This is a genomic window from Bacteroides faecis (assembly GCF_020091505.1).
In the GTDB taxonomy this organism is placed as follows: Bacteria; Bacteroidota; Bacteroidia; order Bacteroidales; family Bacteroidaceae; genus Bacteroides; species Bacteroides faecis.
The window spans coordinates 634388-692058 of record NZ_CP081916.1 but is presented as its reverse complement, the minus strand read 5'-3'; the positions used below and the strand labels follow the sequence as shown (position 1 = coordinate 692058).

The window sequence follows — 57671 nt, the reverse complement described above, 5'->3', positions numbered from 1 at the left end:
GCGAGAGGCAAATCATAAGCCGAACCTTCCTTGCGGATATCGGCAGGAGCCATATTTACGACCAGATTGCTGGTCGGCATCTTATAGCCATTGACTTGCAGTGCGGAGATAATACGTTGGTGACTTTCCTTAACCGCAGAATCCGGAAGACCGACGAGATAGAACATACAGCCACGTGAGCTGTTGACTTCGATTGTGATGAGTGTTGCATCAATCCCTTGAACAGCCGCTCCGAAAACTTTAATTAGCACGTTTGATGATCGTTTATTTTTTCTGTTTGTTTTTCTTTTCTTTTTCTGCCGATTCTTCGACAATCTTTTCTATTTTCTTTTTCAGTTCTTCCCCCTGAAGATTCTTGGCTACAATCTTTCCATCTGACGAGAGAAGTATGTTGGCAGGTATTTTCCAGACGGAATATTGCTTGGCAACTTCAGAATTGAGTCCGCCGAAATCACATACTTGTTCCCATTCCAGCGTATCACGCTTGATGGCGTCTTTCCATTGCTGTTTGTCTACATCCAGTGAAATACCGAGCATGCCTATATATTTGTTCTTCTTATACTTCTTGTAGATTTCTCTTAGTTCGCTATTGTTCTGTTTCCGGGAGATGCTATCGTTCCAGGAAGCCCAGAAGTTAATTAACAGGCTTTTTTGCTTGAATGCATCCGATGAACGGGTGATCTTTTCTCCTTTGGCATTGGGCAGGCTGAAGAAAGGCGCATATTTGCCAACCTCTGCTTTCTCCGCTTGAGTGATCGTTTCAGTCAACCGTTCGACATATGGTTTATCCTGTAATACACCTGTCATTACATTAACCAGCTTTTTGATTTTAGTGAAATCCGGTGATTCTTTCTGAACGAAGTATTTATCTAATAAGTAAAGGCTGACATAAGAGGAGTGGTGTTGCAGGATGAATTCTTCCGCTTTCTCTTCAGCAGTTTTTGTTTCCTCTACATTTTTTGTCTTATCAGTTGCTTCTTCACCAATCTTTTCCGAAGGATTGACCGGCCCTTTCAGTTCTTGCTGAAAGTCTGTAAACTCTTCGTTGTATATATTTCCAGTGACAGTCAAGAGATTAAGGTTGATTGTATCTCCTTTTATCTTGATCTTGTTTCCTTTGTCCAGAAAAATAGGATATTCTATTTGGTTCTTGAGCAATAGATAGGCAGAAGTGATCGTATCTACATTGGTGGTGTAAGAGAACTTGTCATTCTCTGCATAAATGGTGTCTATCCGGTCGTAGAGTTCGTCCATGCCGTACAGATAAAGTGTATCAGTGCCGAGTCCTTTGATCTCTCCTGTGATGGTTGTCTCGTTGGAGCTCTTTTTGCATCCGGCCAGACAGATAAGTATGAGGATTAAAATGCTGCTCTTTTTCATTGCTTTGATTTCTTTTCTGCGAAAGTACGGTTTTTTACAGATAAAAAAAAGAATTGCCCGTCATTTGTAATGACGAGCAATTCTCAATATTTAAAATAGAGTGGTAATTCTCTTATTTAATGATGCTCATGAAATCTGCATTTGTGAAGAACTTAGAGAATTCCAAGTCTGTTGCAGCCTTCTTAGCCAACGCAGGTTCTTTAGCAATAGCGCTCTTCAAGCTGCTAGTTACCATAGAAGAATTGTTAGTTCTAGCACCCAGAACCGCCATCAGGTAGTCTGTGTAAGCATCAGGTTTTTCTACGCCTGCCAATGTGTTTTTAGCTTTGTTGTAGTCCTTAGCAAGGATCTGAGCCAAAGCAGCACTGTTAGTTTTAGCGTCACCGAATGAGTTAACTGCTCTTTCATACTGACCTTGAGCGATGTACAGGTTACCCATAGATTCGCCAAGTTCTTTTGTACCTGCAGCTTTACCGAAGTAAGCTTCAGCAGCAGTTTTGTCACCCTTGATCAAAGAGATCAAACCTAAGTTCATGTTAACTTCAGGAGTAGCGTTTACGCTGGCAGCTTTCTTCAAGTAAGATTCAGCTTTGTCAACGTTACCAGCCTGATAAGCCAGTTTACCAAGGTTGTTGTATCCACGGTAATCGTTAGGGAACTGTTTGGTAGCCTGAGTATAGATAGCTTCCTGTTTAGCAGGATCGTTAGTCAGTGTAGCAGCATACAGCAATTCTTCCACATTCAGTTCAGAAGGATTAGAAGAAGCAAGCTTAGCAATTTCTTCGTCAGACTTACCGATGATTTCGTAGTTCAAAGTCAAACGAGAACGACGCAGTTGAGGAAGGATATCGTCAGCCAGGTTCTTGTATACAGAAGAGATGTTCTTGATTTCCTGTTCTCTCTGTGCAGGGTCCTGATACATAGACAGTACGCGAAGGATCAGTTCTTTGTCCTGGATGTTAGATTTAGAAACCAGTTCCTGGAAGCCTTCCCAGTCCTGTGCAGTATATTTAGCGTCAACCGGAGCGTCGATCTTAGCTTTCTTCAAGTCTTTGTTCAGCATCTTGGTAGTGTTACTTTCACGGTTTTCTGCCAGAGTTGTATTCAGGCTTACACCACCATCAGGAGAAGCATAAGCAGAAACTTCGATGTTGCTGATCTTCTTGTTTTCAGCGCTGTTTACGTTAGCAACTTTCTGGTTGAATTCTTTTGCAGTCTTCAACTCGCTTGAACGGATGTTAGCTTGTTGGATCAAGAACATGATGTTGGCATCGTGCTTTTCCTTGATGATACGTTGGAAAGCATCTTCGCCCAATGCCGGGTTAGCGCTGCCCAATGTGTTGTTTACCAACTCAGAAGTAGAGATTACACCGTCAGCGACTTTTACTGCAGGAATAACAACTTCTTTGTTACCAACTTTAGCTTTAAATTCAAGCCACAGTTCAGATTTAGCCATTTCAGGAACATAGTCGAAAGACGTTTTCATCGTATAGCTACCACCTACTTTGTAAGAGATAGTCTGATCGTTTCCTTCTACTTTTTCTCCTTGGAATACAGCACTTTGCCCTTTAGCTTCACCGCCATTCCATTTCAAAACCGGAGTAACTTCTACTACAGCTTTTTTCTTGAAATACTTTTCAGGGAATTTACCGTTAATGGTAGCAGGAACTTTACCACCTACTGCTTCCAACACTTGTGGAGTAACAGTGAAGTAGTCCGCTGACAGGGGACCCATTTTCTTGCACGAAGAGAAAAGTGCAACAACAATTGCCATGAGTAAAGGCAAGTACAACTTCTTTGTCATTTTAGGTATAAATTAAATGTTTGTAATTGAAATATCGTCATATTTATAACCCCTTTTCAATCCTAATAAAGTAAAAACATCGCAAAGATATTAATTCTTAATATAATTATGTAGTTAGCAGGAGGTTTTTATCATAATTTAATGAAAACTTGACTCTTTTTCTTTCCGATACTTAATATTTCGGGGGTGATGCTCGATAATCTCGCTACGAAGCATGTTGCGGTCGATATGGGTATAAATTTCGGTCGTTGCGATGGACTCATGTCCGAGCATGCACTGGATGGCCCGTAGATTGGCGCCACCTTCCAGTAAATGAGTGGCAAAAGAGTGTCGGAAAGTGTGCGGACTGATGTTCTTGGTGATACCTGCATTTTGCGCTAATTCTTTTATCATGTGAAAGATCATGATTCGGGAAAGTGATTTGCCCCTTCGCTGGCTGACAAATACAAAATCCTCATAGTCTTTTTTAACTTCTATTTGGTTGCGGTCTGCGAAATAAAGTTTGATCTCGTTAATGGCACGGGGAGAGATAGGAACAAGGCGTTGCTTGCTTCCTTTGCCTTCTACTTTTATGAAACCCTCATCGAAGTAGAGGTCAGATAGCTTGAGATTGACAAGTTCGGATACGCGTAGTCCGCAGCTGTATAATGTTTCCAGGATAGCTCTGTTGCGTTGTCCTTCGGCCTTGCTGCGGTCTACGGCGGAGATGATGGTATCTATTTCCTCTACTGTCAGTACTTCGGGAAGTTTAAGTCCTATCTTAGGACCTTCCAGTAATTCGCTGGGGTCGGCTTCCAGATAATCCGCCATAATCAAAAAACGGAAGAAAGACTTGATGCCGGATAAAATGCGTGCCTGCGAGCGGGGATGGATGCCAATGTCATGTAAACCCGCAGCAAAGCGCTGGAGGTCCGACTGGCATACTTCGAGGACGTCTATCCCTTCCAGCGTCAGAAAACTCATCAGTTTATCCAGATCGGTCAGATAAGCGTCCAATGTATTGGGAGATAAAGACTTTTCCAGTTTGAGATACTGCCGATACTTTCTGATTATCAGTGCTTGTTGCTCCTTCTTCTTGTTTTTTTCGTTGATTTCCATTTCTTTTTTCTACCTTTGTAGCCTGAAATATTGTTCTTTGGATACAAAGGTATTAAAAAAGCAGGACTACGGCGATGAGAATACAAATTATTAATGGCCCGAACATCAATCTGTTGGGCAAGCGTGAACCTTCCATATACGGAAGTGTTACATTTGAAGACTATCTGGCTGAGCTTCGTAAAAGGTATGCTGATTTGGAGATCGACTATTTTCAATCGAACATTGAGGGAGAAATGATTGACTGCATTCAGCAGGTAGGTTTTGAGGCAGACGGCATCATTCTGAATGCCGGTGCTTATACGCATACATCCATCGCTTTGCAGGATGCCATTCGTTCTGTGACTTCTCCGGTGATCGAGGTTCATATCTCTAATATACATAGCCGCGAGTCTTTTCGGCATGTATCTATGATTGCCTGTGCGTGCAAAGGAGTCATCTGTGGTTTCGGGCTGAATTCGTATCGTTTGGCTCTGGAGGCTTTGTTAGATAATAAATAAGGTATTAATATATTAAATAGGTAAAAAGGCTATGTTACTGAAACAGACAAAAATCGTTGCATCCATTTCGGATAGACGTTGCGATGTGGACTTTATAAAACAGCTGTTTGAAGCTGGGATGAATGTAGTGCGTATGAATACGGCTCACGCTAGCCGTGAAGGTTTTGAAGCGTTGATTGCCAATGTTCGTTCCGTATCCAACCGGATTGCGATTCTGATGGATACCAAAGGACCGGAAGTACGTACGACTGCCAATGCGGAACCGATCCCCTATCAGATAGGTGATAAAGTGAAGATTGTCGGTAATCCTGATCAGGAGACGACTCGTGAATGCATTGCTGTTTCGTATCCGGATTTTGTGAACGATTTGAATATCGGAGGACTGGTGTTGATTGATGATGGTGATCTGGAACTGGAAGTGATCGACAAGACCGCCGATTATCTGCTTTGCGAAGTGAAAAACGATGCAACGCTGGGAAGCCGCAAGAGCGTGAACGTACCGGGTGTTCGTATCAATCTTCCTTCATTGACAGAAAAAGACCGCAATAATATACTTTATGCCATCGAAAAAGATATCGATTTCATCGCTCACTCTTTCGTGCGCAACCGTCAGGATGTGCTCGATATCCGTGAGATTCTGGATGCACACAACAGTGATATCCGCATTATTGCCAAGATTGAGAATCAGGAGGGCGTAGACAACATTGACGAGATCCTTGAAGTGGCGGATGGTGTGATGGTAGCCCGTGGCGACTTGGGTATCGAAGTTCCGCAGGAACGTATTCCGGGTATCCAGCGTGTGCTGATCCGCAAATGTATTCTGGCAAAGAAGCCGGTGATTGTTGCAACTCAGATGCTTCATACGATGATCAACAATCCCCGTCCGACTCGTGCGGAGGTGACTGATATTGCAAATGCAATCTATTATCGTACAGATGCTTTGATGCTGAGCGGTGAAACTGCTTATGGCAAATATCCGGTGGATGCAGTGAAGACAATGACTAAGATCGCAGCTCAGGCTGAAAAGGATAAGCTGGAAGAAAACGATATCCGTATTCCGTTGAACGAAAACAGCAACGACGTGACGGCATTCCTCGCTAAACAAGCGGTGAAAGCTACATCGAAACTGAAGATACGCGCTATCATTACAGATAGCTACAGTGGACGGACAGCCCGTAATCTGGCTGCTTTCCGTGGTAAATTCCCGGTGTTGGCTATCTGCTATAAGGAAAAAACGATGCGTCATCTGGCTCTTTCTTACGGTGTGGAAGCTATCTATATGCCGGAATTGGCCAACGGACAGGAATACTACTTTGCCGCTCTGCGCCGTCTTTTGAAAGAGGGACGCTTGCAGCCATCTGATATGGTGGGTTATTTAAGTAGCGGTAAGGCAGGTACGCAAACTTCCTTCCTTGAAATCAACGTTGTGGAAGATGCATTGAAGCATGCGGGAGAAACTGTATTGCCTAACAACAATCGTTATCTCTAACTGTTATTTATAAGACCGGGTTTTATGCAGGAGACTGAATCTATTGATGAATATATTTTGCAGCATATCGATGCTGAAAGTGACTATCTGAAGGCGCTCTATCGGGATACGCATGTGAAATTGCTTCGTCCCCGTATGGCTTCCGGGCACTTACAGGGGCGGATGCTGAAAATGTTCGTGGAAATGATTCGTCCCTGGCAAATACTGGAAATCGGAACGTATAGCGGTTATTCTGCCCTTTGTCTGGCGGAAGGACTCCGGGAGGGCGGAATGTTGCATACGTTTGAGATAAATGATGAACAAGAGGATTTCACCCGTCCCTGGCTGGAGAATTCTCCCTTTGCGGACAAGATCCGATTTTATATCGGAGATGCTCTGGAGCTTGTTCCTCAGTTAGGTATTACGTTCGATCTGGCTTTTGTTGACGGTGATAAACGGATGTACATCGATTATTATGAGATGGTTTTAAAACATCTTTCCGCAGGTGGGTATATTATTGCCGACAATACTTTGTGGGATGGGCATGTGCTGGAGCAACCTCGCAGCTCAGATACGCAGACTATCGGTATCAAGGCTTTTAATGATTTCATCGCTACGGATAGCCGGGTGGAAAAAGTAATTCTTCCTTTGCGTGACGGATTGACGATCATAAGGAAGAAAATTTGAATTATAAATCGTAAAATTGTAAATAAGTTTATGGAAACAACCAGACAGAATAAAATATCTCGCCTGTTACAGAAGGAGTTGAGCGAGATATTCCTGCTTCAAACAAAGGCAATGCCGGGTACATTGGTATCGGTCAGCGCTGTTCGTATCAGTCCCGATATGAGTATCGCCCGTGTTTACCTGAGCGTTTTCCCATCCGAGAAAGCTGAAGAAATAGTGAAGAATATCAATGAGAACATGAAAACCATTCGCTATGAGCTTGGTACTCGTGTACGTCATCAATTACGGATTATCCCCGAATTAAAGTTTTTCGTGGACGATTCGCTGGATTATATTGAGAAGATTGACTCTTTGCTGAAGTGAATTTCCCCTTCTACATAGCCCGGCGTTATCTTTTCTCGAAGAAGAAGCATAATGCTATCAACATTATATCCGGCGTGTCGGTATGCGGGGTAGCGCTTGCTACGCTTGCACTGGTCTGTACGCTTTCCGTCTTTAACGGATTTCAGGATATGGTAGCCAGCTTTTTCACGGCTTTTGATCCTCAACTGAAGATTACGGTCCGTGAAGGAAAAGTATTCGATGGGCAGAATGAAAAAATTCGTGCGGTCTGTGCGCTTCCCGAAGTATCGGTATCTACAGAGACTCTGGAAGAGAATGCGATGGTACAATATAAAGACCGTCAGGCCATGGTAGTGCTGAAAGGGGTAGAAGATAATTTTGAAGATTTAACTGAAATAGACAGCATTCTTTACGGAGCCGGTGAATTTATTCTTCATGATTCGATTGTGAATTATGGAGTGATGGGTGTGGAACTGGTTTCGACTTTGGGCACAGGACTGGCGTTTGTAGATCCTTTGCAGGTGTACCTTCCCAAGCGGAATGCCAAAGTGAATATGGCGAACCCCGGGGCTTCTTTCAATCGCGACTATCTTTATTCACCGGGTGTTGTGTTTGTGGTCAACCAACAGAAGTATGATGAAAGTTATATTCTCACTTCCCTTGATTTTCTTCGTAACTTATTGGACTATACGACAGAGGTTTCCGGCATTGAGCTGAAGCTGAAGCCAAACGCTAATGTGTCATCTGTACAATCTAAAATAGAGAAAATGCTGGGTGATGACTTTGTGGTACAGAACCGTTATCAGCAGCAAGCCGATGTCTTCCGTATCATGGAAATAGAGAAACTGATTTCTTATCTGTTTCTTACTTTTATTCTGATGATCGCCTGTTTCAATGTGATTGGTTCTCTTTCTATGTTGATTTTGGACAAGAAAGACGATGTCATTACATTGCGCAGCCTTGGTGCCAGTGACAAACTTATATCTCGTATCTTTTTATTTGAAGGCCGTCTGATTTCTTTGTTTGGAGCCATTTCCGGTATTATTCTGGGTTTGATATTATGTTTCATCCAGCAGAAGTATGGTCTGATTACCCTTGGCGGAGGGGGTGGTACTTTTGTGGTAGATGCTTATCCGGTGAGTGTCCATCTGTGGGATGTGGTACTTATTTTCATTACAGTGTTGGCAGTAGGATTCTTGTCTGTATGGTATCCGGTTCGCTATTTAAGCAAGCGTTGTATTTAAAAAAGACCGCCATACCGTGGGAAAGAAGGTAATGGCGGCTTCGCAATTAACTGGTTAGGTTAATGACATCTTCACAGATGCCTGGGGTAATTATTAAAATGAAAAGGGGAAATTTCATAGGGATCACAGCTCTGGTAATGATTCACGAATCGGTTCATCGTGCACTTATGCTTTAATCGTTTGTATTTGCAGGGATAAAAGCATTCAGCCCTTCAGTCGCTCTCGCAAACGCCCTGATGGAAGGAGATAGCGGCTGAAGGCTGTTTTTTATATCCCACCTCTGGCACGCTCTGAGAGGGGGGAGTGCTTTCAGCCCCTTCAGCCGGAAAAAATTGGTTCGAGCGCTAGCAAGTTCTGTTTCAATAGAGCCTGTATTTATCTTAAACAGAACCTCTATTGGAGACAAACAGAGCTTCTGTTTGAGGTAAACCGAACCTCTGTTTTTATGAATTATGAACAGTTTATTCATTTCAAATAAGCTGGTATACCATCCACTTTCACTTCGGGAGCGAGTAACCATTACCTCGGTGGTGAGTGGAGTTCAACTCGGTGGTGAGTGAAGTTCATCTCCGGGCTTACAGGATTCAGCCCATATGTCGAGTAACGATCAATTGTATGCAGAGTAGGCATAGCCAATAAACGATGGATTTATGTATGCCCAAGGCTGAAAGGGCTGAAAGCACTCCCTCTTCTCAGAAGGCGCCAGAGGCAGGGTATAAAAAAACAGCCTTCAGTCGCTATCTCCTTCTATCAGGACGTTTGCGAGAGAAACTGAAAAGGCTGAATGCGGTGAACGCTTGATAATATACAATAGAGTAAAGGTAGTACATCTTTCATTCCAATGTTGTACATCTTCGACCCGAACGTAGTACTAGAATCAGACAACTTAAGTACTTGTCCGGAGCAAGTCTTGTACTTATTGGGAAATACTTTAGTGCAAGTTTGCTTCATTCTTACATGGAGACTCGTTCATAAGTAATGAGTCGGGTGAGAATTAGTGAAAAAATGTGTGGTAAATGTATCTGTCCATTCAATTGCAAATGTATCCCTGCCATTCAGATGACTATCATTTCTCTTCATTATCGCTTATGTGGGAAAAGAAATGAAACGGAACAATAGTATATAAACAATCACATCATTTACAACTTCTGAATTTCTTCAGGTAGCAATCCCGTAGCTTTTTGGATTGCCGCTATGTCCAGTCCCATTGATTTCAGATTCCGAGCTATATCCATTCGTCCTTTTTCTATCCCTTTTTCCATTCCTTCCATGCGACCTTCCAATTTAGCCCCATCCAATACGTCATTTTGTATCATTATGGCGCTTAAGTGTTCATCATAAGCATGTCGTTCTTCCGGAGACATATTATAGTAAATCAGCTTTTTGCGGGCTTCTCCCAAGCCGGGAGCTGTAGTATCGTGACGAATACAACCGGTTTTCAGGTACTCAATCCATTCTTCCAGTGGAGTAACGGCTACTTTATTGAATTCATTCACACGAATCAGGAAATACTCCGGAAAAACTTCTGCGGGAAGTTTACGGACGAGGGCATCCTTTTCTTTAGTGGTTATTTCGAGCCGATCTCCGGTGTGTACTCCCGTAAAGTTATTCTGACCATGATACAAATAATCGTCCCCTTTGCCGATATCGAAGTAGAGGATACTTATAGAATAAATCTTTTTCACCTCGTAGTAGCATTCACTCAAAGAAATATGTTCCGTAATCGCTTTCGCCACTCCGTAAAGGATGCGTTCCAGATAATATAATTCACGGGTATTCTGAATCTCTACAATGATTATTTCATCTTTACTATTTCTGGCTTTGATGTTCACACGGTTGAACTTATCATCAATGGTCTGCTGATTACTTTCACTTTCCAACAGTTCGATGATTTTCACGTCTTCGCCCAAAAGCACAGTCAAGAAGCCCTCCAACACACCAAAATTTGCTTTTTGGCGGAGAAGGTACTTTCACTGCCCAATCAAAACGTATATATCTGTCCTGTTGTTCCATATCAGTCTCTTTTTTAAGTTATTGCAAAGCTACGATTTTTTTTTTGATACCGCACGGAAAAGCATTAAATGCTTCTAACTTTTTAGGCATGGATGACATTAAAACATGTTTTTTATTTTGCAGGATCGGAAAGTATTATATATCTTTGCGGCATGACAAAGACATTTAAATCGGATTTGGTTTTATAAACAATCTGTGCTTTTGATACAGATTGTCTCTTCGTTTACTCTCGGATAACTCCTTTCGAGAGTGATTCTTTATTTATTTAATTCAAGTTTAATCTGCGTGCAATGATGAAAGCGTTGTGATGCTTTCTGTGTATGCAAAATACATTACGATAATGAGTAACGAAAATAAAACTATTCATGAATTCGAACTTAATTTAATCTGTGACTTCTTTTCCAATATGGAGCGACAAGGGCCCGGAAGCCCTGAAGTGACACTGAAAGCATTGAGCTTCATAGATAATCTTACCGATAAATCCCTTATCGCCGACATCGGTTGCGGGACGGGCGGTCAGACAATGGTATTGGCGGAACATACGCCGGGACAGATTACCGGGCTGGACTTTCTTTCCGACTTTATTCATATTTTCAACCGTAACGTCCTGCAATCAGGTTTGCAGGACCGGGTAAAAGGTATTGTCGGCTCAATGGATGATCTTCCTTTTCAGAAGGAGGAACTGGATCTGATCTGGTCGGAAGGTGCCATTTATAATATCGGTTTTGAACGGGGACTGAATGAGTGGCGTCAGTATTTGAAACCGGGAGGGTATATTGCTGTTTCCGAAAGTTCGTGGTTTACAGACGAACGCCCCGCGGAAATCAATGACTTCTGGGTAGATGCGTATCCGGAAATAGATACGATTCCTAATCAGGTGGCCAAGATACACAAAGCCGGCTATCTTCCCGTCGCAACATTTATTCTGCCGGAAAACTGTTGGACAGAGCATTATTTTGCTCTGAAGGTTCCGGCGCAGGAGATTTTTCTTCGTAAGTATGCAGGAAATAAAATAGCCGAAGAATTCAGTGCGCTTCAATCGATGGAAGTAGAATTATACCGCAAGTATAAAGAGTTTTACGGTTATGTGTTCTTCATCGCAAAAAAGGTAGGACAATGAACCAGTTAGCTATTTATGGTTGGAATGATAAATTGGACCAGCTGAAACAGGAATCAACCTATAATGCGTTGCCTCATGGCAGGGTATCCGTCGTACATCGTACCTGCTACGAAGTAATTTCTGAAAACGGACAGTTTCAGTGTGAGCTGACAGGAAGTATGATGTATGGAAGATCGGACTTCGAACTGCCTTGTACGGGTGATTGGGTCATCTTTCAGCCGTTTGATGAAAATAAAGGAATCATCGTTGATATGCTTCCCCGTGAGCGGACATTGTATCGTAAGAAAAACGGTACAGTTGCTGATAAACAGGTGATTGCATCTTATGTCGATCAGGCGTTTATTGTACAAAGCCTTGATGATAACTTTAATGTCCGCAGGGCGGAGCGCTTTATGGTTCAGATGCAGGAGGAGAATATCAATGCCGCATGGGTGCTCAACAAAGCCGATTTAGACTTTGACAGACAGGAGATTGAAGAACAAATAAAGCATATATTCCGCCGGATACCGGTGTTTTTTACAAGTATTCGTCAGCCCGAAACGATTCTTCGGTTGCGGGAATCTATCCCGGAAGGCGAAACGGTGGTGTTTGTCGGTTCTTCGGGGGTCGGTAAAAGTTCTCTGGTGAATGCACTTTGTGGGAAATCGTTATTGCTTGCGTCTGATATAAGCCTGTCTACAGGGAAAGGACGGCACACTTCGACTCGACGGGAAATGGTGTTGATGGATGGATCGGGTGTGCTGATCGATACTCCGGGCGTCCGGGAGTTTGGGCTGGCTATGGACGGTGTTGATTCATTGGAAGAAGTGCTGGATATTTCCGATTATGCGAAGGCATGCCGCTTCAAGGACTGCAAGCATATCAATGAACCCGGCTGTGCCGTTTTGGAAGCGGTAAACAGTGGGCTATTGGATGCTAAAGTCTATGAGAGCTACCTGAAACTCCGGCGCGAAGCTTGGCATTTCTCCGCTTCCGAACATGAAAAGCGTAAAAAGGAGAAATCCTTTACGAAACTCGTGGAGGAAGTAAAGAAGCGTAAGGCGAACCGATGATTTGAAAATGAAAAAAGGCGTAGATAAGAGAATGATATCTCTTGTCTGCGCCTTCTCGTTTGCGGATGAAAAGCGAATTATTTCACTTCCCAAGTATCATTAGTCATCAACAGTTCCTGGAAGTTATGATATTTCTTCTTGCCTTTGATGTCTTCGATCTGCTCTGTTACGGCATCATTGTATGTAGGAGCTTCTACTTCGCGGATTACACCGAGTGCAATCGGGAAATCGGGACCCTCCATCAATGCCAGTTTTAACTGAAGCGTATTGTCTTGGCAGTGAGCATCATGAACGAGAATGTCTTTTTCTGTGATTCCATTTTCGCCAAGTTTCACTACTTTCAGTCCGAAACCTTCCTGCATCAAACCAAACTCTTTGTTTTCACCAAACAACATCGGTTTGCCGTGTTCCAGATAGATTGCGTTCTTCGCACGTCCTTCTTTCGTTGCAACGGAAGCATGAGTTCCGTCGTTAAAGATGACGCAGTTTTGCAGAACTTCTACTACAGATGCGCCTTTGTGATTGGCGGCTGCTTTCAATACTTCTACAGAAGCGGCGCCGTCTACTGCTATACAGCGGGCAAAGAAACGTCCGCGGGCACCGAAGGCAAGTTCTGCCGGGTGGAACGGATCTTCTACTGTTCCGTAAGGGGATGATTTGCTGACGAATCCGCGTTCCGAAGTCGGTGAGTATTGTCCTTTTGTCAATCCGTAGATGCGGTTGTTCAGTAGGATCATGTTCAGGTCGATGTTACGGCGAACAGCGTGGATGAAGTGGTTACCACCAATAGCCAGACCGTCACCGTCACCGGAGATCTGCCAGATCGTCAAATCCGGATTAGCTACCTTTGCACCTGTTGCAACAGCAGCAGCACGTCCGTGAATGGTGTGGAAGCCATATGTGTTCACATAATAAGGCAGACGGGAAGAACAACCGATACCCGAAATTACGGCGATGTTATGCGGAGCTACTCCCAGTTCAGCCATTGCCTTGTGCAGTGAGTTCAGGAAAGCGTGGTCACCGCATCCCGGACACCAGCGAGGTTGGCCTGATTTATAATCTTGTACGGTATATACTTTATCGCTCATCTCTTATTCCTCCAATAATTTAGTAAATGCATCTATCAATTCTCTCGTAACGAAAGGCTGGCCTTTCACTTGGTTGAACTGGCTGATGTTCAGTCCAGGTATTTTCATGCGCAGATATCCGGCAAATTGTCCCAGATTCTGTTCAGCTACTACAATCTTCTTGTATTTACGTAATACGTCTGCTGTGTTCTTAGGCAGCGGATTGATGTATTGGAAGTGTGCAAAGGCTACCTTCTTTCCATGATCGCGCATAAAGTCCATAGCCAGACGAAGATGTCCGTAGGTGCCACCCCAGCCAACAATCAGTAGGTCTGCGTCTTTATCGCCCAGCACTTCAAGTTCGGGAATATAGTCTGCAATCTTGTCTACTTTGGCCTGACGCAGGTGAACCATCTTGTTATGATTTTCGGGTTCGGTAGAGATGGCGCCGTTCTCGTTGCTCTTTTCAAGACCACCGATACGGTGCATAAATCCTTCTGTTCCCGGGATTGCCCAATAGCGTGCACCAGTTTCTGCATTACGTTGATATGGAGTCCAGTTACCAGCCATGTCCGGAGTTACATACGGAGGTTTGATAGCAGGATATTCGTCCAGATTAGGAAGTTTCCAGGCAGCAGAACCGTTGGCTACGAAAGCATCGGTGAGTAATACAACCGGAGTCATATGCTCCAAAGCAATCTTGGCAGCCATATAAGCAGCGTCAAAACAATTAGTGGGGGAAGTAGCAGCGATGACCGGCATCGGGCTTTCACCGTTACGTCCGTAAAGTGCTTGCAGCAAGTCTGTTTGTTCCGACTTGGTAGGCAGACCTGTAGATGGACCACCACGCTGTACGTTGACAATGACCAAAGGAAGTTCGCCGATTACAGCAAGATTCATCGCCTCACTTTTCAGACAAACACCCGGTCCGGAAGTAGTAGTTACTGCCAGAGCACCGGCAAAAGCGGCGCCAACTGCCGAAGCACATCCGGCAATTTCGTCTTCGCACTGTACGGTTTTTACACCCAGTGATTTATGTTTGGATAATTCGTGCAGAATATCTGTTGCCGGAGTGATAGGGTATGAACCCAGATAGAGTTCCAGACCGGCTTTTTCAGCGGCAGCAATCAATCCGTAAGATGTTGCTTTGTTGCCATTAATATCTGTATAAAGTCCTTTTGATTTCGGAGCTTTGCTTTCAATCTTATAAGTAGAGGTAGAAGCGTGAGTATTGGCACCATAGTTATAACCATCATTCAATACCTTTATATTTGCTTCTGCTATTTCGGGTTTCTTTGCGAATTTCTCGCGCAGCATCTTTTCTGCTGCTGCCAGGCTGCGGTTGAATAACCAGCAAACCAGTCCGAGAGCAAACATGTTCTTGCAACGGAGAATAGACTTGTTGTCCAGTCCGGAATCTTTCAGGCTTTCTTTGCACATAGAAGAAATGGGCACTTCCAACACTTCTTGTTTAACGCCTAATTCTTCGAAAGGATTGTCGGTCTTGAATTGTGCTTTTTCCAGGTCTCTGGCTTCGAACGAGTCGGAGTCGGTGATGATAAGTCCTTGCGGTTTACAGAATTTGATTTGTGTTTTCAGTGCGGAGGGGTTCATCGCTACTAATACGTGGCAACGGTCTCCTGGAGTGTACACCTGTCCTGCACCAATGTGAACCTGAAAACCGGAAACACCGGTCAGCGAACCTTGCGGAGCACGGATGTCTGCCGGATAGTCAGGGAATGTACAAATGTCATTTCCTACCGTAGCCGACACGTTCGAGAAGATGTTGCCTGCCAGCTGCATACCATCGCCGGAGTCGCCGGAGAAACGTACTACTACTTCCTCCAATTCTTTAACCATCATTTCGTCTGCCATAACTTTAATTACTATATTTAATTTAAAAACTGATTTTACTTTCAATTTGTGAGTGCAAAGGTCGGAAAGTTAATCGAATTATCAAAATAAATCGTACTTTATTGTCCTATTGACGCCAAATATTTGAAATTGCTGAAAGGAACCTGCATTTTTATTCTTGTTAAATCGACAGAAACCGTTATCTTTGCAACCAAAATAAAAGCGGCCTTGTAGTTCAACGGATAGAATAGAAGTTTCCTAAACTTTAGATAGGGGTTCGATTCCCCTCGGGGCTACTTAAGAAGATCTGTAGGGAGCTGTGTTGTTTGCTTTCATACTGTACAAGTTTAAAGTTTTACAATGGTCTCTTTTAAGATTAACGTCTTATAGCTTCTATTTGTTTTAATAATCAATAGAAAAAGCCTCTTCCGAATATTCGGAAGAGGCTTTTTCTATTTCTGGATTGTATTAATCTTCCGTAGTAGTTGTTACTACTTTTTTGCTCTTCATCATGTTGTATGCAATCGGAGATGCAATAAACAATGAAGATAAAGTACCGATCACAACACCGAGGATCATAGCGAATGCGAAGCTGCGAATTGAATCACCACCGAGGATGAAGATACACAGCAATACGATCAACGTACTCAATGAAGTATTGATGGTACGAGCCAGTGTCGTGTTCAGAGAGTCATTGAACAACTGACGTTTGTCGCGTTTCGGATACAAGCCGAAGAACTCACGTACACGGTCGAAGATTACCACCTTATCATTAATAGAGTAACCGATAGCTGTCAGGATAGCACCGATAAATGTCTGGTCGATTTCCAATGAGAACGGAACGAATCCCCACAACAGTGAGTAAGCACCGATAATCATGATCGTATCACAAGTCAGAGCTACGATAGAACCAATACTGTAAGCGATGTTGCGGAAACGGATCAAGATATACAGACCGATAGCGATCAGAGCCAGAACAACTGACCATACGGCACCTGTCTTGATATCGTCTGCGATACTCGGACCTACTTTCTGTGAACTTACGATACTACCACCTGTGTGATTGTCACGGTCGATGAAAGTAGCCAGTGTGATGTTCTGTGTCAGCAACGGCTTCAGTGTTTCGTATAAGTATGATTCGATCTCAGAGTCTACATTGTTACCTTCGTCTGCGATACGGTAGTTGGTACTGATACGTACTGTTTTCTTGTCTGTACCGATAGCGATCACATTTACATTTACATCTTCACCAAACTTGTCAGCGATCAGTTCACGAACTTGTTCCGGTTCTACCGGATTCTCGAATTGTACCTTGAAGTTACGTCCACCGGTGAAGTCAATACTTTGACTTAAACCACGTAATGCAAACGAACCAATACAAACAAGGATAATAGCGCTTACGATGATCAGTGACTTCTTATTGGTTCCCATGAAGTCGAAACGGGTATTTACCAGCAAGTTTCTGGAAATCTTGGAAGTAAATGTCAGGTTCAGCCACTTGTCTTTATTCATGAAGTGTTCGTAAACCAGACGAGTCATGAACACAGCAGTGAAGAAGGATACAAGGATACCGATAATCAATGTAGTGGCAAAACCACGGATAGGACCTGTACCGAAGTTGAACAGGATGATACCGGTGATGATAGATGTTAGGTTGGAGTCGAAGATAGCAGAGAAGGCATTTGAATAACCGTCAGCCAATGCTTTCTTCACACCCTTGCCGGCACGAAGCTCTTCTTTTGTACGTTCATAGATAAGTACGTTCGCATCCACCGCCATACCGAGTGACAACACCATACCGGCAATACCGGACATGGTCAGTGCCGCCTGGAAGGATGAAAGGATACCCAGCGTGAAGAAGAAGTTCAGGAACAATGCGCAGTTGGCAACCATACCCGGGATGAAGCCATACATGGAACACATATAGATCATCAACAGTATCAAAGCTACAACGAATGAGAAAATACCTGCGTTAATAGATTCCTGACCCAGAGACGGACCTACGATATCTTCCTGTACGATGTGAGCCGGAGCCGGCATCTTACCTGATTTCAATACGTTAGCTAAGTCCTTTGCCTGTTCCGGAGTGAAGTGACCTGTAATCTGTGAGCGTCCGCCTGTGATTTCAGAGTTTACGTTCGGAGCAGAATATACATAATTATCAAGAACGATAGCGATAGAACGACCGATGTTCTGCTTGGTCAACTGTGCCCAGCGGCGTGCACCGTCAGAGTTCATTGTCATGCTGACAGCCGGTTTACTGTATTGGTCGAATTCATCTTTTGCATCTGTTACTACGTCACCTTCCAACGGAGCTTTACCGTTACGTTCAGTAGATTTGATGGCATACAGTTCGAATGTCTGTCCTTTTTTATCGAATTCAGAAGGAGAAACGCCCCATTTCAGACGAAGATCCTTCGGAAGTTCTGACTGGATTTCGGGCATGCTCAGATATCTGTTGATATCAGCAGTATCCTTATAGTTAGCATAGCCGATAACCGGACCCTGACCGCTTGAATTCAACTGAAGAATAGCCAGCAACGGATATTGCTTTTTGATTTCTTCCATGTTTGCTCCAGCTTTTTCGTCTTTGGCATCTCCTTTCAGAGTAGCTGCGAGGCTGTCGGCAACGCTTACGGCTTTTTTGGCCGGAGTAGCTTCTGTCAGTTTGGCTGCAGGGATTGTGTCTGCTGTTGTGTTAGTAGCTGTAGAGTCAGCAGCCGTTTCCTGTGACAGGATAGCACGCAATTTTGAGTCAGCCGATTGCATAGCCGGAAGAATCTCTTTTGCAGTATATGTTTCCCAGAATTCGAGGTTAGCCGAACCTTGAAGAAGTTTTCTCACACGTTCCGGCTCCTTGATACCCGGAAGTTCCACCATGATACGGCCCATCTTATCTTCGAGGCTTTGGATGTTCGGCTGAACAACACCAAAGCGGTCGATACGGGTACGAAGCACGTTGTATGAGTTTTCAACGGCAGCCTTTACTTCTGCTCTCAATACTTTTTCTACTTCAGCATCTGATGATTTCTGGTTAACTTTATCTTTCAACTGTTGTGTCGCGAAGAGTTCAGAAAGTTTTGCGCCCGGAGCAGTCTTCTGGTATTCTCTGACGAACAAGGTAATGATGTCGTCCTGGCTGTTGACAGCTTGCTTTGCAGCTTCATTCAACGCTTTGTTGAAATTCTCATCTGGCTTGTTGTCAGCCAATGCTCTGATAACATCAGGCACAGAGACTTCAAGGATAACATTCATACCACCTTTTAGGTCCAAACCTAAACTGATCTCCATTTCACGACAATCTTTCAGCGTCCAGTTCCACAGCATTACTTTCTCATTGGAGAGAGAGTCAAGGTAGTCTTGTTCTACTTTCGGGTCACCGTTCGCAATCTCTTTCGCCTTATTTGTGTAATGGCGAGTTACGAAGGAGAAGGAGAGGTAGAACACGCATACCAGCGTGAGTAGTACCGCAAAAAACTTTACAAATCCTTTGTTTTGCATTTTACTTTTAATTTATGATGATTACTTTTTTAATTTAATTTTCAGTTAAATTCTGTCGTATACAAGTTCTTTTTGCCGCATACAAGGCTGCAAATATAGTTTTTTTTTCACATTCATATGTAATAAGCCCTCAAATATTTGATGTTTAAGGGCTTTTTTGCCGTTTTATTTCATTCCTCTGTTTTTCAGTAGCGGCTCCAGACTCGGTTCTGCACCGCGGAAATTCTTATAAAGTATCATCGGATCTTCGCTGTCTCCCTTCTCCAATACGTTGTAGCGGAACAGGTCGGCTGTATTTTTATCAAAGATTCCATGTTCTTTGAACGCTTCAAAGGCATCATTGTCAAGTACATTCGCCCAAAGGTAACTGTAGTATCCGGCAGCGTATCCGCCAATGATATGATTGAAGTATGTGACACGGTAACGGGGAGCTATTTCGGGGATCAGTCCGAGCTTGTCCATCGCTTCTTTTTCGAAAGCGAGCATATCCAGATTATTTACATCTGTTATCATATGAAGGTTCATGTCGAGAATGGCGGCAGCCAGTAACTCGGTAGTCATGAATCCTTGGTTGAATGTTTTCTGTTTCAGAATCTTTTCGATGATTTCATCGGGGATTACTTCACCGGTTTGATAATGTTTCGCATACATTTTCAGTACTTCCGGTTCGGTGGCCCAGTGTTCGTTGATCTGAGAAGGAAGTTCAACAAAGTCGCGTACAACATTGGTACCGGAGGTTCCTTTGTATTCGCACTTTGTCAGCAAGCCATGCAGCGCATGACCGAACTCGTGGAATAAGGTCTCTACTTCGTCCATTGTCAACAAAGAAGGAGTGTCGCCGACAGGTTTGGTGAAACTGCATACGTTGCATACCAACGGACGGGTTGTTCCCTGCTGTTCGCGGTAATTGCTCATCCATGCGCCGCCGCTTTTTCCGGAACGGGGGAAATAGTCAACATAGAAAATACCCAGTTGGGAGCCGTCGGCGTCTTTCACTTCGAAGACTTCCACATCCGGATGGTAAGTTGGGATACCTTCCAGTTTGCTCAGAGTGATACCATATAATTTGTTGGCGACTGCAAAAGCTCCTTCGCGTACATTTTCCAGTTTGAAGTAAGGCTTGGTGTCTTCTTCGGAGAGGTTGTATTTCTCTTTGCGAAGTTTCTCGGTGTAATACCACCAGTCCCATGCTTCCAATTTCTCGCCTTTGCCTTCTTTATCCATTAACTGTTGGAGTTCTGTGGCTTCGACTTTCGCTTTCGGCAAGGCATAGCTCCAAAGGTCATTCAGCAGACTCATTACATTGCTGTCATTCTTTGCCATTGTTTCGTCCAGTACAAAGTTGGCATAGTTATTGAAACCTAATAAGTTAGCTTTTTCCAGACGGAGGGAGACAATCTTCCGGATGGTTTCTTTATTGTCATTCTTGTCGTTATTGTTTCCACGGTTGATGTATGCCTTATACATTTTCTCGCGGAGCGGGCGATTCTCTGAGTATTGCAGGAACGGCAGGCGGCTGGCATTGTGAAGGGTGAACAGCCACTTTCCGGATTGTCCGGCAGCTTTAGCCTCTTCGGCTGCACTTTGGCAGAACCATTCGGGCAATCCGGATAAATCTTCTTTTTTGTCTACGAAAAGTTGGAAGGCATTGTTTTCATTCAGAACATTATTGCTGAATGTAATACCCAAGGTAGAAAGTTCTTTGTTGATTTCGCGGAGACGCGCCTGTTTCTCTGTATCTAAATTAGCTCCCGAACGGACGAAACTTTTGTAGGTTTTATCCAGCAGACGTTTCTGTTCTGTGGTCAGATTCATTGAATCTTTCTGTTGGTATACAGCGTTTACACGTTTGAAAAGTTCTTGATTCAGAGAGATGTTATCTTCGTGCTCGGAAAGGACTGGTGCCATTTTGATAGAGAGCTCGGTCAGTTCATCGGTTGTTTCCGCATCCGTCATATTGAAGAAAATGGCACTTACACGGTCCAGAATGGGTGCGCTGTTGTCCAAAGCTACAATCGTGTTGTCGAAGGTAGGTACTTCCGGGCTTTCGATAATTGCCTGGATATTCTGGTTCTGTTCTTCAATACCTTTCAAAAAGGCGGGTTCGTAATGTTCCAGTTTGATTTTATCGAAGGAAGGAACACCATACTCTGTTTGAAATTCAGTGAAGAAAGGATTGCTTTCTGTTTTTGTTCCACAGGAGTACATCATACAACTTGCTGCTAAAATGGTTAAAGTTTTTCTAATCATCATGGTATTTATTAAAGTTTTTTCTGTTTTATTGCTTGCCTATATAGCACCAGATCGGGTAATGGTCCGAATCTTTAATCGAACGGTCTACGGTACAGTTATAGGCTTTCAGATTGGGACTGATCAGAATATTGTCTATCCGGAAATAGAATTTATTCAGATTATAGGAGATACCCAGTCCCCTGCCGGATTGTGTGAAAGCGTCATCCAGTTGTTGTGTAAGGATGCGATGGGTGTACGAAATGGAAGCGTCGTTGAAGTCGCCACAGGCAATAATAGTGGGATATTGGCTGTTTGCAATGATGCTGGCTACGGAATCCGCCTGTGAAGAACGGATGGCTGATGCTTCCGCCAGTTTCTTTATTAATTGTCGGAGCCCCGTTTTTACTTTCTTTGCGTCCGGGTCTTTTATCATATCCTCATAGATTACCTTGTCTTCTTTCGTCAGTTTGTTGGATTCTAGATGGTTGTTTATGAGGGTAATGGTGTCTTCATTTACTTTCAGAGTGTACTGCATTGATCCATTGTAAGTACTTTCATATTGGATGGGACGTGCCGAAAGTATGGGAAACTTAGAGAAGCAAGCTAACTGGCTGCCTCCTTTTTCCGGATTGTGGATAGAGCGGTAAGGATATGCCTTTAATGCTTTCCTAATGTCTTCTGCTGTCAGATATTTCTTGTTTCCAGTTGAATTGTACTCTTGAAGGCAGATGATATCAGCTTTGCTGTCGGCAAGGTAGGATAATATTGGATTTTTTTCGTCCTTCTTTTCTAAATTGTTAAACCCCATAACGTTGTAGGACAAGAACTTGATGCTGCCGTCCGGTATCGTTTCTACCGTAAAATTAATGGGGATATAGGTCCGTATTTGTGGGATACATACCAGAAACCCGATGATCGGCAGTAAGGCATAGCGATAGCTGATGATGGTCCAAAAGATAACAAAGCATAGGTTGATAGCCAGAAATATAGGGAAAGCAAGCCCCAGACAGGAAGCTATCGGATGTATTTTGGGTTGGAGATATGGGCTATAGGCACTCAAAATCAACATCCCTACAAAGAGGGCGTTGATTGCTAATATCAAATAAAGGACAAATTTGCCAATGTGTTCCATTCTTTTATCTTTTGCTTGCGTCGAACAAGCTCTTCTTCTCTTCCGTCGTCAGGCTTTCATAACCGGATTTTTTCAGCTTCTCCAAAATACGGTCTACCTCATCCGATTGTGCTTTCTTACGGGCATTATAATCATAATCTTTCTCGCGACTTGTATCGCTTCCATAGTGTACTTTCATTTTGGGTTTGCGTTTCCATGCCTTTTTCTGAAACAGGGAAGCGAAGCCGTCGATGAACCAGTTAATGCCGGAAGTCAGATCTTTTCCTTTGCTCAGGCTGGCTGCAAACCAGAGTCCGGCAAGTGCACCGCCTAAGTGTGCGATATGTCCTCCTGCATTATTGGAAGTAATAAAGAGTAAGTCTGTTCCGATAACGATCAGTGCCAGATACTTTAAACGAACGGCGCCAAAAAGGAAAAGCTGTACCCGATAGTTCGGTTCTCTGTAAGCGGTAGCTGCTACGATGGCCAGCACGGAGGCAGAAGCACCAACCAATGTAGCGTGCGGTAATACCTCGCTAAAATAAGGGAATATGTTATAAGCTGCCATGTAGAACAACCCTCCACAGATACCTCCTAATACATATACCCCCCGCAAGTGTTTTCCCGAGAAGAAATAGAGAAACAAACTTCCGAACCAGTATAGCCAGAGCATGTTGAACAAGATATGCAGGAAACCTGCATGCATAAACATGTAGGTAAGTAATGACCATGGCTGGATGATAAACCGGTGAAGGGAAGCCGGAAGGGCGAATAAATCGAATATCCCCGCTGCACTAAGGTTGAACAACTGCAATACTACACTAATTAACGTACCGATAACGAAGATTCCTACGTTAATATAAATCAGTCGGATGAAAGTGTTTCCTCTTCTGAATGTTTCTTTTAAATCAGCTATAATATGTCCCATTATTTCTACTTTTTTTTCTCCAATACATAATCAGGATAAATCCGAATATCATACCTCCCAAGTGGGCAAAGTGGGCTACATTATCTCCGGGATTATTAGCAAAGCCGGCATACAGTTCGATCAAAGCATAACCGATAACGAAGTATTTGGCTTTGATAGGGAAAGGCAGCGGAAAGATGAATAGCTGGTTGTTGGGGAACAACATACCGAATGCGAGCAAAATGGCATATACAGCTCCCGAAGCGCCCACGGTAGTCAGCATATTTAGAAAATCTCCCATGGGAATGATGCCTGTTCCTATATCCACCTGTGAATAGTGGCTGTAGTCCACTACATATTTAATGTATTGCACTCCTTCTTGGATAAGTCCTGCGCCGATACCACAGACGATATAATAAAAAAGGAAACGTTTCGGTCCCCAGGTCCGTTCAAGAACAGTTCCAAACATGAAAACAGCAAACATATTGAAAAAAATGTGGCTGAACCCGCCATGCATGAACATATAAGTGATAAGCTGTGCCGGATTGAAGTCACTGGCGAGGAAAAAATGTAATCCCAGATAATTAGTCAGATCGATACCGTATCGTTGAGCGACAAGTGTCCCGAAAAAGACTAGTACATTGATAATTATCAGGTTTTTAGTTACAGTTGGCATAATTTTATATTCTGAATATTTAAGTAATGAACGCAAAAGTACGAATAAATTCTGTTTTAAAGCATGGAAAAGCTTCCCTATTAGCTCTTTTTCAATAATTTGCTGCGTTTTTTTTATGTTTTTATTTGATATATTGTTTTGTTCATCTATATTTGTAAAGTCGTAATGGGAAATCTTTTGTGTAACATATATATTAATTAATCATTTTACGTATCATGAATAAGTCTGAACTTATTAGTGCAATGGCTGCTGAAGCTCAAATGAGTAAAGCCGATGCGAAGAAAGCTCTTGATGCTTTCATTTCTTCAGTTACTAACGCTATGAAAGCTGGTGATAAGGTAGCTTTGGTTGGTTTTGGAACGTTCTCTGTAAGTGAAAGAGCGGCAAGAACTGGTATTAATCCTTCTACAAAGGCGGCTATTACTATTCCTGCAAAGAAAGTAGCTAAGTTTAAAGCTGGTGCTGAATTGTCTGCAGCTGTTGAATAAACATATAGTTGAAAGAAATTAGAAGAGGGAGGCGCGATACGTCTCCTTTTTTTGTATCTTTGCGCGCAAGAAACAACTTGATTATGAAGATAGAAGATAAACTTGTAGCGTCCGTCATCAACGGACTAAAAGCACTTTACGGTCAGGAAGTCCCTGAGAAGATGGTGCAGTTGCAAAAAACCAAGAAGGAATTTGAAGGACATTTGACGCTGGTAGTGTTCCCTTTTCTGAAAATGTCAAGAAAAGGACCGGAACAGACAGCTCAGGAAATTGGTGAATATCTGAAGGCAAATGAATCTGCTGTAGCTGCTTTCAATGTAATAAAAGGCTTTTTGAATCTGACTATTGCGTCGGCTACCTGGATTGAGTTGCTGAATGAGATTCAATCAGATGAACAGTACGGTTTGGTAAAAGCTACCGAGGCTTCTCCGTTAGTTATGATTGAGTACTCTTCACCGAATACCAACAAGCCGCTTCATTTAGGGCATGTGCGTAACAATCTTTTAGGAAATGCGCTGGCTAACATCGTTGCTGCAAACGGAAACAGAGTGGTAAAGACGAATATAGTAAATGACCGTGGCATTCATATCTGTAAATCCATGCTGGCATGGAAGAAATATGGAAATGGAGAAACTCCTGAAAGTACAGGCAAGAAAGGTGACCATCTGGTTGGCGACTATTATGTGTCTTTTGACAAGCATTATAAAGCGGAACTTGCCGAACTGATGGAAAAAGGCATGACAAAAGAAGAAGCAGAAGCTGCTTCTCCGTTGATGCAGGAAGCCCGTGAAATGTTGGTGAAATGGGAAGCCGGCGATCCGGAAGTACGTTCTTTATGGGAAATGATGAACAGCTGGGTGTATGCCGGATTTGATGAGACTTACCAAAAGATGGGTGTCAGCTTCGATAAGATATATTATGAATCCAACACTTATCTTGAAGGAAAAGAGAAAGTGATGGAGGGACTGGAAAAAGGCTTTTTCTTTAAAAAAGAGGACGGGTCTGTTTGGGCTGACCTGACTGCTGAAGGGCTCGATCATAAACTGCTTCTTCGCGGCGACGGCACATCTGTTTATATGACTCAGGACATCGGTACAGCGAAACTTCGTTTTGCTGATTATCCGATTGATAAGATGATTTATGTTGTGGGTAACGAACAGAATTATCATTTCCAAGTACTTTCTATCCTGTTAGATAAACTGGGTTTTGAATGGGGAAAAGGTCTTGTACATTTCTCTTATGGTATGGTGGAACTGCCGGAAGGTAAGATGAAATCTCGTGAAGGTACAGTGGTTGATGCTGACGACCTGATGGAAGAGATGGTGTCAACAGCCAAAGAAACTTCGCAGGAATTGGGAAAACTGGATGGTCTGACACAGGAAGAGGCAGATGATATTGCCCGTATTGTTGGTCTGGGTGCTTTGAAATACTTTATTCTTAAAGTAGACGCCCGCAAGAATATGACTTTCAATCCGAAAGAGTCTATTGACTTCAATGGTAATACAGGACCGTTCATTCAATATACGTATGCCCGTATTCAGTCTGTGCTTCGTAAAGCTGCTGAGTCCGGTATTGTGATACCGGAACAGATTCCTGTCGGTATCGAACTGAGCGAGAAAGAGGAAGGACTGATCCAGATGGTGGCTGATTTTGCAGCAGTTGTAAAACAGGCCGGAGAAGACTACAGTCCGTCTATTATCGCAAATTATACGTATGATCTGGTGAAAGAATATAACCAGTTCTACCACGACTATAGTATTCTGCGTGAAGAGAATGAGGCGGTAAAAATATTCCGTATTGCTTTGTCTGCCAATGTGGCCAAAGTAGTTCGTTTGGGAATGAGCTTGCTGGGTATTGAGGTTCCTTCCAGAATGTAATACCTGCTCTGAACAAAATACTCTTTTACGGGGTTTCTTTAATAGGTATATTAAAGGAATCCCGTATGTTTTATTCACCTCATCCCTTGTTCAGAAAGAGAGAAACGGAAACAGCTACCGTATCTTATTCTGAGTTGTTGTTCGACCTGATTTATGTCTTTTGGGTCACATGCTTTTACATTGTTTTGCTTGGATAAGATTATTGAAAGTTTATTATTGAGTAATTACTTTCGAATTATCAGGGTCTTTCCACCAATATCCATTCGAAGCACCGAAGCTGGATGCCCAAGCTCCAAATTTAGGATACGCTTCCAATATACTTGTCTTTTCTATTGGTACAAGAAAGTCGGCGCTTCGCTTAGTTCCTACCCTGACACCGCTAATTTGTAGCCCGGTCGGCATATTCTCGCTATTTACGTAGTACAGTCCTTCATCTGGTTTGGATACATCACTGTCTGTGCCGAAATAAGAGAAGTTCATTTTACTGGTTGGAGGGAATTTTACAATATGTGCCTCTTTGTCACGTCCTGTGCCGGAAGAGATGATGATAAAAGGGTTCATATTAAATTTGCTGTACGTCTTTTCCCAATAATCGTTGTTAAAGAAAGGAATAAATGCGGTTTCTGTAAATTTTTCCTGAGTGACGTCTATTGTTACGGTAAACGTTTTGTTGATAGCTGTCTTTTGATTATCGAAAAGAATAATAGTGGGATAGTCCTGCCCTGGTTCCCTATCCTTTCCTTCCATAAACTGTGAAACTATTCCGCCGGATTCTATGGTTATTTTTTTTATATCACTATTTGATATACCTGTGAGCTGATAACCAAACCCATTCTGCCAGTTTGCACCATCATGTTTAGGTATAAATGTGTCTATAATCTTTTCAACTTTATTGGTTAGAATACTTTTGTGAATATCACGTTTGTATTCGACAATCATATCATTCATGTCATAATCCCCTTTGGATGGCCAGAAATCTTCAAATGATAATACACCTTTATAGGAAGTATGTATGTTCTCGATAGGTGCATCGGGGAGTTCTTCTACCCCGCCAGTTTCGATGGATGATCCATCTGAGAAATCAAGATAAAATACAGCATCTCCAAAGTTCCCTTTTCTGGTATTATCTGTTGGTTCGAAGTTAGTTGCATCTTCCATTCCGAACGCTACAACTTCCCCGGATTTGTTCTTTAGAGCAATGGTGCGGTGTTCTTTGCTTTTGTTCAAGTTGCGGATAGAATAGAAAGTGCGTTTGTTGTTGAGGACCTCCGAGGTCTTTTGATTAAAGGAAGATTCTATAAGAAACCATGCTATACTTACTCCCGCAGGGAATTCGTCCACGAACTTTGTACCATCCCAATATTTCAGCTCAACTCTGTCACCGGTATACATGCTCCCTGCTGTACTGCTGGAATTGCACACGGCGGTCGATATGCGTGGATAGGCAATAATCGGTGTAATTTGGTCTGCCTCAGTCGGCTTTTGATTGGTAGGATAGGTAAAATAGCCCACAGTATTTTGCTTGGTGCCTGTACTGTTAAGCATAACCAGCCCGATTTCTGTAGGTTTCTTGATATTGATTTCTATATTTACATTATCAGCTATATATTCAGGATAATGATCTTCCATCGCTGCGCTTCCACCCGGCTTAATGAAAACTTCGCGGATATTATATAAGAGTTGGCCATCTATCTCTGTGGGAGTGGAAGAAAGATAAGTAGGACATCCTATTACACTCCAGTCGCCTAGAACTTTAAAGCCTTCCGGGTATTTATAGCCGTTTTCTGTTACTCCTCTGCTTGTACTTTTGGCATTTCTTTTACTTTGTATAAAAGCTTTCTGGTCAAAAGATACTTTACCGTTCACAATCTGCAGCTGAATCGGACTGACTGTTCCCAGATAATCTGAATAGAGGTAAAGTTCTGTAAGATAAGACGGAATGGATATGAAATCATTGAAAATCCCTTTCTTATCGGTAGCCCCACGATAGACAGGCTCTTCTTTAGTTTTGATTATGTTTCCATCCATATCTTCAGACAACGGATTTTCGGAATATAATTCAAAAACAACCTGATAATTTAAACCATAATTTAAATCAACTGTGCAACTGGAAGATGTTGTAAAGCCAAAATAGTTATCTGCAGTTTTTTCTTTTGGAGCTTCGTATAAATCCTTTTCCATACAACCGACTAACGAGAGTGCGCATAGTACCCCCACAAGGAGAAAATTGAATTTGTTTGTTTGCATAACTGTGTTCTGATAATTTGATTGTGATCTGCAAATATATGTATTTAATATATCAAAACAAAGCGTTTGAGAATAAATTGTTTAGAAAGAAATATATTGCATTGTAAATACAACGAAAGTCCGGTAACCAGTTGATATAGGTTACCGGACTTTTGATATCAGGGTTTGGTGCAAATATTATTTCTTCTTGGCAGTTCGTTTGCCTTTGGAAGAAGTGCTCGGACCTTTTTCGTCTTGTATTCTGACTAATTCCAGGCAGCTTTTCAGACTCAAATCCTGCGGAACAATATCTTTGGGAATCTTGTAATTATTGCCTTTGTAAGCAATGTAAGGTCCGTACCGGCCATTCAGAATCTCCATATCCGGTTCTTCATCAAACTTCTTGATGTGCCGTTCTGCTTCTTTTGCCCGTTTTTCCAGAATCAGTTGCTCTGCTTCTTCCAAAGTAACTTTCATCGGATCAAGTGTTTTCGGCAGTGATACATATACTTTGTTATGCTGGATATAAGGGCCAAAACGACCTATACCTACACTGACAGTCTTTCCTTCATATTCACCAATAGTACGTGGTAACTTGAACAGTTCCAATGCTTCCTCCAATGTAATTGTTTCCATGGACTGGCCTTTCTTCATTTGTGCGAAACGTGGCTTTTCTTCATCATCTACCGTACCGATTTGTACTACAGGGCCGAAACGACCGATTTTTACAGAAACAGTCTTTCCTGTGCCGGGTTCTTCTCCTAAAATACGTTCGCCAACTTTATGTTCTGTCTTTATAGATAATGTCTTTTCTACTGACGGGTGGAACTGATCATAGAAAGTCTTCATGATAGAAGTCCATTGTACTTCTCCTTCTGCAATCTCGTCAAATTCCTTTTCTACACTGGCGGTAAAGTTATAATCCAGAATGTCCGGGAAGTATTCGGTGAGGAAATCGTTTACTACTGTTCCGGTATCTGTAGGAAAGAGTTTGGACTTCTCCGCACCTGTAATTTCGCTATGATCTTCATCTTTGATCTGGCTGTCTTTCAGCGTCAGCACATTGAATGTACGTTCTTCGCCATCCTTGTTGCCCTTCTCTACATATTCACGTTGCTGAATAGTAGAAATGGTAGGCGCATAGGTTGAAGGACGACCGATACCCAATTCTTCCAGTTTGCGCACAAGGCTTGCTTCCGTATAACGCGGTGGACGTTGGGTGAAACGTTCGGTGGCAACAATCGGACCATATTCCAGTTTCTGCCCTTTCTTTAAAGGAGGTAACAGCCGGCTTTCATCCTCTTGTTCACTCTCGTCGTCATAAGATTCACGATATACACGCAGGAAACCATCAAACTTGATAACTTCACCGACAGCAGTGAATACTTCGCCGCTTTTACTTATAGATATGGTAGCAGTAGTCTTTTCCAGTTCCGCATCTGCCATTTGCGAGGCAATGGTGCGTTTCCAGATCAGGTCATACAATTTCTTTTCCTGTGCCGTACCATCGATGGATTGATTTTCCATGTAAGTCGGGCGAATTGCCTCGTGCGCTTCCTGTGCTCCCTTAGTCTTTGTTTCAAAGTGACGGGGATGTACATAACGCTCACCCATCATATGGATGATGGCATCCTTACTACTTGCTGTTGCATATTCCGACAGGTTGACGGAGTCTGTACGCATATAAGTGATGAATCCGGATTCGTACAAACGCTGTGCGATCATCATTGTTTGTGCTACAGTATATCCCAGTTTGCGGGCTGCTTCCTGTTGCAGGGTGGAAGTAGTAAACGGAGCCGGCGGTGTCTTCTTGACCGGACGGGTAGTTATATCTTCAATCGTGAAAGTCGCTCCCTGACATGCGTTCAGGAATGCTTTTGCTTCTTCTTTTGTTTTGATACGGCGGGATAGTTCAGCTTTCATTTCTACCAGTTTGCCGTCTGTATCGGGGACAAGAAATACAGCTATCACCCGGTAAGCAGCTTCTGATTTGAAGGCATGAATCTCTCGTTCACGTTCTACAATCAGACGGACAGCTACTGACTGTACACGACCAGCCGACAGAGAAGGCTTTACTTTTCTCCAGAGTACGGGAGATAACTCAAAACCTACAATTCTATCCAGAATCCGTCGTGCCTGTTGCGCATTTACGAGGTTGAGGTCGATATCGCGTGGTTGTTCGATTGCTTTTAAAATAGCGCCTTTAGTAATTTCGTGAAAGACGATTCGTTTTGTGTTTTCCGGTTTTAGTTTTAATACTTCATACAGATGCCAGGCGATCGCTTCTCCCTCGCGGTCCTCATCGGATGCGAGCCATACGGTTTCTGCCTCTTTCGCTTCTGCTTTCAGCGTGTTGACCAAAGCCTTTTTGTCTGCCGGAATTTCATAAGCGGGTTTAAAATTCTTATCTACGTCGATGCTGAATTCTTTCTTCTTCAGATCGCGTATATGTCCGTAACTAGAAAGGACTTTGAAATCTTTCCCGAGAAATTTTTCAATCGTTTTTGCTTTTGCCGGAGACTCGACAATGACAAGGTTTTTTTGCATAATTCTTTCTTTTATGATGGCTTGTACCATGATATTTCGGGGCAAAAGTAGAAAAAAAGATTCTCCCTACCTTATAATATAAGGAGAATCTAATATTTTTTTGGAAAAAAAAGATTTTACTTGAATTCGTGTTTCTTTTGTATGTGCAAGAATTATTGAGGAAATATTCCATAAAGCAGGAGATTTTAATATAAAACAGTTTTATTTAAATAGAATTTCCTATATTTACACCTCGATACAGTATTATGCGCTATGTATGAATAAGATTCTATTTAAAATATATCTATTGTCTTTCTTTATAGGAATTGCACAGCCTATTTGGAGCCAGTCTCCTTATTACTATTATAAACAACTCGGAATAAGGGAGGGGCTTTCACAGTCGAAAGTACAGAGTGTTCTGAATGACCACAGAGGTTATCTTTGGATTGGTACGGAGGCTGGTTTGAATTGTTATGACCGTGACCATCTGAAACAATACCTGCATCAGCCGGGAGACGAAAAGACGTTGCCTTCTAATAATATAACTTTTATTGCTGAGGACTCTTTGTGTAATCTCTGGGTAGCTACAATGGGAGGAATTTGTCTTTACGATAGAGAAAATGATAATTTTAGAACCTTATCGAATGGTGGCAAACCAATCTACGTTGCTTCCTATCTGTTGGTTGAAGGCGGTGTCTTGTTAAGTGGGTCGGGAGCGATCTATAAATATGCTTATGCCACTAACAAGCTCGAACCTCTGTATTATGCACAAGATCCGGCTTACTATACGCCTTTTTGGCAAATGATACGTTTTGATGATGAGAATATTCTGCTCAATTCGCGCTGGCATGGCATATACTCTTTCAATATGAGGACTTATGAGCTGAAGAAAATAGAGTCGTTTACAGAAAAAAACTATACCTGCATTTATCTGGACTCTTATCACCGTCTTTGGGTAAGCGTTTATGGCAGCGGATTGTATTGCTATCAAGACGATAAGCAGATCAAGCACTTTACGGCATCCAATTCTCCTTTGACATATGATGTCATTCATGACATCACTGAAAGAGAAAACAAACTCTGGGTGGCAACCGACGGTGGCGGGATCAATATTATTTCTTTAGATGATTTTTCATTTACCAATATTCAGCAAAAGCAGGATGATGTCCATTCATTTCCAGCCAATACGATCTACCGTCTCTATCTGGACCCTGCCAATAATATGTGGGCAGGCAGTATCCGGAGAGGATTGGTGGGTATAAAGGGGGTATATGCCTGTTCTTATCAGAATGTCCCTTTTGGCAATTTGTATGGATTAAGTAATCAGACGATAAATAGTTTTTTCCAGGATGACGACGGAATGATCTGGGTGGGAACTGATGGCGGCGGTATCAATCGTTTTGATCCGGCATCGGGAACTTTCCAACATTATCCTGCCACCAAATATGAGAAAGTTGTTTCTATCGTAGAGTATACTCCTGATGAGCTCCTGTTTTTTTCTTTTAATAAAGGGCTTTTCATCTTTCATAAGCAGACGGGACAGATACGCCCCTTTGTCTTGATTGATAAGGAAATGAATGATCAGACTTGTATCAATGGATTTTCTGTCAATATACAGCGGATTACGAAGAATAAGATTCTTTTTAGTGCCCAGCATATTTTTATATATGATATCGTTACCCGTAAGTTCGATATAGTGGCTACTATGGGAAAAGAATATGAACGGCAGTCTCCGCTGATTATAGCTACGGTAGGAACGAAAACATATCTTTCCGATCTGAAAAATATATGTGAGTATGATTCTTCCGAAGGCACTTTCAAGACGATTTATCAGGGGCAGCATATTATTAATGATGCTTCTATGGATAAGGATGGTGTCTTCTGGCTGGCTTCTACCGAAGGGCTGCTACGTTATGATCCACGCACCGGGAAGAGTGAACTGATACAAACAAGCCTGTTTCAGGATGTAGCCTCTGTCGTTGCTGATAACCAGTATCGTATCTGGATCGGAACGCGCCGTCATTTATTTGTTTATTCTTCCCATACTCATAACTTCGCCACTCTGGATGAGGTAGACGGTGTCCTTCCCAATGAATATATTTTTCATGCTACTCTTCTGGCCAAGAATGGAGATGTTTTTGTCGGTGGTACCACAGGTATGACGGTTGTAAACTCTGCCGTTCATTTTGATACAGATTCGGATTATACGGTTGAATTGCTGGATGTATTATTAAATGGTCTTCCTGTCTCATTATCCGAAGAGCAGCAACATGCAACGACCAGGACTATCCAGATTCCTTGGAACTTCTCTTCCCTGCAACTGAAAGTTTTGCTGAATGAAGGTGATGTATTCCGCAAGAATTTCTTTCGCTTCAATATTGAAGGCCTTCATCAGGAGCTGGCGAGTTCCAACTCGAATTCTCTGGTCATTAACTATTTGCCGATAGGCGAGTATACGATAACCGCTTCTTATTATGCCCGCAATGGGGGATGGAGCACGAAACAGCAGATTCTCCATGTCATTGTTACCCCGCCTTGGTGGAAGACAGGCTGGTTTTATATGCTGCTATATATATTGCTGGGGCTGGTGGCATATAGCATTGTCTACTACTTCTACCGTAAAAAGAAGGCCAAACAGAAACGGGAAATTATGCGTCTGAAAAATAAGATGTATGAGGAGAAGATTAATTTCCTGACGAATATCAGTCATGAGCTTCGTACTCCTCTTACGCTGATTTGTGCGCCATTGAAGCGTATCATAAATCAGGAGTCGGACAAGAAAGATGTGGAAAAGCTGTTGGTTCCGATTTATAAGCAGGCCTATCAGATGAAGAGTATCATTGATATGGTGCTGGATGTGAGAAAGTTGGAGGAAGGAAAAGATATGCTGCATATTCTGCCGCATCCTTTGAATGAGTGGGTACGTTCGGTCGGAGATAAATTCGTCGGTGAATATCACGTGAAAGGCATTAAACTGCAATACGAGCTGGACGAAGAGATAAAAGACGTTCCTTTCGATAAGAACAAGTGTGAATTTGTTCTGTCCAACTTCTTGATGAATGCGCTGAAGTTTAGTGAGTCGGGTACGACCACTACATTGATTACCACTTTGTCGCCGGAAAAAGACAGGGTTCGGATCTCTGTCAAGGATCAGGGGATGGGACTGAATATGGTGGATACGGATTCTCTTTTCTCCAGTTTCTATCAAGGGGTACATGAGAAAGGAGGAAGTGGTATCGGATTATCCTATGCAAAGAGTCTTATTACTCATCATAAGGGAAAAGTAGGTGCTTCGAATGCCGATGGAAAAGGAGCGGTGTTCTATTTTGAGTTGCCATTATTCACAGATGCCTGTGGACAACTCGAACCGGTTTCTACAGAAACGTCTGCAGGCGTTGAAGTGAACGAACCCGATCAGGTTGATTATACCTTCTTAAAGAAATATTCGGTGATGGTGGTAGAAGATACTCCCGAACTGCGAAGTTATCTGAAAGAAACACTGAGCCATTACTTTGTTCGTGTATATGTCGCTAAGGATGGTAAAGAAGGATTGGAACAGATTAAGGACCGATTGCCGGATATCATAATCAGTGATGTTATGATGCCCCGTATGAATGGGTTTGAGCTTTGCCGGGAAGTGAAGACTAACTTGGATATCAGTCATATCCCTTTTATTTTGCTGACCGCTTATCACAATTCTCAGAATATGTATACCGGCTATAAGACCGGAGCAGATGCCTTCTTGCCGAAGCCTTTTGAGATAGACGGTTTGCTGGCATTGATTCATAATCAGTTGAGATTGCGCGAACAGATACGGGCGAGATACAAAGATGATAAGCTGCTGACACATAAAGAAGTGAGCTTTAGTAATGCGGATGAAACTTTTCTTTTGAAATTAAATTCATTGATTGCAGACAACATGAGTAATCCGGAACTGGATGTCGCATTTCTGGCCACCAATATGTGCATTAGCCGGTCATTATTGTTCAACAAAGTAAAAGCCATCACCGGTATGGGGATTGTAGATTATGTGAACAAGCAGCGTATTGAGCAGTCAATCGTGTTGCTTACTACTACCACCATGAATATTACTGAGATCTCCGAAGTGGTCGGCTTCTCTTCTTTGCGTTATTTCAGTAAAGTCTTCAAGTCTATTAAAGGCGAGATTCCTTCTGCATATAGAAAACAGGATAAATAAATCGCATCTGTAACTTGAATGCAGTGCATACTAGAAATAAAAAAATAAATATTAGTCTCATACTCTCATTCTATATGAGATAAATGGCATATAATCAGTGTGATATGTAATGAGAGATACTTCTTTTGCAAGGTATCTCTCATTGTTTTCTACATAAAAACAGTAAGCGTCTCGGCGATGCCGTGTTTTTCTTCAAAAAATCAGATAATCCTTTTCTTTTCAGATTCTACTTCTGTTTTCCTTCCATTTGTCGGGCAATAAATCTCTATATATTTTCCTGTCTGTATTTGGTGGTAACTTCGCCGCTTTGTTAATCACATCGGCTATATATTCGAATGTATTTATGCCATGCATCCTGCACGAACATGCCAATGAATATAGTATTACCCCTCTTTCAGCTCCCTTATGGCTTCCGAAGAAAAGCGAGTTTCTTCTGGATAGTGATATATACCGATTATACCTCTCGACAAGGTTGTTGTCCAGATAATACTCCCCTTTGGTAAAGATATCCTCTATGGCCTTCCACTGGGATAGTGTGTAATTAATGGCCTCCGCCATTTGGCTTTTCGGTAATAAGTCCGGCTTTGCCTGCAGGCTCAATAATTTCTTTTTTATCTTCCTGAGTATTGGCGGGGCATACTGTTTTCTATGTGCAAGATTGTCTTTGATTGTCCATCCCTGATAGCCTGTCCGATGTTCATGTTCCTTTTGGTACAGTTGGTTTATCATTTCAACTATCTTTCGGGCGTCCGGTTCCTTATCCTGTTCAAGAAACTTTCGTTTGACGTGCTGAAGACATGCGATCCTCGTGATATTGTGATATTGGTCGGTTTCCAGTTTCCTGTATGGGGCGTATGCATCACTTTGTACTGTTCCTTTATAGGTTTTGAGGAAATCAAAAAGCACCTCCTGCCTGTGTGATCCGCCCTCATAGAAATAGAGCACCAGCTTTAAGGTCGCTGCCGCCGCTGCCCAGATATACCCTTTTCGTACCCCTTTGCCTTTACTGTTCTTTTCCGGAACCAGTACTTTGTGATATGTTTCGTCACAACAGAGGTAGGGATCTTCAAGCACCACTTCCCTGAGTGCTTCATAGAGGTTTTCGAACAAAACAGCCGTTTTACCCAGCAGATGATGGGCGGTGGGCTTTTCGAGTTTGAACCCGTTCTCCCGAAAGAAGTTAACGATACGTTCCACACTCATGGAGTAGATATATCGCAACTGGCATAAACCGGCAACGAACGAACCGTCATATTGGGAATTCAGAAAAGGGGCGGCGGGGGCGCAACCGCTGAAGACCGTTTCATTAAAGCTATAAATATTCTGTCGATAAATGTACTTAATGAACTTTGGCGGAATATAGACATATCGGATAGAATCACGGTATCCCATAAACTTGGCAAGAGACATACTGAAAAGGGGATGGTCGGGATTGACTTCGATTATCTTTTCTTCCAGTTCAAAATGCTCTTTACGTTTGGAGTTGTTATTCCCCCGTTCTTTGGGGGAAGCGGACGGACGGGACGGAGCTGTCTCAGAAGCGGGTTGCGGCTTATCAGGTATTTGCTTTTCAGACTCATTGCTGATAAGCTTACTCAAACTGCGGCTAATGTTCTCCTGCTTTTTCAGTTTGCCGTTCTTCAGCGTCAGCGCTTCTTCCAGAGATTGAACGGCATCGGTCAGTTGCTTAACCTGTGAAGTCAGTTCACAGATCAGACGCTGACTTTGTTGCTCACGCTGGTCAGCAGCTTTAATCTGTTCCTTGAAATGTCTGTTCTGTTCCTCCAGAAGCTCTATGACCCGGTCTTTTTTCATACCTCAAAGATACGAAAAAAGAACCGGGCAACAAAGCTTTTTATTATAAATCTACGTTGTAACACATTGTTTATCAATCATTTGGCGTTTCTATAGCTTCAGCCGAAATCGTTTCCTGCACTTGGCTGACCGGAGGGAGACGCCCTGCATAATCAAAAAGAAACTCTTCCAGGAAAGCTCGTAAGCACCCGTAGAAGGATTAAAACGCGGGACTTCGAAGGTGCCTTCTTCCAGGCGCTTCTGGTAAAGAATAAAACCATCCGTATCCCAACGTAAAATTTTAACCATGTCCCGTTTGTGGGAAAAGAAAACAAAAACATCTCCTGAAACGGGAGAAAGTGACATGTCGGACTTGACCAGCTGATAAAGTCCTGTCATACCTTTACGCATATCGACATAATGCTGGTACAGGTAATAACGCATATTTTCGGTTAAAGCAAACATGACTGCTCCTCCTGTATCTTACGGTTATAAAGGTCAATAAAACGGTGAATACCAAAAGAACTTCCCTGCTTGATGGAAATAATCACCCCATCCGGAAAAGTAATATTGATACCATAAAGCATATCCGAAGAAGAGGACGGACGGACCGAAGGCGCGGATGAGGGAACCAAAGGACTGAAGCAGGGCACCGGCTTTGCGGAGGAAGAAACCGAAAGGGAAGAACGAAGTTCACGAATGCGAATGCCGTGCCGAGAAAGCCAGAGTTCCATACCATGATAATTAACATGACACTCATGACAATAACTACGAAGAGTTAAACAGGGAGAAGATATCAGACGGGATTTATACTCAGACAGGGTTTGAGTGTATAAAGCATGTGCAGTCATATAAGTAGGAATTGATTAATATGAAAGCAAAGATATGAAGAAGTAGAATTAAAGAAAAGACGGCATCGCCGAGACGCTTACTAAAAACAGCTTTAATTTGGCTTATCTCTCATCCTTTTTAGAGTATCTCTCATTCCCTTTTCTTTTGTAAGTAGATAATTTGAGGGTTAATATCTCATATATCGGTTTCAAATTACAGGTACTTTGTAGCTAGGATACCTTATATCTTTGCCATATTAAGCCTGCATACTTCTGTTTTCTTACCGACATCTTCATCGTTCCACTCGGGTGAAACGATTGTGCCACTAAAGTAGAGAGATCTGTTTACGTTAGTGATGAGATCAGACCACTCGGGTGGAACGATGAAGATCTCCTATTAAAAATCTGATAACAATAGGTGAAAAGCACCACAGGATAGGGTCTTTTGCATGAGAAAAAGCGGTAAAGCTTATCTATTCCATCATTTCTCTGCCTACAACGTTTATGAGTTTTAAGTCATAGTTATCATCGTGGGCATCTTGGAATAATTGCCAGATCATCACGCCGGCATAGTCGTTTTCTTTGATGAACTTACATTTGTTGGCTATAGTAGGGCGACCGTTATAATAAGTCTTGCCTATATTATCCTTGTCTGCAGCTTCATTTCCAAGATGTTTGAGTATGCCGCTGTAACGAATTCCACGTACATCGTCTACTGCGCCTTGCAGACTTTCCTCCCAGGAATATCCATAAAAAGGAAGTCCTCCTACTATTTTACTTTTGGATGCCCGGCATTGCTCGTTCCAGTATTTGAGGTCTTTTACAAAGTCCTCGTAAGAGGCATGCTGAACCGGAGTGTCAGTAAAGGCTCCACGGTCATAACTCATCAGGTTGATATAGTCGAAGTATTGCTCCCATTCGGTTCCGTAATTAAGCCAGCGGCTGTTGACTGCACAAGTCATCAGCATACCTTTCTCTTTAGCCAGATATAAACCTCTGGCAAAAACCAATAACGAAGGGAAGTTCTTATCCCAGTTGTCATACTCCTCATAATCAATGTCGAAGCCATCCAGCTTGTATTCTTTGGTGAATGCAATCACCTGCTGTATCAGTTCCTTTCTGGCTTTCGGATCGTTGATGGCAGCCGTAAATTCTCCCGGACTGTTCTTTGCCAGTGATATCAGTATCTTGACATTATGTTTGTGGGCTGTTTCCCGTACACTTTCAATTCTTTCCCGGACAGGATCAATGTTCAGAGTGCCATCTGCTTTTACCCTTGCAAAGCTGGCATTGATATGTGTCAGATATTTCCATTCTATCGAAGGGAATAAACTTTCAAATTCCCAATCATCGAGCGGGAGATAGCCGATAACTACTTTCTGAGTGACTTCCGGTTGGGGCTGAGGCTGCGGTTGAGGCACATTGGGCTCTTGTGGGTTGTTGGTACTGGAAGAGGGTCCGCAACTAGTGAATAAAATGCTTACAACTGTTAATAATACGTATAATAAATTTCTCATAATGAATTGATATTAAGTGAATATTGCTTTTTTACTAGTTTATAACCAAATGATTTTTCCATCTTCATAAAGGAAGATTCTATGATGTTCTTGAGTATTTTTACTGCAGTGACTTAGTCTCAATAATGCCTTTCGGGGGACATTGTTGAATATAAGATAGCTGCCATTCCCTTCTTTGCGTTCAATTGTACGCCACTCATTTTCCCAATATGATAATTCATATGTGTTCGACCTGCCAAGCCATGATCTTATATAGGGGCTTATTCCTATGGCAGATAATTTGTATTCATTATTTAAATCAAAATCAATATATCCTTTGGAGACTTCTCCACTGAAGGCGGTATCACTCAATCCGTCAATTAGCATTTCCGGTTTCTCATCTTCGTTATTATGCGGTAAAGGAGACAGGATTTGAATGCCGGTGATCAGTTTGTCTGCACTATAAAATGAAAGTTCTCCCAGAGCAATGCCGGGCGATGGTAAATAAAGCCGGACAAATCGATAAGACATCGGGTCGTCTATTCTGAAAAGTTGATGTTGTATCTGTAATGTATCAGTGATGGTATATAATAGTTTATCTTTTTTCCCGTTTTTCATTCCCCAGAGTTCGCTTCCTTTTAATGAAGTCAGATTCTTCCTGTTCTCGTTGAACGGTACTTGACCCGCAAAATTGCGAATTACGACTTGTCCCTTTTCTCCGTTGGCAGACAGATTTTGCAGGGTACCGTCGGATTTTAACCAGAACGGCTGTCCTGCCGGTATGCTTTTCCCTTTTGCATAATAAGTAGGAAGGTATACAATATCTTTGCCCATTTTGTCGAATGTCACTTGTTGGTCTTTTATCTTGCCCCACTGAACAGGAATCCAGTTTTGATAGTTGTAAACTGATAAATAAGCATAGCCGGGAATCGGATTAATGGAATCTGTATTCAATATCGCTCGTATATCTTGGGTTTCAAAATATTCAGAAGATACGTCTGTTTTCTTTTCATTCAGAAATAGAGGCGGAATATCCTCACGTGCAACTTTCTTATCGGATAATGGGCCTTCCGTATGATTGGAGAAAGTCTTGCGATAGACTTTGGGTAGTCTGAACTTCCCCCATAAGTTATCGTAGGATTTGTTATTATAAATACGTTTATATTTCCAGCGGTCATCATCCCAGAATGCTTCAAAAGCATAAGACTCTCCGTTTACAATGATCACGTTCCAGCTGTGCCCTCCGTTGCGATTGCCCCATACGGGAACGAAATCTACGGCGGCAGCCATTCCTACAGATGAAAGTAGCAAGGAGTTGAACCAGCATCGCTGTTCGCATGTACCGGTTTTTATCTTTTCGAATGTAGATGCTGTTAATATTGGGATGAGTGGAACATAGTAGGGAGAATGAACGATATCTTTATAAAGAAACAATAAAGAGTCGGTCTCCTCCATGACATTCTTTCCATGTGTTGTATAAAAGTCTTTATGATGCCGTCGATAATACCTGTCTCTTGAATTGTCGATTACCAACCCGTTCTCTCTTCGATATGGCAAGATATATTCACAAAAATCATGAAAGGAACAATTTTGTGTATATACGTTTCCTTTCCATGCTTTGAATGCCATTTCTATTTCAGAAATAATAGTCGAAGCTGTTAAGTGCTCTGCATCACACATCCTTTTTACCGTTAATTCGTCAGAGTATACAAAACAGAATACTTGCCATAAACTGTCAATTTCTTCTCCGCATTTCTTATTTATTTCATAATTGTACTTCTTTCTGACATTGTCGTATATCTTGTAAAAAGGGGCATATACAGTTTGCAAGCTGGAGTCATCGGCGTATGATCCCTGCATGTTGGAGATTAGAAACTTGGCAGCTTCAAGTTTCAACGAGTCGTTTACGTAATGTTTTAAAACCTTTTGCAGTTCCGAACGGTTTTCTTTGGCGGATGACAAAGTCTTGTCTAAAGCACCTTTTGGAGTGCAAGAAACTAGTAGAAGCATTCCGGAAATATATAAATAATTTAACCATTTCTTTTTCATCATCCTATCTTTTAAGGTCTATTCCCAATAAAATGTATACTCCTTTTCGTAGAGTTCTTTATTCCGTTTTCCATTGTCATCTCTTTTAAAAGTCCAACTATAAACTACACAATGTAATTGTATCTTATATATTGAATCCAAGTCTTTTACATATCCTCCTTTTTTTAGCTCTAATAAACTGATATTACTTTTTTTAATTTCTCCCGGGAGGAAATTAAGATATAACTCTGTTGGATGATACATACATCTGCTATAGCCTATTTTTTTATTGTTCTTATCATAAATATTAAGATCGTAAAAACTTCCTGTATCGCTACCGTCATTCGTTTGGGAATGCCGGAGAATAGCTTCAAGATTCTTATCGTTGTTTTTGAAAGTAAATGTCAGGCATTTCTTTTCTTTGTCAAATGTAACATCGAGGCTCATTTGACGCTGTTGACACATTATTGGTAACATTGTAATTAGTAATACTGTTGTAATAATTGTTTTCATTGTATTTATATGTGCTGATTGTCGAAATTTTAATATCTATAATAAGAGACTATTCTATCTTAGAATAACCTCTTATTATAGAAACTGCTTTTATCACCATTAAAGCTAAAGATAGGCTATTTAGGTTCTATTGCCCACCATTGGTATACATAATTCAATGTTTTAGCCAAGGGGGTTAATGTATACTTTAGACCAATTAACTTGGTCTCTATTTGACGGTAAATAGAGACGGGTATAGTGGCATAAGGTGTGAAATCGGCAAAATTAAAAAGAACTTCGCTTATTCTTCCTGTTTCAGAATCGGTATAAGTAATTATTGTAAGTTCCCATCCTTTCATCTTTCCTTTATAGTTGATAAACGCATTATTAACAATTACTTTGAAAATAGAGTCATTATAAGTCTCATTCTTATCTTTAACGTATAAGGGGGTATAATTTTCTGGAGTTACATAAAATGGGGTATTTGTGCCTTTCTTCATTTGTTTTATGTATGTCCATTTATTATTCTTGTTATACAAATTTATATCCCCGCTCTCAGTATCTACATCGCATTGATAGATGTATCCCTGCTCGTTAAAAGTTTTAGTTGTTGTATAATAATTTGTTTGAGCAATAGCCAATGAAACATTATACAATAGGCTGATTAATATAAATATATTTTTCATATTTCTTTGTTTATTATTGATACAAACTTCTTAAATTGTTGAAATTATCTAATCCTTTTCTGCTATTAAGCCAAGGATAATCAATATTATCATACCCCACGTCTCTGAAGTCACTTATAATTTTAGGAATTATTTTTTGCAATTTTCCAGCAGTTATCCCAGGTCGTAAATTGCCAAACTCATCGATATACCTTACCAAAAGACGTGTTGCATTCCATCTAGAGTCATTCTTACTCTTTTCATACCACCAAGTCCTTTCGCTTTCCTCCAAACTATTTATATATATTTGCTGAATGAGATGTGCTTCGAATTCTTGATTCAACTGCGTTGCATTCCATGTTTCTTGCTCTGTATATGATTGGAGAGCATGAACCATCTCATGCAAAAGAGCACTGCTAGTTATATCCATTCTCATTTTAATACCTCCTAAACCAGGATCGAAATTACTATTCATATTGTCACTAACAAATTGAATAATCAAAGTTTTTCCTTTAAGTGCTTCTTGTAATTTGTGATATAATGCTTCACCAATCTTGGTCTTAGTCATTTTATCAAGTAGATTCTCAATTGTTTTCCAGCTATTATCTGTCATATTGGAATTACGAAATATCGCTTTTGCTTTAGGAGCCACTGGTTGATAACCTCCTCCAACGCCACCACCACTATCTACTTCTGGAGGAAACCATGTATGGGCATTACCATTTTCATCATGGTATATGTTGTTGCATACTAATTTGGTTTCATATTTTGTTCGAGTACGGCACTCGATACCGAAGCCGATTCCGTATTCAGGATCTTCATAAATAAATGGTGTACATTCATCATATTCAACAAAGACACTTTCATAATGACATTCTGAACTTTCGCTACGTGTATCCGCAGTAGCTTGCATTTTTAGTCCTTCTTCTGTCCCCTGGCTAATCGTTGCTACGATTTTTCCATTTTCATATTGCCAACCATTAACTAAGCCACCTTCCGGTTCATAGAAGTAAACACTGCCACTTAGATCAGGAGCACGATACAAGTAACTATTATCTTCAAAGTGTTTAGCTTTCATAAGATAGTCATAAGTACCTACGATATGCATTACAAAATTGATGATTTCCCCTGTTTCCAGATTCTTGATGATCACCATTCGGGATATGTTTCGTATCTTTCCGCGCTCTGTGTCCTTACATTTCTCCATGGTTTCACTATCCATCAAGACTGCGCCTCCTCTTGTCAGTAGAGGAACTTCCACTACTTCAAACTTTCCTTTTCGATTTTCGTAGCCCTTCTTCCAATGCAGCTTAGTCATTAACTCGAAATGAGTAGCAACAGAGCGGGTAGTAACTACAGGTGTCTGATGAGCTTCGTACCAACTCCGTGCTACATCTATACTCAGCTCACGGTTTTTACCTTTAATAATTTTTCCTGTCGTTTCCCGTGAGTCCAGATCTGTTTCGTCCTGTAAGCAGGAATACAGCATCAGACCAAAGACAAGAAGTCCGACAAGGTAACAAACAGGTCGTTTGATTCTTTTTGTTTTCATCTTTTTTATTGTTAAATAGAAATAGCTTATTATAAAAGCGGCTCTCAAAATTACTATTGAGACTACAGATTACTTAGGTTCTATTGGCCACCATTGGTATACATAGTTCAATGTTTTAGCCAAGGGGGTTAATGTATACTTTAGACCAATCAATTTGGTCTCTATTTCACGATAAACTGATACGGGTACTGTAGCATAAGGAGTAAAATTGGGAAAATCAAAGATAACTTCACTAATTCTTCCTGTTTCAGAGTCAGTACAAGTAATAATGATCAGTTCGAATCCTTTCATCTTTCCTTTATAATTAGCAAAAGCATTATTAACAATTACTTTGAAAATGGAATCATTATAAGCCTTACTCTTGTCATTAACATATAACGGGCTGAAGTTTTCTGGTGTTACATAAAATGGAGTATTAGAACCTTTTTTCATTTGGTCTACGTATGTCCATTTATTGTTCTTATTATATAATGTAACGCCTCTTCCTTTAACTACGTCACATTGATAAGTATATCCCTGTTCGTTAAAAGTTTTAGTTGTTGTATAATAATTTGTTTGAGCAAGAGTCAATGAAACATTATACAATAGGCTGATTAATATAAATATATTTTTCATATCTTTTTTACTTTGTATTATATAGCATAACTACATTGGTCGATGTTAATTAATAGCCTACCCCTTATGTGTATGATATAGCAGGATATTTTCTTGGGAAAATAAATGCTTTCCCAAGAAAATATTTTTAGGTTATGTTTTTTGAACTTTAGTTATACTTTGAATCCTTTGCATTAATCTAGATTTAATAGATCGTATGGTACATAGCGTTCGAAAAATAATATGTCTTTAATGTCAGACGTGTTACGATTAAAAGTTGCTTTATCTTCTGTTCTCATTATCTTCTCAAATTTTTCAATTGCTTTTATCGGTATCGTAATTGATGAATTATGAAAGACTGTTATCCACTTAATTTTTCCAGAGGTCAATTCATAAAAGTATGAGATAGCTAAGAAAGAGTTTTCAGAAGTTATATTTTCTTTAATTTCTGATTTGAGATATTTCTTCACATACTCTTTGTCATTGAGTATTGTTTTTATAGGCCATACCTTATATTCTTTTACTGCTACATCAGGAGATGCTACTTTTTCAAAAGATATTTCTGCTCTATATATAAACTTACTTTTGTCTCCTTTCCTTATTTCATAAGTTTCTGTTTCTCCTTTTTCTTGATAGACGACTTTTTCTGTTATCTGGCCTATGACATTTAAAGTGAATGTCATGAGGGTAAAAATGAGACTAACTGTTTTCATGTTTTTTGTTGTTAAATAGGAATAGATAATCTTAAACAAGAGGTTATTCTATTTCGGAATAGCCTCTCGTTATTTGCCTATGGCTATTCGGGAGAAACATCAATCCAATAAAGAATATAATTTAGTTTTTTACCTTCTGTTGTGGGCTTAAAACTCAACTTCTGTTTGATACCCAATTCTATATTACGATACACAGAAATAGGAATGGTGGCATAAGAACCTATACTAAAAAATTCAAAAGCTACTTCATCTATTTTTCCGGTATCTGGATTAATATACATAGATAATACAAATTTAGATCCTTTAACCCGTTGTTTCTCTGTACTGGAAAAGGCTTTATTAATAATAGATTTACAAGTGTAGATAAAGTCGTTATTAACGGTTTCTATGATATCAGGTGTATCATCATACATTATAAAATGTTCTCCTGTACTGCGAATTATTTGGGGAGTATATATCCATTTATCGCCTTTTTTATAAAGAGTTACCATGCCTGATTCTCTCACATCACATTGATAAATGTAATCATTTTCTGTAAATGTTTTAGTTTGGGTGTAGTAACTTGGCTGTGCAAAAAGATATAAGGTGCAGGATATCAAATAAATAAATGTAATAAATGTTTTCATATTCAACAGTTTCTAGTTAATTCTCGTATATTTTCAAAATTTACTATTCCAACTCTGCCTAAATCCAGAGTGTATTTACTTTCTGGATATCCATTTGATTGCAAGGCAGGAATCACTACGTTCAGAAGTTCTAATTCCAAATTATATAGCTTTGTGTTTGGTTGCAGATTTCCCTTTCTATCAATCAGGTTATTCAGATTCGCTATTGCCTTCCAGCGCAGATGTTGCATATCTCGCTTTTTCCAATAGCTGTCACTGGTATATTCTGGTAAGCTACTCTGGTAAAGATACTGTGCATAATGCGTTTCTATTTCCATATTTAATTTAGCACTGCTCATACTATCATAAGTTTCTCTGTATGATTGATATGCATGAAGCATTTCATGGAAGAAATCACCACTTGTGGAAGCTGTGGTTAATCTTATTCCGCTTCCGTTTAAATCGAAACTAGAGTTTTTATCTTTGGTAAATTGAATCGCTAAAGTTTTTCCTTTTAGTGATTCTTTTAATCCATTGTATAGGGCTTTTCCCATACAGCTTTTTGTAATCTTTTCCAGCTTTTCTTCGATCACTTTCCAGTTTTCTTTTGTCATACTTGAATTGCGGAATATCTCTTTGGCTTTAGGAGCTATTGGTTGTGGTTGATAACCTCCTCCACCACCTCCACTCGTATTTTCATTAGGATCCCATTGCCCGCCAATATTACTATCTTCTTCATAAGTAGGTGTTTCGATGCATACTTGTACTTTTTCCCATGTTCCCACCTTGCGACATTCAGAACCGAAGCTGAGACCGTATTCTGGATCTTGATAGGTAAATCCATTACATTCATTATGTTCCATATAGACCGATTCAGTGTGGCATACTGGTTTTAATACCATACCACGTGTATCTATGGTATCCTGCATTCTTGAACCTTCTTCTGTCCCCTGGCTGATTGTAGCTACAATCTTTCCATCTTCGTATTGCCAGCCGTTGACCAAACTACCTTCCGGTTCATAGAAGTAAACACTACCGCTAAGGTCAGGAGCTCGGTACAAGTAACTATTATCTTCAAAGTGTTTAGCTTTCATAAGATAGTCATAAGTGCCTACGATGTGCATCACAAAATTGATTATTTCTCCTGATTCCAAATTCTTGATGATCACCATTCGGGAGATGTTGCGTATCTTTCCCCTTTCTGTTTCCTTATATTTTTCCATGGTTTCACTATCCATCAAGACTGCGCCTCCTCTTGTCAATAGAGGGACTTCCACTACCTCAAACTTTCCTTTTCGATTCTCGTAGCCTTTCTTCCAATGCAACTTAGTCATTAATTCGAAATGGGTAACAACAGAGCGGGTAGTAACTACAGGTGTCTGATGAGCTTCGTACCAACTCCGTGCTACATCTATACTCAGCTCACGGTTTTTACCTTTAATAATTTTTCCTGTCGTTTCCTGTGAGTCCAGATCTGTTTCGTCCTGTAAGCAGGAATACAGAATCAGACCAAAGATAAGTAGTACGACAAGGTAACAAACAGATCGTTTGATTCTTTTTGTTTTCATGTTCTTAGATTTTAGTGAATACTTATTTTAGCTGATTTTCAAAAATCCTCCGTAATTCTCTATGCGCCTCATAGGTTTCAAAACCGTATACTTTTACTTTTTTGATAAGGTGCCTCATTGGCGCAGTTTCTTTTATTTCACTTCATGCCTCCAGCCTAAAAATATGTAATTATATTTGGCGCCTTCCTTTGTAGGTGTAAACCAGATATTTTTTTTCAATTCTGCCTCTATATTGTGATATACAGAAACAGGAATTGTTGCATAAGGACCAAAAGATACAAATTGATATTCTACTTCTGCAATTTTACCATCATCTGGATTGATATATAAAATAATCGTCAACGCTTTACCTTTGACCCTCTGTTTCTCTATACTTGAGAAAGCATTATTAATGATGGAAAAACATTTAGGTTTAGTCCATGTTTCTCTTTTAATATGCTCTTCATTTTCTTCGGCTATAGTTATCGTTTTACCTGTGCTCTTATTGATTTGATCTGCATAAGTAAACTTATTTTCCTTGTTGTAAAGTCTTACAAATTTGGCTTTATCAATTACATCACATTGATAAGTGTAACCTTCTTCATGAAATGTTTTAGTCTTGTCATAATTTGAAACTTGAGCAGAGATTTCTATTATTATAGACACAAGCCCAATAAATATAATCATCCTTTTCATACTAGCAATTTTTAGTAATTTCTCTTAGATTTGCAAAATTAGATTGAATATCCCGATTGCTGTCATATTTATAATCTTTGTATTCAATAGTTCTTTTAAAAGCCTCAACAATGTTAAATTCAACGAATGAATTAACAAGCTCTTGGTCCATTCCTTCATGCAAATAACCTTTGTCATCTAGATAATCATTCAGGGTCATTACTGCAAGATGACGCCTGCTTTTTTTCACTTCAACAGCTTGCCTCCACTCACAGACATCATATTCCAAAGAGCCCTTTAAATAAAGGTATTGTGCATAATGTGCTTCTATGTCAAGATTCATTCTCGCATTAACAAATGATGTATAATTCTTTTCATTTTGGTATTGATAGGCATGTAGCATTTCATGAAATAGTTCATTGCTATCCATATTCTTGTTTAATTTGAGCGTTCGAGTACTGGGGTCATATATTGCTTCCTTTTCTTCCACAAATCGGAAGGATATAAAATTTCCATTTAGTGCAGTACTTTTGTATAATTTTTTATACAAATTTCCTCCCATACAATCATCAGTCAATTTATCTAACATATCCTCTAATTTCTTCCATTCTTCGTCAGACATATTATGATTTGTGAATAATTTCTTAGCTTTGGGGGCTATTGATTGTGGTTGATAACCTCCTCCACCACCTCCACCTGTGTTTTCATTGGGATCCCATTGTCCGCCAGTATTACCATCTTCTTCATAAGTGGGTACTTCGATACATACTTCCACTGTTTCCCATGTTCCCACCTTGCGGCATTCAGCACCGAAACTAAGACCGTATTCCGGATCCTGATAGGTAAATCCATTGCATTCATTATGTTCCACATAGACCGATTCTGTGTGGCATACTGGTTTTAATACTATACCACGTGTATCTATTGTATCTTGCATGCTTGAACCTTCTTCTGTCCCCTGGCTTATTGTAGCTACAATTTTTCCATCTTCGTATTGCCAACCATTAACCAGGGCACCTTCCGGTTCATAGAAGTAAACACTGCCGCTTAGATCGGGAGCCCGGTACAGGTAACTATTGTCTTCAAAATGTTTTGCTTTCATAAGATAGTCATAAGTACCTACGATGTGCATCACAAAATTGATGATTTCCCCTGTTTCCAGATTCTTGATGATCACCATTCGAGAGATGTTTCGTATCTTTCCGCGCTCTTTTTCCTTATATTTTTCCATAGTTTCACGATCCATTAAAACTGCACCTCCTCTTGTCAATAGAGGGACTTCCACTACTTCAAACTTTCCTTTTCGATTTTCGTAGCCTTTCTTCCAATGCAGCTTAGTCATTAACTCGAAATGGGTAACAACAGAGCGGGTAGTAACTACAGGTGTCTGACGAGCCTCGTACCAACTCCGTGCTACATCTATACTCAGCTCACGGTTTTTACCTTTAATAACTTTCCCTGTCGTTTCCTGTGAGTCCAGATCTGTTTCGTCCTGTAAGCAGGAATACAGCATCAGACCAAAGGCAAGAAGTCCGACAAGGTAACAAACAGGTCGTTTGATTCTTTTTGTTTTCATGTTCTTAGATTCTAGTGAATAATTATTGTAGCTGATCTTCGAAAATTCTTCGTAATTCTCTATGCATTTCATAGGTTTCAAAACCGTATACTTTTACTTTTTCAGTAAGCACTTCATTGGCAAGTCGGTTTGCTTCAGAGATACGCTTTTGCTGATAGTACATGAGAGCTAACTTGTATCGTGCTTTCTGTCGGGAGGGTACCATAAAGTGAGCTGCCCAATAAGCTGTTTCAGCCTCTTTTATTTTGTCTGTACGTTGTAGAGCGTCGCCTTTAAGAATATAGGTATGTGTGCTTGGATATAATTGTTCCCAATAAGTGATCTTATCCAGTAAGATGCTGTCTCTCTGTGATTTGTAAAGAGTATGACAATAGTATGGCCAAAATATTGTTTCATTCTTCATTGCTGTTTCCAGCTGTGAAAGGCTCGTTATAATTTCTTCCGGTGATTGGCTGGAAGTACGATGGGATATTTGATATAATTCCCGGTGGCATTGAAATATTTTTATCAGTAAAGCTTCCTGTCCTGCTATGGCAAGGAAAATGACTGCTTTCAGAAATATATATTTGTGAGGAAGTTGTTTAATTACACATTCTCTTTGTCTGTTGGACATTTCTGCTAGTGCTATAGTCATAACAGCCAGAATCGGGAAAGTCTGATCGGGATAAGAAAATAATCCCCAGACAAGTCCGGCTATGTATATCGCCTGGGCGGATAAAGATTGTATCTCGCTTTTCTTATACGAGAAAATGCAATATAATATTCCAATATAAAGTAGCAATCCTGCAATTCCATATTCTACTGTCCAGCGTAAAGGTTCGTTGTAGACATAGTGGTTATTATCTGCTAACTGTTTTTCATATATGCTTCCTTCTTTTTTCAGATATTCACTTTGAAAATGCATATAGTTGGCAGTAAAGCCATGAGGACCAAAGCCGGTAAAAGGCTTCTCTTTTATCATTTGTGCGGTAACTTTCCAGATCAGTATTCTTCCATCAGCTGAGGCCGGTTTGAACTGATATAGCAAGTACGAAAGTAGCGCAATTGTAATCAAGGTTGATATACCCCATCGAAAAGAGATTGAAAAGCGACTATAAATGGAATAGCTGATGATAGCTAATACTGCTATCCAGGCGGAACGACAGTGAGTAAGCCACAATATGGGCAGAGCTATAATACACGTAAGAAAACTCACTAAATAAGTATATCTATGGATTGCATCTGACTTGAAATGCGATAATACCATTATCGGAGCACTCAGTAACAAGCATAATATTCCGGCATAAATTGTAGGGTTGCCATAAGGACCTGTTATATCAAAATGAGGATGATGGGAGGGAAGTATATGCAGTATCTGCATATAACCGATAATTGACAGGACTAAGGTAGTTATGAGGATGATAGTATATAAGAGAGTGCCATTTAATCCTCCTGTCTGACGTATGCTCCAATATAGTATGATCAGAGCAAAACGGGCTAACCCGAAAAGGTTAGAGGTAGGAGGATAAAAGTATATGTTCCCCACCGCTATTAAAATAACTAATAAGTCTATAATAGTTAGTCGGTGAATGAATTGTTTAGTGGGATAGAAAGCTGCAATACCTATTACTGTCGCTAGGAATGTACAGGTAAACAAGAATGATTGATGAGGAACATCAGGTATTTCTTTTATCGGATTGAATAATAAGCCTAATAAAAGGAATCCGATAAGTAAGGATACTATATTTTTTCTGGTTATTGCCATCTTTGTTTTTAGGCTTGATTTTCATTATAGTATATCAAATACTTCCTAATAATGGAATTGGTGTCAATAAAGCGAAAAGAGGAGATTATATAAACCTCCTCTTTTCTTTAGAAGTTCCTAAAAACCTTGGCTCTTACCTTAAAACCTATTTATCTAACTTGGTTATTTTCACCCAGTCAATTTCCATGATGGCAGGTAAGTTGGCATCATCGATAGGGCCTGCCCATGAGCCCTCTCTGTCTCCTCCCAATCCCATGTTCAGGATGAGGTAGAATGAAGAGTCTTTCGTAAACGGCCATTGCTTCATTTCCGCTTCATTCTCCAGTTTCAGGTTCGAATAAGAGAAAGTTTCCTGACCATTGACGAAGAAAGTCAGCTTGTCTTCGCTCCATTCTAAAGCGTAGATGTTCCAGTCTTGATAATTGCAAGTTACTTGTGCGGTGTTGGACGGATCTTTGATGTTCAAATCATACGTGTAGTGAGTATGTATCGTATGATGGATTACGGATTCTTGTTTTACATGTTCCATGATATCGATTTCTCCGCAATTCGGCCATCCGTCATAGATATACTTCTTCGGCATCATCCAGATAGCAGGGAATGCGCCGTTGGGGTAACTGGTGATTTTTGCTTTTACTTCCACCCGTCCGAAGGTGAAGTCAAACTTGCCTTGTGTCTCGATACCTCCGGCTTTGTATTCGTCGCCAATTTTTTCAGCTTTGAGTATCAGTCTGCCGTCTTTTACGTAAGCCTGGTCATAGCTTTCGGACATTTCGTCGTTCCAGTCGGAACCTGCTTTCTGGCAGAGTACCCATTTGGTCGGGTCCGGATTGCCGTCCACATCGAACTCGTCCATGAAGAGAACGTCCTTCATGGTGTCGTCAAACTTGGTCAGTACAATAGTATAGGTCGTTGTCTGATTGTCTTCGGTGGTGACGGTCACTGTCTGCTCTTTTTTCCAGTTGTGTACAAATGTTGCCGGGTCCGGTGAGATGGTGGCTCCGTCGCTCATTAGCGTATAGTCTACGCCGGTGATGGTATTGGCATCCTCGATCGTACCGATTTCCACTCTGTGGGTTGTCTGGTCTATCTTCCCATGATAATAGGAAGTCGTATTCGCTGACACATTATTTATTGCTACGGCAAAAGCGGTGAGCGGATATTTTTTTTCCGGAGTGATGTAATTGGTCTCATCATCCGAACAGGCAGCAGTGGAAAATCCGATGATTGCCATGTTCAGTATAAGTAATATTTTTCTTTTCATCATACTCTTTTTCTTTTTATTGATTTTTGAGTTTGTTAGAAGCGATTGCCTGATTGGGGGAGTTCAGGCAATCACTATCTTTAGAGAATTAGTCTCCCCATACTAGTGGAGCGATGTATTCCCATTTAGTCAGTGTGGCACTGCCGCCGGAAATTGTCATCGAGAAATTACCACCATCTTTGGTATCCGAGAATGGTACTTTGTAAGTATCACTTGTACCGTTAGCGTCTATCACACCGTCGCTGGTTGCTTTTCCTATGACTGTACCGTTGAGAATCCATTCCGAGTAAATCCATGATTGTGTTGGATCATTGGCATCTATAGCTTCGCGTATCTCGAATGATAATACGTTTGGCTTGCTGGTATCAACATCACGGCCGCTGTTCTCATTGTATACGTCACCGTTCCACGGTCTTGTACTTAATTGAGTCCGTTTGCTCAGAATATGGAAGCGAAGTTCTACGTCTCCTCCATCAAATGCTTTTCCGCTCCAAGAGAAGAAAGTAGTCAGACTGGCGTCGCCAAGCGGTTCCCAATAGAAGCTGTAATGACCCGGCATTAAACCACCCGGTCCGTAGTAAGCACCACTGATGGATCTGTTTACTTCAGTAACCACAGGTCTTTGTGGATTCGCTTGTTTGATCTTGATTGTCTTCATAAGCGGAGTAGCGCCTTCGGCAGCTTTGGTACTCAGTACGATAATTCCAGTACGGACAGAAGAGCCTTCGTGTGCGTCTACGTTAATTACGATATCGGCAGAACCGTTGAATGAGGTCTTTTCAAAGTGATACCAGGTATCATCTGCTTCGTTTTCTTTGGATACTTCCCATTCTGCATTCGATTCTACGTGGATGGTGAGTTGCTGAGCCTGTTCATACATAGCAAACCACTTGCCGTTTTCCGGTGTATCCGGTGTCAGCAATACACCGTCTTGTATGCATTGTACTTCTCTGGCTATTTTTCCGTGCCGGTCATAGATGGTTACAATACCGGTACGTTGTTCGCCTGTGTTCGGTGAAGCGGTGACAGTGATTTCTCCGTTCATTTCGCCCGATGCTCCGGATTGGATGGAGAGCCAAACATCACCGTCTGTTACTTTAGCAGTCCATTTCTGATTGCTGAGTACGCTGAATGTTTCGCTGTTTCCTTCCTGGTCGATCATATCCACACCTTCTACATTCAGATAAGCAGTACCTTTCTGGGTCAGAACGAATCTTTTTCCGGTCCAGTAGTCACTTTTAATGTTGAGCGTGTCTATACGGTCGTCCAATTCAGTGTTTTCTTTGCAGATAACAGTTACGGTGTAGGTTTCACCTGCCTCACCCGTACTGGGTGAGATGGTGTACCAATCATATTTTCCGAATACTTCCCACGGGTCAGTTGACTTGACCTGGAAGGAGACTGGTTCCGGATTTTTCGCTTCAACCAGATAGGAGTCTTCTACTCTATAGCGCAGGTCTACCCATTTCTCTGCTTCACTGTCATCGCAACTCTGCAATAAAGAGAATGCAGGTAGCAATGTGGCGAGAGAAATGCCTGTAATTATTGATTTTCTGATATTTAATCTCATACTCTTGAATTTTAGGGTTCGGTTATTATTCTACTGGTTCCCATGTGATAGACTTCACGGTGAAATTGGAAGCTTTATTTGTGGTATGCATTCTGAAGTATACAGGTGCTCCCGGTTCGGTTGCATAAGGATCGGTTATGTTATTATCTAATACGGCAACCTCAACACCATCAATAATCAGTTTAAGAACTAATGCGTTCGAACCTTCTTCTTTGTTGACAACAAGGAATTCGATCTTCTTCACTACATTCGTTTGTTCCGATGTCCAGGTAAATGTTTTCTGAGTCCAGTTTAAGCCTGAACCTCCACAAGTAAAGTTACTTTCTTTATTTGCGTAGAAATGCAAATGGAAGTTTGTATTTCCTGAGTTGGGCCACATATTAAACTCAATCCAATCTTCTCCGGTTAAATTGATAGATTCGAAATCGAATGCGAGACGTCCTTTTTTGAATAAATAGTTAGTGACTATTCCACTGCCATAGAGTGTCATGTAACCGGTTTCCTCATCCACAACATAGTTATCTGCTCCTCCTTCTTTCCAGAAAGCAGTACCCTGGCTGATGTCGAACGTAATGCCGTCAAATCCGTCGATGACTTCTTTGGTCTTCATAATGATGTGGCCGACACGGTTTACCATCAGATTATTAGTCGTTGTTGTCGTTACTTTCAACTCTGTTTCACTCAGTGCCTCAGCTTTCAGCCAACTCTGATATTCCTTAGGAACTTCAACTTTCCATTCTTTGTTTGCGCGAATCAGTACAGTCTTTTCCATACCACTGCCTGTTCCGGGCATGCTGATTGTTGTACTTTCGGGATCTTCTTCCAGTTCAATGATCACTCCATTTTGAGTAATGGTAAAGGTGTATTCTTCAAACTCAGTTTTTACAGTCAGCGTGCCTGCTCTCTTGGCGCCTGCATTGGCAGGCAGCGTCACAGTTACGGTTTCTGCTATGGCATCTTCATTACCTGTACCGGATGTTTTGTCGATATTGGAAAGGAAAGCGGTGGAAGGAATGATTTCCCAAGCTTTGTTGGAAGCAATGGTAAAGGTGATGCTGCCGCCTTCTGTCGGTACCAGTTCATCGTAAGGAACCACCACCAGGTCTTCTTTCGAAGCCTGCTCGATAGTAACTACCTTGGTGCCTTCAACGCCTTCTGCCTTGATAGTCAGTTTGGCTGTACGTGCTTTCTTTCCTGTATTGTTTTCCATTGTCACCACAATCTCCGACACCAGTGAGCTGGCTGCACTCATCGAAGGAGTCGGCTTGCACCACTGCTGGTCGCTTTCGATCGTCCAGGGAGTGTTGGAGCTGATATTGAACACTACATTGCTCGGAGAAGTTGCCAAAGCAGTGTAAGACTCCAGAGCATCTATCTGGATATTGAGAGGGCCTTCCGGCTGTGAGTCGATGTCAAACTCCTGGCATGCTACAAAACTGAATGTGCACAGTGCAAGAATCAGTTGCATTAACGTGTTGCTATATAACTTTTTCATATATCTTTTAAATATTAGATTAGACAATTAATTACCATCCTGTGTTTTGAGGATTTAAGTTTGTATTCTTGTATAGTTCGCTTTGAGGGATCGGATACAGATACATGCAATCTCTCCAGTTACGGGTTTCGTAAAGGTTCTTGTAGAAGTTGAACGTACCGTCCGCCTGCTTCTCGATCTTTACTCCATATAGTTCCCGCTGGGTAGTATCGGCAATCTTCCATCTCCGTACATCCCAGAAACGATGATCTTCGAAAGCAAACTCTACACGCCATTCATTGTACAGGCGTTCCATGAATTCATCTTTTCCCATGGAAGGAATCAACGGCATATCGGCATTCTTTCTCACTTCATTGATAGCCCACAGAGCAGAATACTTATAAGTCTCATCTGTGTAGTTGACATCATTGAAAGCGTTGACCATAGATTCCGCATACGTTAGTAATGTTTCCGCATAGCGGTAAATCACCCAATGATGCTTGCTGACAGCTTCTTTACCCGGTTCGAAGCTGGTAGCTTCCTGAATGTACTTGCGCAGGAAGTATCCTGTCGGTGAACCGCCTTGTGATACGATTCCGTCGTCGGCGCCACCTTTGAAGGTTTCAATGGTGTAGTCTTTAAACGACATTCCGTTGGCAAGAATAGCGCGGTAGAAACGTTTGTCACGATTCTCATAAGGTGATTGCGGGTCAAATGCAGGGTCTTCGCAAACCCATCCTGTGCTTTCTAGGGTTACTTTGTAACCGTTGACTGTCTCGAATGCGTCCACAAGGTTTTGTGATGGGTAATTGCTGTATGGGATAAGACTGGAAGTGCGTGTTCCCGCAGTCATGCGAAGCGGGAGATTAAACATTTCGAAGTCCGAATTATCACCATTGATCCTCATCAGTACAACTTCTTTTGAGTCGAGGTTGTTGGCACTCTCCTGGGGGTCGAGAGAGTAAAGCCCTGTGTTGATAATATCTATTGCTGCTTTGGCAGACTTTTTCCACAATTCGGTATCCATAGAAGGATTGTGTAGCTTACTGGCAGCATATAGCAGTGCTTTTGACTTTACTGCCATTGCAAAGCCTTTGGTCACTCTGCCGATTTCTGCTCCCGGTTCGTTTACATAGCTGTCCGGCAAGTTATTGGCAGCGTCGTCGCATTCACTGACAATGAAGCTGATTACTTCGCTGAATGGTGTCTTGCCGATTGTATTGGCTTCCTCTTCAGTCAGTACTTCCAATGGCATGGCGATGTCACCGTAGCGGCGTGCCAGTTCAAAGAAGTAGTGTGCCCGCAGCACTCTGGCTTCATAAGGGAAATATTTCAGCTGCTTCATCCAGTTTGTATATTGTCCGTCGTGCTCGTAGCGTGTGAAGTCCACTTGGGCAATCTCTGCTATAAAACTGTTGGCAGCACGTATACCACGATACAGGGTCCATGAATCGTCATAAGTTTTAATAGGCGACCAGTTACCGTTATTGGTATTCTGGATATTATCTGCATAGGCTCCGAATTCGCCGTCATCACTGGCACAGTCGCGCATGGAATATATGTCTTCGGTGAAAATTCCGCCGGAGGTCGCAAACAGTCGGTAGCCTTGTGGCATGTATGAGTATACGTGGGTAAGCATTGATTTGCTTGTACCGAAATACTTGTACATGTCTTCTTTTGTCTT

The 57671-nt window shown here is 41.3% G+C and carries 42 protein-coding genes, 1 tRNA gene and 1 pseudogene (2 of these 44 running past the window's edge); 11 read left to right on the top strand and 33 right to left on the bottom strand.

The features are described 5' to 3' along the window. From K6V30_RS03335 to xerD, 4 genes are all read right to left on the bottom strand, one after another. On the bottom strand, positions 1–251 hold the 5' portion of the coding sequence (locus tag K6V30_RS03335) for a YifB family Mg chelatase-like AAA ATPase (protein ID WP_010535704.1). Its footprint begins 1288 nt before the window's first position; 251 of the gene's 1539 nt are visible here — the first part of the coding sequence; it begins with the start codon at positions 249–251; its stop codon lies off the left edge, out of view. A gap of 13 nt (positions 252–264) precedes the next feature. Next, positions 265–1380, bottom strand: a complete 1116-nt coding sequence (locus K6V30_RS03330; RefSeq protein WP_055270876.1) for a TlpA disulfide reductase family protein — start codon at positions 1378–1380, stop codon at positions 265–267. A 112-nt stretch (positions 1381–1492) separates the two neighbouring features. Further along, complete coding sequence (locus tag K6V30_RS03325) at positions 1493–3184, bottom strand: tetratricopeptide repeat protein (protein ID WP_055270874.1); 1692 nt, start codon at positions 3182–3184, stop codon at positions 1493–1495. Between the two features lie 138 nt (positions 3185–3322). After that, entirely contained in the window at positions 3323–4282 is a 960-nt protein-coding gene (gene xerD / locus K6V30_RS03320) for a site-specific tyrosine recombinase XerD (RefSeq protein ID WP_010535701.1), read from the bottom strand. A 74-nt stretch (positions 4283–4356) separates the two neighbouring features. Here xerD and aroQ point away from each other — a divergent pair, with 74 nt between their 5' ends. From aroQ to K6V30_RS03295, 5 genes are read left to right on the top strand one after another with little or no spacing between them, the layout of a single operon-like run. Next, positions 4357–4779 carry a type II 3-dehydroquinate dehydratase gene (gene aroQ / locus K6V30_RS03315; RefSeq protein ID WP_010535700.1) on the top strand — a complete coding sequence of 141 codons (423 nt, stop codon included), beginning with the start codon at positions 4357–4359 and terminating at the stop codon, positions 4777–4779. 31 nt (positions 4780–4810) lie between these two features. Continuing rightward, the gene (pyk, locus tag K6V30_RS03310) at positions 4811–6268 is read left to right on the top strand and encodes a pyruvate kinase (protein WP_010535699.1); all 1458 of its coding nucleotides are present in this window, start codon (positions 4811–4813) and stop codon (positions 6266–6268) included. Between the two features lie 24 nt (positions 6269–6292). Beyond that, the gene (locus K6V30_RS03305) at positions 6293–6934 is read left to right on the top strand and encodes an O-methyltransferase (RefSeq protein ID WP_010535698.1); all 642 of its coding nucleotides are present in this window, start codon (positions 6293–6295) and stop codon (positions 6932–6934) included. 30 nt (positions 6935–6964) lie between these two features. Continuing rightward, positions 6965–7297, top strand: a complete 333-nt coding sequence (gene rbfA / locus K6V30_RS03300; RefSeq protein WP_010535697.1) for a 30S ribosome-binding factor RbfA — start codon at positions 6965–6967, stop codon at positions 7295–7297. After that, positions 7294–8520, top strand: coding sequence for an FtsX-like permease family protein (locus K6V30_RS03295; protein WP_010535696.1), 1227 nt, complete (start codon positions 7294–7296; stop codon positions 8518–8520). Before rbfA ends, K6V30_RS03295 begins: the two co-directional genes overlap by 4 nt. A 1139-nt stretch (positions 8521–9659) precedes the next feature. Here K6V30_RS03295 and K6V30_RS03290 read toward each other — a convergent pair. Next, positions 9660–10533 (bottom strand): annotated as a pseudogene (locus tag K6V30_RS03290) (Rpn family recombination-promoting nuclease/putative transposase). A gap of 307 nt (positions 10534–10840) precedes the next feature. Between K6V30_RS03290 and K6V30_RS03285 the strand changes: the two are divergent. Beyond that, positions 10841–11653, top strand: coding sequence for a class I SAM-dependent methyltransferase (locus K6V30_RS03285; protein WP_029425082.1), 813 nt, complete (start codon positions 10841–10843; stop codon positions 11651–11653). Further along, positions 11650–12705 (top strand): ribosome small subunit-dependent GTPase A, encoded by a 1056-nt coding sequence (rsgA, locus tag K6V30_RS03280; RefSeq protein ID WP_010535678.1) that lies wholly within the window; start codon positions 11650–11652, stop codon positions 12703–12705. The genes K6V30_RS03285 and rsgA overlap by 4 nt, the downstream gene beginning before the upstream one ends. Before the next feature lie 77 nt (positions 12706–12782). Here rsgA and K6V30_RS03275 read toward each other — a convergent pair whose 3' ends face one another. Further along, positions 12783–13793, bottom strand: a complete 1011-nt coding sequence (locus K6V30_RS03275; protein ID WP_010535677.1) for a 2-oxoacid:ferredoxin oxidoreductase subunit beta — start codon at positions 13791–13793, stop codon at positions 12783–12785. A 3-nt stretch (positions 13794–13796) separates the two neighbouring features. Continuing rightward, positions 13797–15647 carry a 2-oxoacid:acceptor oxidoreductase subunit alpha gene (locus K6V30_RS03270; RefSeq protein ID WP_010535676.1) on the bottom strand — a complete coding sequence of 617 codons (1851 nt, stop codon included), beginning with the start codon at positions 15645–15647 and terminating at the stop codon, positions 13797–13799. Between the two features lie 203 nt (positions 15648–15850). Between K6V30_RS03270 and K6V30_RS03265 the strand changes: the two genes are divergently transcribed. Further along, positions 15851–15922: transfer RNA gene (locus K6V30_RS03265), tRNA-Arg, on the top strand. 172 nt (positions 15923–16094) lie between these two features. Here the strand turns inward: K6V30_RS03265 and secDF are convergent. The 5 genes from secDF to K6V30_RS03240 all read right to left on the bottom strand — a co-directional run bounded on the left by secDF (position 16095) and on the right by K6V30_RS03240 (position 24053). Beyond that, a complete protein-coding gene (gene secDF / locus K6V30_RS03260; RefSeq protein ID WP_224207251.1) occupies positions 16095–19127 on the bottom strand; it encodes a protein translocase subunit SecDF in 3033 nt (1010 codons plus the stop codon). A 165-nt stretch (positions 19128–19292) separates the two neighbouring features. Further along, the gene (locus tag K6V30_RS03255) at positions 19293–21380 is read right to left on the bottom strand and encodes a M3 family metallopeptidase (protein WP_010535674.1); all 2088 of its coding nucleotides are present in this window, start codon (positions 21378–21380) and stop codon (positions 19293–19295) included. Between the two features lie 25 nt (positions 21381–21405). After that, the gene (locus K6V30_RS03250) at positions 21406–22491 is read right to left on the bottom strand and encodes an endonuclease/exonuclease/phosphatase family protein (protein ID WP_010535673.1); all 1086 of its coding nucleotides are present in this window, start codon (positions 22489–22491) and stop codon (positions 21406–21408) included. A 4-nt stretch (positions 22492–22495) separates the two neighbouring features. After that, complete coding sequence (locus K6V30_RS03245) at positions 22496–23398, bottom strand: rhomboid family protein (protein WP_010535672.1); 903 nt, start codon at positions 23396–23398, stop codon at positions 22496–22498. Beyond that, positions 23379–24053: a rhomboid family intramembrane serine protease gene (locus tag K6V30_RS03240; protein ID WP_010535671.1), complete on the bottom strand. Its 675-nt coding sequence runs from the start codon at positions 24051–24053 to the stop codon at positions 23379–23381. Before K6V30_RS03240 ends, K6V30_RS03245 begins: the two co-directional genes overlap by 20 nt. A gap of 215 nt (positions 24054–24268) precedes the next feature. Here K6V30_RS03240 and K6V30_RS03235 point away from each other — a divergent pair, with 215 nt between their 5' ends. Next, on the top strand, positions 24269–24541 hold the full coding sequence (locus tag K6V30_RS03235; protein WP_008761933.1) for an HU family DNA-binding protein: 273 nt from the start codon (positions 24269–24271) through the stop codon (positions 24539–24541). An 83-nt stretch (positions 24542–24624) separates the two neighbouring features. Further along, the gene (argS, locus tag K6V30_RS03230; RefSeq protein WP_010535669.1) at positions 24625–26418 is read left to right on the top strand and encodes an arginine--tRNA ligase; all 1794 of its coding nucleotides are present in this window, start codon (positions 24625–24627) and stop codon (positions 26416–26418) included. Between the two features lie 213 nt (positions 26419–26631). Here argS and K6V30_RS03225 read toward each other — a convergent pair whose 3' ends face one another. Together K6V30_RS03225 and topA are read right to left on the bottom strand one after the other, a co-directional pair. Next, positions 26632–28665 carry an LruC domain-containing protein gene (locus tag K6V30_RS03225; protein ID WP_224207250.1) on the bottom strand — a complete coding sequence of 678 codons (2034 nt, stop codon included), beginning with the start codon at positions 28663–28665 and terminating at the stop codon, positions 26632–26634. 177 nt (positions 28666–28842) lie between these two features. Next, complete coding sequence (topA, locus tag K6V30_RS03220) at positions 28843–31191, bottom strand: type I DNA topoisomerase (RefSeq protein WP_010535667.1); 2349 nt, start codon at positions 31189–31191, stop codon at positions 28843–28845. A 256-nt stretch (positions 31192–31447) separates the two neighbouring features. Between topA and K6V30_RS03215 the strand changes: the two genes are divergently transcribed. Beyond that, entirely contained in the window at positions 31448–35368 is a 3921-nt protein-coding gene (locus K6V30_RS03215) for a hybrid sensor histidine kinase/response regulator transcription factor (RefSeq protein WP_055270872.1), read from the top strand. Between the two features lie 219 nt (positions 35369–35587). On the opposite strand, the gene tnpC is transcribed toward K6V30_RS03215, so the two are convergent. From tnpC to K6V30_RS03120, 19 genes are all read right to left on the bottom strand, one after another. Continuing rightward, a complete protein-coding gene (gene tnpC / locus K6V30_RS03210) occupies positions 35588–37183 on the bottom strand; it encodes an IS66 family transposase (RefSeq protein ID WP_224207249.1) in 1596 nt (531 codons plus the stop codon). Between the two features lie 90 nt (positions 37184–37273). Beyond that, positions 37274–37627, bottom strand: a complete 354-nt coding sequence (tnpB, locus tag K6V30_RS03205; protein ID WP_010535664.1) for an IS66 family insertion sequence element accessory protein TnpB — start codon at positions 37625–37627, stop codon at positions 37274–37276. Next, positions 37615–37896 carry a hypothetical protein gene (locus tag K6V30_RS03200; protein ID WP_010535663.1) on the bottom strand — a complete coding sequence of 94 codons (282 nt, stop codon included), beginning with the start codon at positions 37894–37896 and terminating at the stop codon, positions 37615–37617. The genes tnpB and K6V30_RS03200 overlap by 13 nt, the downstream gene beginning before the upstream one ends. A gap of 569 nt (positions 37897–38465) precedes the next feature. Continuing rightward, positions 38466–39509 (bottom strand): glycosyl hydrolase family 18 protein, encoded by a 1044-nt coding sequence (locus K6V30_RS03195; protein ID WP_029425078.1) that lies wholly within the window; start codon positions 39507–39509, stop codon positions 38466–38468. A 39-nt stretch (positions 39510–39548) separates the two neighbouring features. Then, complete coding sequence (locus tag K6V30_RS03190; RefSeq protein ID WP_141758159.1) at positions 39549–41498, bottom strand: discoidin domain-containing protein; 1950 nt, start codon at positions 41496–41498, stop codon at positions 39549–39551. A gap of 57 nt (positions 41499–41555) precedes the next feature. Further along, on the bottom strand, positions 41556–42029 hold the full coding sequence (locus tag K6V30_RS03185) for a hypothetical protein (RefSeq protein WP_010535660.1): 474 nt from the start codon (positions 42027–42029) through the stop codon (positions 41556–41558). A gap of 116 nt (positions 42030–42145) precedes the next feature. After that, entirely contained in the window at positions 42146–42694 is a 549-nt protein-coding gene (locus tag K6V30_RS03180; RefSeq protein ID WP_010535659.1) for a DUF5043 domain-containing protein, read from the bottom strand. A gap of 13 nt (positions 42695–42707) precedes the next feature. After that, entirely contained in the window at positions 42708–44225 is a 1518-nt protein-coding gene (locus K6V30_RS03175; protein ID WP_010535658.1) for a hypothetical protein, read from the bottom strand. A gap of 69 nt (positions 44226–44294) precedes the next feature. Then, positions 44295–44840: a DUF5043 domain-containing protein gene (locus K6V30_RS03170; RefSeq protein WP_010535657.1), complete on the bottom strand. Its 546-nt coding sequence runs from the start codon at positions 44838–44840 to the stop codon at positions 44295–44297. 173 nt (positions 44841–45013) lie between these two features. Further along, positions 45014–45532, bottom strand: a complete 519-nt coding sequence (locus K6V30_RS03165) for a hypothetical protein (protein WP_010535656.1) — start codon at positions 45530–45532, stop codon at positions 45014–45016. 83 nt (positions 45533–45615) lie between these two features. After that, positions 45616–46158 (bottom strand): DUF5043 domain-containing protein, encoded by a 543-nt coding sequence (locus K6V30_RS03160; protein WP_010535655.1) that lies wholly within the window; start codon positions 46156–46158, stop codon positions 45616–45618. A 2-nt stretch (positions 46159–46160) separates the two neighbouring features. Next, on the bottom strand, positions 46161–47705 hold the full coding sequence (locus K6V30_RS03155; RefSeq protein WP_010535654.1) for a hypothetical protein: 1545 nt from the start codon (positions 47703–47705) through the stop codon (positions 46161–46163). A gap of 132 nt (positions 47706–47837) precedes the next feature. After that, positions 47838–48380: a DUF5043 domain-containing protein gene (locus K6V30_RS03150; RefSeq protein ID WP_010535653.1), complete on the bottom strand. Its 543-nt coding sequence runs from the start codon at positions 48378–48380 to the stop codon at positions 47838–47840. A gap of 1 nt (position 48381) precedes the next feature. Beyond that, positions 48382–49935, bottom strand: a complete 1554-nt coding sequence (locus K6V30_RS03145) for a hypothetical protein (RefSeq protein ID WP_224207248.1) — start codon at positions 49933–49935, stop codon at positions 48382–48384. Between the two features lie 22 nt (positions 49936–49957). Then, positions 49958–51679: an O-antigen ligase family protein gene (locus tag K6V30_RS03140; protein ID WP_010535650.1), complete on the bottom strand. Its 1722-nt coding sequence runs from the start codon at positions 51677–51679 to the stop codon at positions 49958–49960. A 145-nt stretch (positions 51680–51824) separates the two neighbouring features. Further along, positions 51825–52946, bottom strand: coding sequence for a DUF4971 domain-containing protein (locus tag K6V30_RS03135; RefSeq protein ID WP_010535649.1), 1122 nt, complete (start codon positions 52944–52946; stop codon positions 51825–51827). Positions 52947–53031: 85 nt separating this feature from the next. Next, a complete protein-coding gene (locus tag K6V30_RS03130) occupies positions 53032–54513 on the bottom strand; it encodes a BACON domain-containing protein (RefSeq protein WP_010535648.1) in 1482 nt (493 codons plus the stop codon). Positions 54514–54538: 25 nt separating this feature from the next. Then, on the bottom strand, positions 54539–56008 hold the full coding sequence (locus K6V30_RS03125; RefSeq protein WP_029425074.1) for a BACON domain-containing protein: 1470 nt from the start codon (positions 56006–56008) through the stop codon (positions 54539–54541). 31 nt (positions 56009–56039) lie between these two features. Beyond that, positions 56040–57671, bottom strand: partial view of a RagB/SusD family nutrient uptake outer membrane protein gene (locus K6V30_RS03120; protein ID WP_055271646.1) — the 3' portion only. 90 nt of this gene lie beyond the right edge of the window; only the last 1632 of its 1722 coding nucleotides appear in the window; its start codon lies beyond the right edge, outside the window; its stop codon occupies positions 56040–56042.

Excerpts from the sequence above, each read along its gene's own strand:
- K6V30_RS03250 (WP_010535673.1), bottom strand. The coding sequence starts at position 22,491 with ATGGAACACATTGGCAAATTTGTCCTTTATTTGATATTAGCAATCAAC.
- K6V30_RS03170 (WP_010535657.1), bottom strand. The coding sequence starts at position 44,840 with ATGAAAAATATATTTATATTAATCAGCCTATTGTATAATGTTTCATTG.
- K6V30_RS03160 (WP_010535655.1), bottom strand. The coding sequence starts at position 46,158 with ATGAAAACATTTATTACATTTATTTATTTGATATCCTGCACCTTATAT.
- K6V30_RS03305 (WP_010535698.1), top strand. The coding sequence starts at position 6,293 with ATGCAGGAGACTGAATCTATTGATGAATATATTTTGCAGCATATCGAT.
- K6V30_RS03165 (WP_010535656.1), bottom strand. The coding sequence starts at position 45,532 with ATGAAAACAGTTAGTCTCATTTTTACCCTCATGACATTCACTTTAAAT.
- K6V30_RS03215 (WP_055270872.1), top strand. The coding sequence starts at position 31,448 with ATGAATAAGATTCTATTTAAAATATATCTATTGTCTTTCTTTATAGGA.
- K6V30_RS03135 (WP_010535649.1), bottom strand. The coding sequence starts at position 52,946 with ATGATGAAAAGAAAAATATTACTTATACTGAACATGGCAATCATCGGA.
- K6V30_RS03270 (WP_010535676.1), bottom strand. The coding sequence starts at position 15,647 with ATGGCAGACGAAATGATGGTTAAAGAATTGGAGGAAGTAGTAGTACGT.
- K6V30_RS03225 (WP_224207250.1), bottom strand. The coding sequence starts at position 28,665 with ATGCAAACAAACAAATTCAATTTTCTCCTTGTGGGGGTACTATGCGCA.
- K6V30_RS03245 (WP_010535672.1), bottom strand. The coding sequence starts at position 23,398 with ATGGGACATATTATAGCTGATTTAAAAGAAACATTCAGAAGAGGAAAC.
- K6V30_RS03125 (WP_029425074.1), bottom strand. The coding sequence starts at position 56,008 with ATGAAAAAGTTATATAGCAACACGTTAATGCAACTGATTCTTGCACTG.
- K6V30_RS03330 (WP_055270876.1), bottom strand. The coding sequence starts at position 1,380 with ATGAAAAAGAGCAGCATTTTAATCCTCATACTTATCTGTCTGGCCGGA.
- K6V30_RS03130 (WP_010535648.1), bottom strand. The coding sequence starts at position 54,513 with ATGAGATTAAATATCAGAAAATCAATAATTACAGGCATTTCTCTCGCC.
- rsgA (WP_010535678.1), top strand. The coding sequence starts at position 11,650 with ATGAACCAGTTAGCTATTTATGGTTGGAATGATAAATTGGACCAGCTG.
- K6V30_RS03285 (WP_029425082.1), top strand. The coding sequence starts at position 10,841 with ATGCTTTCTGTGTATGCAAAATACATTACGATAATGAGTAACGAAAAT.
- K6V30_RS03175 (WP_010535658.1), bottom strand. The coding sequence starts at position 44,225 with ATGAAAACAAAAAGAATCAAACGACCTGTTTGTTACCTTGTCGGACTT.
- K6V30_RS03140 (WP_010535650.1), bottom strand. The coding sequence starts at position 51,679 with ATGGCAATAACCAGAAAAAATATAGTATCCTTACTTATCGGATTCCTT.
- tnpB (WP_010535664.1), bottom strand. The coding sequence starts at position 37,627 with ATGTTTGCTTTAACCGAAAATATGCGTTATTACCTGTACCAGCATTAT.
- argS (WP_010535669.1), top strand. The coding sequence starts at position 24,625 with ATGAAGATAGAAGATAAACTTGTAGCGTCCGTCATCAACGGACTAAAA.
- K6V30_RS03145 (WP_224207248.1), bottom strand. The coding sequence starts at position 49,935 with ATGAAAACAAAAAGAATCAAACGACCTGTTTGTTACCTTGTCGGACTT.
- xerD (WP_010535701.1), bottom strand. The coding sequence starts at position 4,282 with ATGGAAATCAACGAAAAAAACAAGAAGAAGGAGCAACAAGCACTGATA.
- K6V30_RS03255 (WP_010535674.1), bottom strand. The coding sequence starts at position 21,380 with ATGATGATTAGAAAAACTTTAACCATTTTAGCAGCAAGTTGTATGATG.
- K6V30_RS03275 (WP_010535677.1), bottom strand. The coding sequence starts at position 13,793 with ATGAGCGATAAAGTATATACCGTACAAGATTATAAATCAGGCCAACCT.
- K6V30_RS03195 (WP_029425078.1), bottom strand. The coding sequence starts at position 39,509 with ATGAGAAATTTATTATACGTATTATTAACAGTTGTAAGCATTTTATTC.
- aroQ (WP_010535700.1), top strand. The coding sequence starts at position 4,357 with ATGAGAATACAAATTATTAATGGCCCGAACATCAATCTGTTGGGCAAG.
- rbfA (WP_010535697.1), top strand. The coding sequence starts at position 6,965 with ATGGAAACAACCAGACAGAATAAAATATCTCGCCTGTTACAGAAGGAG.
- K6V30_RS03200 (WP_010535663.1), bottom strand. The coding sequence starts at position 37,896 with ATGGAACTCTGGCTTTCTCGGCACGGCATTCGCATTCGTGAACTTCGT.
- K6V30_RS03185 (WP_010535660.1), bottom strand. The coding sequence starts at position 42,029 with ATGAAAACAATTATTACAACAGTATTACTAATTACAATGTTACCAATA.
- K6V30_RS03240 (WP_010535671.1), bottom strand. The coding sequence starts at position 24,053 with ATGCCAACTGTAACTAAAAACCTGATAATTATCAATGTACTAGTCTTT.
- secDF (WP_224207251.1), bottom strand. The coding sequence starts at position 19,127 with ATGCAAAACAAAGGATTTGTAAAGTTTTTTGCGGTACTACTCACGCTG.
- K6V30_RS03235 (WP_008761933.1), top strand. The coding sequence starts at position 24,269 with ATGAATAAGTCTGAACTTATTAGTGCAATGGCTGCTGAAGCTCAAATG.
- K6V30_RS03155 (WP_010535654.1), bottom strand. The coding sequence starts at position 47,705 with ATGAAAACAAAAAGAATCAAACGATCTGTTTGTTACCTTGTCGTACTA.
- K6V30_RS03180 (WP_010535659.1), bottom strand. The coding sequence starts at position 42,694 with ATGAAAAATATATTTATATTAATCAGCCTATTGTATAATGTTTCATTG.
- topA (WP_010535667.1), bottom strand. The coding sequence starts at position 31,191 with ATGCAAAAAAACCTTGTCATTGTCGAGTCTCCGGCAAAAGCAAAAACG.
- K6V30_RS03325 (WP_055270874.1), bottom strand. The coding sequence starts at position 3,184 with ATGACAAAGAAGTTGTACTTGCCTTTACTCATGGCAATTGTTGTTGCA.
- tnpC (WP_224207249.1), bottom strand. The coding sequence starts at position 37,183 with ATGAAAAAAGACCGGGTCATAGAGCTTCTGGAGGAACAGAACAGACAT.
- K6V30_RS03150 (WP_010535653.1), bottom strand. The coding sequence starts at position 48,380 with ATGAAAAGGATGATTATATTTATTGGGCTTGTGTCTATAATAATAGAA.
- pyk (WP_010535699.1), top strand. The coding sequence starts at position 4,811 with ATGTTACTGAAACAGACAAAAATCGTTGCATCCATTTCGGATAGACGT.
- K6V30_RS03190 (WP_141758159.1), bottom strand. The coding sequence starts at position 41,498 with ATGCTTCTACTAGTTTCTTGCACTCCAAAAGGTGCTTTAGACAAGACT.